The sequence below is a fragment of the uncultured Maribacter sp. genome (genome assembly GCF_963974015.1).
Lineage (GTDB): Bacteria > Bacteroidota > Bacteroidia > Flavobacteriales > Flavobacteriaceae > Maribacter.
The window spans coordinates 173,014-218,115 of the sequence record NZ_CAXBBZ010000005.1; the positions used below are offsets into that span (position 1 = coordinate 173,014).

37 protein-coding genes (1 of these 37 only partly in view) are annotated in these 45,102 nt (G+C 33.7%); 5 read left to right on the plus strand and 32 right to left on the minus strand.

The window, feature by feature from the left end; all coding sequences use genetic code 11:
• Positions 1-3,238: the 3' portion of a glycosyl hydrolase gene (locus tag AACZ41_RS10335; protein ID WP_339628366.1), read on the plus strand. Its footprint begins 32 nt before the window's first position; only the last 3,238 of its 3,270 coding nucleotides appear in the window; the start codon falls outside the window, past its left edge; the stop codon is at positions 3,236-3,238.
• A gap of 63 nt (positions 3,239-3,301) precedes the next feature.
• Here AACZ41_RS10335 and amrB read toward each other — a convergent pair whose 3' ends face one another.
• The 5 genes from amrB to AACZ41_RS10360 form a co-directional block, all read right to left on the minus strand.
• Positions 3,302-4,369 carry an AmmeMemoRadiSam system protein B gene (amrB, locus tag AACZ41_RS10340; protein WP_339628367.1) on the minus strand — a complete coding sequence of 356 codons (1,068 nt, stop codon included), beginning with the start codon at positions 4,367-4,369 and terminating at the stop codon, positions 3,302-3,304.
• 293 nt (positions 4,370-4,662) lie between these two features.
• Positions 4,663-5,328, minus strand: a complete 666-nt coding sequence (locus AACZ41_RS10345) for a response regulator (protein WP_339628368.1) — start codon at positions 5,326-5,328, stop codon at positions 4,663-4,665.
• A 3-nt stretch (positions 5,329-5,331) separates the two neighbouring features.
• Positions 5,332-6,999, minus strand: a complete 1,668-nt coding sequence (locus tag AACZ41_RS10350; RefSeq protein ID WP_339628370.1) for an ATP-binding protein — start codon at positions 6,997-6,999, stop codon at positions 5,332-5,334.
• A gap of 199 nt (positions 7,000-7,198) precedes the next feature.
• Positions 7,199-7,867 (minus strand): bifunctional 4-hydroxy-2-oxoglutarate aldolase/2-dehydro-3-deoxy-phosphogluconate aldolase, encoded by a 669-nt coding sequence (locus AACZ41_RS10355; protein ID WP_339628371.1) that lies wholly within the window; start codon positions 7,865-7,867, stop codon positions 7,199-7,201.
• A gap of 119 nt (positions 7,868-7,986) precedes the next feature.
• Entirely contained in the window at positions 7,987-9,033 is a 1,047-nt protein-coding gene (locus AACZ41_RS10360) for a sugar kinase (RefSeq protein ID WP_339628372.1), read from the minus strand.
• Positions 9,034-9,182: 149 nt separating this feature from the next.
• Between AACZ41_RS10360 and AACZ41_RS10365 the strand changes: the two genes are divergently transcribed.
• The 3 genes from AACZ41_RS10365 to AACZ41_RS10375 all read left to right on the plus strand — a co-directional run bounded on the left by AACZ41_RS10365 (position 9,183) and on the right by AACZ41_RS10375 (position 12,614).
• Complete coding sequence (locus AACZ41_RS10365) at positions 9,183-10,199, plus strand: LacI family DNA-binding transcriptional regulator (RefSeq protein ID WP_339628373.1); 1,017 nt, start codon at positions 9,183-9,185, stop codon at positions 10,197-10,199.
• Between the two features lie 212 nt (positions 10,200-10,411).
• Positions 10,412-12,214, plus strand: coding sequence for a hypothetical protein (locus tag AACZ41_RS10370; protein WP_339628374.1), 1,803 nt, complete (start codon positions 10,412-10,414; stop codon positions 12,212-12,214).
• Between the two features lie 67 nt (positions 12,215-12,281).
• Entirely contained in the window at positions 12,282-12,614 is a 333-nt protein-coding gene (locus AACZ41_RS10375) for a response regulator (RefSeq protein ID WP_339628406.1), read from the plus strand.
• A gap of 315 nt (positions 12,615-12,929) precedes the next feature.
• Here the strand turns inward: AACZ41_RS10375 and AACZ41_RS10380 are convergent, their stop codons facing one another.
• Positions 12,930-14,471 (minus strand): phosphatase PAP2 family protein, encoded by a 1,542-nt coding sequence (locus AACZ41_RS10380; protein WP_339628375.1) that lies wholly within the window; start codon positions 14,469-14,471, stop codon positions 12,930-12,932.
• Entirely contained in the window at positions 14,461-15,453 is a 993-nt protein-coding gene (locus AACZ41_RS10385; RefSeq protein ID WP_339628376.1) for a transporter, read from the minus strand. The genes AACZ41_RS10380 and AACZ41_RS10385 overlap by 11 nt, the downstream gene beginning before the upstream one ends.
• A 1,017-nt stretch (positions 15,454-16,470) precedes the next feature.
• On the opposite strand from AACZ41_RS10385, the gene AACZ41_RS10390 reads away from it, so the two are divergent.
• Entirely contained in the window at positions 16,471-18,390 is a 1,920-nt protein-coding gene (locus AACZ41_RS10390; RefSeq protein WP_339628377.1) for a tetratricopeptide repeat-containing sensor histidine kinase, read from the plus strand.
• Between the two features lie 492 nt (positions 18,391-18,882).
• On the opposite strand, the gene AACZ41_RS10395 is transcribed toward AACZ41_RS10390, so the two are convergent.
• The 25 genes from AACZ41_RS10395 to AACZ41_RS10515 form a co-directional block, all read right to left on the minus strand.
• Positions 18,883-19,407 (minus strand): RidA family protein, encoded by a 525-nt coding sequence (locus AACZ41_RS10395; protein WP_339628378.1) that lies wholly within the window; start codon positions 19,405-19,407, stop codon positions 18,883-18,885.
• 309 nt (positions 19,408-19,716) lie between these two features.
• A complete protein-coding gene (locus tag AACZ41_RS10400; protein WP_339628379.1) occupies positions 19,717-20,445 on the minus strand; it encodes a hypothetical protein in 729 nt (242 codons plus the stop codon).
• A 396-nt stretch (positions 20,446-20,841) separates the two neighbouring features.
• Complete coding sequence (locus AACZ41_RS10405; RefSeq protein ID WP_339628380.1) at positions 20,842-21,129, minus strand: hypothetical protein; 288 nt, start codon at positions 21,127-21,129, stop codon at positions 20,842-20,844.
• Positions 21,096-21,500, minus strand: coding sequence for a DUF6090 family protein (locus tag AACZ41_RS10410; protein ID WP_339628407.1), 405 nt, complete (start codon positions 21,498-21,500; stop codon positions 21,096-21,098). Before AACZ41_RS10410 ends, AACZ41_RS10405 begins: the two co-directional genes overlap by 34 nt.
• Positions 21,501-21,554: 54 nt before the next feature.
• Positions 21,555-22,265, minus strand: a complete 711-nt coding sequence (locus AACZ41_RS10415; protein WP_339628381.1) for a DUF6090 family protein — start codon at positions 22,263-22,265, stop codon at positions 21,555-21,557.
• Between the two features lie 164 nt (positions 22,266-22,429).
• Positions 22,430-24,595: a molybdopterin-dependent oxidoreductase gene (locus AACZ41_RS10420; protein ID WP_339628382.1), complete on the minus strand. Its 2,166-nt coding sequence runs from the start codon at positions 24,593-24,595 to the stop codon at positions 22,430-22,432.
• A gap of 118 nt (positions 24,596-24,713) precedes the next feature.
• Positions 24,714-25,487 carry a DUF6090 family protein gene (locus AACZ41_RS10425; RefSeq protein WP_339628383.1) on the minus strand — a complete coding sequence of 258 codons (774 nt, stop codon included), beginning with the start codon at positions 25,485-25,487 and terminating at the stop codon, positions 24,714-24,716.
• Complete coding sequence (locus tag AACZ41_RS10430) at positions 25,480-26,283, minus strand: DUF6090 family protein (protein WP_339628384.1); 804 nt, start codon at positions 26,281-26,283, stop codon at positions 25,480-25,482. The genes AACZ41_RS10425 and AACZ41_RS10430 overlap by 8 nt, the downstream gene beginning before the upstream one ends.
• Before the next feature lie 160 nt (positions 26,284-26,443).
• Entirely contained in the window at positions 26,444-27,205 is a 762-nt protein-coding gene (locus tag AACZ41_RS10435; protein WP_339628385.1) for a DUF6090 family protein, read from the minus strand.
• Between the two features lie 144 nt (positions 27,206-27,349).
• Positions 27,350-28,282, minus strand: coding sequence for an ester cyclase (locus AACZ41_RS10440; RefSeq protein WP_339628386.1), 933 nt, complete (start codon positions 28,280-28,282; stop codon positions 27,350-27,352).
• 159 nt (positions 28,283-28,441) lie between these two features.
• Positions 28,442-29,065, minus strand: a complete 624-nt coding sequence (locus AACZ41_RS10445; RefSeq protein WP_339628387.1) for a hypothetical protein — start codon at positions 29,063-29,065, stop codon at positions 28,442-28,444.
• Between the two features lie 132 nt (positions 29,066-29,197).
• Positions 29,198-29,944, minus strand: coding sequence for a DUF6090 family protein (locus AACZ41_RS10450; RefSeq protein WP_339628388.1), 747 nt, complete (start codon positions 29,942-29,944; stop codon positions 29,198-29,200).
• Between the two features lie 47 nt (positions 29,945-29,991).
• The gene (locus AACZ41_RS10455; protein ID WP_339628389.1) at positions 29,992-30,720 is read right to left on the minus strand and encodes a DUF6090 family protein; all 729 of its coding nucleotides are present in this window, start codon (positions 30,718-30,720) and stop codon (positions 29,992-29,994) included.
• A gap of 184 nt (positions 30,721-30,904) precedes the next feature.
• Positions 30,905-31,717: an NIPSNAP family protein gene (locus AACZ41_RS10460; RefSeq protein ID WP_339628390.1), complete on the minus strand. Its 813-nt coding sequence runs from the start codon at positions 31,715-31,717 to the stop codon at positions 30,905-30,907.
• A gap of 169 nt (positions 31,718-31,886) precedes the next feature.
• On the minus strand, positions 31,887-32,423 hold the full coding sequence (locus tag AACZ41_RS10465; protein WP_339628391.1) for a GNAT family N-acetyltransferase: 537 nt from the start codon (positions 32,421-32,423) through the stop codon (positions 31,887-31,889).
• A 178-nt stretch (positions 32,424-32,601) separates the two neighbouring features.
• On the minus strand, positions 32,602-33,294 hold the full coding sequence (locus AACZ41_RS10470; protein ID WP_339628392.1) for a DUF6090 family protein: 693 nt from the start codon (positions 33,292-33,294) through the stop codon (positions 32,602-32,604).
• 163 nt (positions 33,295-33,457) lie between these two features.
• A complete protein-coding gene (locus AACZ41_RS10475) occupies positions 33,458-34,630 on the minus strand; it encodes a heparan-alpha-glucosaminide N-acetyltransferase domain-containing protein (RefSeq protein ID WP_339628393.1) in 1,173 nt (390 codons plus the stop codon).
• A 226-nt stretch (positions 34,631-34,856) separates the two neighbouring features.
• On the minus strand, positions 34,857-35,621 hold the full coding sequence (locus tag AACZ41_RS10480; protein ID WP_339628394.1) for a DUF6090 family protein: 765 nt from the start codon (positions 35,619-35,621) through the stop codon (positions 34,857-34,859).
• A 229-nt stretch (positions 35,622-35,850) separates the two neighbouring features.
• Positions 35,851-36,783: a hypothetical protein gene (locus AACZ41_RS10485; RefSeq protein WP_339628395.1), complete on the minus strand. Its 933-nt coding sequence runs from the start codon at positions 36,781-36,783 to the stop codon at positions 35,851-35,853.
• 142 nt (positions 36,784-36,925) lie between these two features.
• Positions 36,926-37,774, minus strand: coding sequence for a LytTR family DNA-binding domain-containing protein (locus tag AACZ41_RS10490; RefSeq protein WP_339628396.1), 849 nt, complete (start codon positions 37,772-37,774; stop codon positions 36,926-36,928).
• A 319-nt stretch (positions 37,775-38,093) separates the two neighbouring features.
• Positions 38,094-38,810, minus strand: coding sequence for a DUF6090 family protein (locus AACZ41_RS10495; protein ID WP_339628397.1), 717 nt, complete (start codon positions 38,808-38,810; stop codon positions 38,094-38,096).
• Between the two features lie 263 nt (positions 38,811-39,073).
• Positions 39,074-39,715, minus strand: a complete 642-nt coding sequence (locus tag AACZ41_RS10500) for a porin family protein (RefSeq protein ID WP_339628398.1) — start codon at positions 39,713-39,715, stop codon at positions 39,074-39,076.
• A gap of 196 nt (positions 39,716-39,911) precedes the next feature.
• Positions 39,912-41,309, minus strand: a complete 1,398-nt coding sequence (locus tag AACZ41_RS10505) for a TIGR00366 family protein (protein ID WP_339628399.1) — start codon at positions 41,307-41,309, stop codon at positions 39,912-39,914.
• Positions 41,310-41,384: 75 nt separating this feature from the next.
• The gene (locus tag AACZ41_RS10510) at positions 41,385-43,262 is read right to left on the minus strand and encodes a DUF4910 domain-containing protein (RefSeq protein WP_339628400.1); all 1,878 of its coding nucleotides are present in this window, start codon (positions 43,260-43,262) and stop codon (positions 41,385-41,387) included.
• A gap of 348 nt (positions 43,263-43,610) precedes the next feature.
• Positions 43,611-44,909 (minus strand): WG repeat-containing protein, encoded by a 1,299-nt coding sequence (locus AACZ41_RS10515; RefSeq protein ID WP_339628401.1) that lies wholly within the window; start codon positions 44,907-44,909, stop codon positions 43,611-43,613.
• Positions 44,910-45,102: the final 193 nt, after the last annotated feature.

Genomic DNA, 45,102 nt, shown 5'->3' on the forward strand with positions numbered 1-45,102 from the left:
CCTGATTTTTTTTATTATTTCAGTTTCCTCGTCTGTCAAATCTCAAACAATAGATATTGCCACTATCGCCGATGCCGCTAATGGTTTAAAAATGCGCTCAATTGGGCCAGCGGTAATGGGTGGTAGAATTGCCGATATAGCGGTAAGTGAACAAGATCCAAGTAATTGGTATGTAGCAGTTGGTTCTGGGGGTTTGTGGAAAACCAGTAATAATGGTATATCATGGAAACCTGTTTTTGATAGCCAGACCTCTTATTCTATTGGTTCGGTTGCTATTGACCCTAATAACTCGCAAGTGGTTTGGGTAGGTACTGGTGAAAATGTGAGTGGAAGGCATGTCGGTTGGGGAGATGGTGTGTATAAGAGTAACGATGGTGGCATAAGTTGGAATCGTACGGGGCTTTTTAAATCACAGCATATAGGTAAAATTTTAATTGACCCAAGAAATAGCGATGTGGTGTTTGTTGCCGCTGAGGGTCCATTATGGTCGGCAGGCGGAGATCGTGGTTTATATAAAACAATAGATGGTGGTAAAACGTGGAATCTGGTACTAGAAATTGATGAGAACACAGGAGTTACCGATATTGAATTTGATCCTTCTAATCCCGATATAGTTTATGCCGCTGCATATCAAAGAAGAAGACATGTTTGGGCGCTACTTTCTGGTGGGCCTAAATCAGGAATTTATAAATCATCTGATAATGGTGAAACATGGTCTAAAAAGAGCACAGGTTTACCTAAAGGCGAAATGGGTAAGATTGGGTTAGCGGTTACTTCTGCTAATTCTGATATTGTTTATGCTACTATTGAAGCCGAGAATTCTGAAAAAGGATTTTATAAATCTATAAATAAGGGAGAAAGTTGGGAACATCAGAACGAATATATTTCTGGTGGAACAGGACCTCATTATTATCAAGAGATCGAAGTTTCACCCTCCAATCCAGATTTGATTTATCAGATGGATGTTTTTATTCGAGTATCACGGGACGGAGGTAAAAATTTTAAAGTATTAGGAACAGGCCGAGAAAAACATAGTGATAACCACGCGCTATGGATTGATCCTGAAAATGGCAAACATTTATTAGCAGGTTCGGATGGCGGATTATACGAAACTTTCGATGAAGGTAGTACTTGGCGTCATTTTCCTAATTTACCTATTGCACAGTTTTATAAACTTGATTTAGATAATTCTGAGCCATATTATAATATTGTTGGAGGGGCACAAGATTTGGGTTCCTTAATTGGTCCTTCGAGAACAATGAATACCGAGGGAGTTAGAAATAGTGATTGGTATGTTCCATTGGGTGCTGATGGTTATGATAATGCCTTTGACCCTGAAGACCCTAATACGGTTTATATGGAAATTCAAGAGGGTAATCTTGTTCGTTATGATCGTTTAACAGAAGAAGGAATGGATATACAGCCCCAACCAGGTCTAGGCGAAATGGCGGAAAGATGGAATTGGGACAGTCCGTTATTAATTAGCCCGCACAATAACAAAAGGCTTTACTATGGTTCTCAAAGACTTTGGCGTAGTGATGATCAAGGTAATTCTTGGAAATCGTTAAGCCCTGACTTAACTACGAACCGCAATCGGTATGAGTTGGAGATGATGGGCAAAGTTTGGAGTGTTGATGCATTGTACGATAACAGTGCCATGTCAAAATATGCAACGCTAACTTCAATTTCTGAGTCACCAATAGTTAAGGGCTTATTATATGTTGGTTCTGATGATGGATTAGTGAATATTAGTGAAGATGGTGGTGATAATTGGAGAAAAAGCGCTACGCTTCCCAAAGTACCGGCACTTTCTTTTATAAATGATATAGAATCGTCAAATCATGATGCGAGCACTGTTTTTATCAGTGCAGATGCGCATAAGTTTGGTGATTTCAAACCATATATTTTCATGAGTTCAGATAGAGGTAGGTCATGGAAATCAATAGTGGGTGATCTTCCTAACGAAACAATTGTTTGGGTTATCAAACAAGATCCTATTAATGCCAACTTACTGTTTATAGGCACAGAATTTGGAATTTATTTTTCAACCAATAAAGGTGATAATTGGATTCAACTAAAATCAGGAGTACCAACTATTCCGTTTCGTGATCTTGAACTACATCCGCGAGATAATGATTTAGTTGTTGCCTCATTTGGAAGAGGGTTTTATATTTTAGATGATTATTCTCCTTTAAGAGAAATGGCTACTACACTTAATGCAAAGAAGAATACGTTGTTTTCAGTGAGAGACGCTTGGTGGTATATTCCTAATACGCCTATGCAGGCCAAAGGAATGCCTACATTAGGTAGTACGAGTTTTGCAACAGAGAATCCTCCGTTTGGAGCTTTGTTTACATATTATTTAGCAGATGTGCCTAAGACCTTAAAAGTTACACGCAAGGAGAATGAAAATTCTTTGAAAAAGAATAATTTAAGTATACCTTTTCCAGGATGGAAACAACTCGGGGAGGAGGCCAAAGAGAATGAGCCACGTGTATTGCTATTAGTTAGTGATGAAAATAACCAACCAGTAAGATGGATTGAAGGTAGTTCTGAAAAAGGAATTCATAGAGTAAATTGGGATCTACGATTTTCGCCACCAGACCCTATTGATTTGACAGTACCAGATTTTAGACCACCATGGGCAGGCGAAGCTCAAGGTCCATTGGCAATGCCAGGCCGGTATAGTGTGCAACTATATGTTTTATTTAATGGGGATTTAAAAGCGCAAGGAGATTCAGAAAACTTCCTTGTAAAACCAGTCAAAAAAACAGAAACAGATTATAAGTCAATTTCTTCCTTTCAAAACAAGACTGCCGAACTATCTAGGCAAGTATCAAATGTAGGCCAAAAGTTGGGTGAGATTAGTGAACGCCTTCGCTATATGAAAGCCGCATTGATAAATACACCAAAAGCAACTGCAAGTTTATTTGTACAATTAGAAAAGTTGAGTGTAGAATTAAGTGGGCTAATGACAAAATTGAATGGAGATAGTGTTAAGCAATCAAAAGATGAAGCAACTATACCTTCTATTCGGTCTAGAGTGGGTCAAGTAAGCTATTCACATTGGGAGACCACCCAATCGCCTACGGAAACGCAAAAAACGAATATAGATATTGCTTCCATTGATTTTGATAAATTTCAATCAGAAATGCGAAATTATCTAATGAAATTTGAAGCATTTGAGTCAAATTTAGAGGAGATAGGGGCTCCTTACACTCCTAACCGTAAATTTTAATTTCAAAAATTATTTTTAAGATTCGGGCCTTTAAAAGTAAACAGTATTATTTAACAATAAATTTTATTGGTAAATAATACTTGTATAAGCAACCCAATGCCTATTTGTTGAGAGTGCTGTTACTTCCATACCTAAATCTTCAACTTCGATAAGGGGATGATCAATACTGGTTTGGTATCCTAAAAAGGAGCTTTGAAGGTTTTCTTGATTTTCTAAAATATTGAGATTGTTTGCAAATGACATACCAAAAGGAACAGAATATCTGCCACACCAAACCCATTTATATTGCTTATAGTCATTTTTTTGAACCGTATATTCGGTAAACATCTTAATTTTTTCATTAGTTACAGTTCCTGATAAACAGTCATTTATAATTTTTAGGTCCATAGTAACCGCCTTTTGAGTACCAACGGAATCTGTGCCCATTGGAGCCATATTTTTACTGTCTCCCCATTCTAGATCCCCATAATGAACGGCATCATTTGAAATGACGATTGCTACATCTTTGCCAAATTCCCAATTTTTTTCTGCACATATATTATGCACTACTTTAGCAAGATTTTGACTTATATAATCAATGGTTGTGTAATTGATATAAGGCACAAGAATTGGAACAATTTCAGCTTTTCTGTTTTTTTTGTGCAACCATGGTATAATTGCTTCGAGTGAGTGTTCGATTACTTGCATACTATCATGCACTACAAAGTTATCTTCCGGTAAATGAGAAATAATCTCATCATTTAAAGAAGATACTTTAATGCCCCCATAAGGGGATTCCCATTCTGTAAATGTTCCAAAAATGAGCTTATCCTGTAGCTCATAATTACGAGCTCTATGTGCCACCCCTATAAGAATAATATTAGGGGCATTGATACCTCTTAAAGATTTATAATATAGCTGACCGGCAAATCGATAGTTATCATGGGGCGTAATGGCTGTTTTCCAATTTAAATTATTAGGAGAGTCCTTTAAGTCTAGCCTATTGTAAATTGAATCCATTTGCCAATCATGCTTAGCGTAATTGTTGGCTTCTCGTATCTTGATCGGTTTTGAGGAAACATCATTTTTTGGATTTTGTTTACAGCTTATCGCAAAGAGCGAAATGAATAATAAAACAATAAAATCTTTCATGACGGTTTAATTTATCTAGTTTCCAAATGTAATATTTGTAACTTAATAAATAAGGCAAGAAATTGTTTTAAGGTATTTGTTCAAATGTATATTTCGCTTTGGGTAAATTCTTAGTAAAAAGGTCAAACCTACCAAATCGGTTAGTTCCCCCGAATTCCCTTTTCAGTAGGCTGACCTAAAAATATATGATGTTACTATATGTTAGTAACTGTATTTATACATTTGAATGATCAAACCTAAGTTCATTATTTGAAAGGGTGTTACGGATATCCGTAACGGGTGGGATTTTTTTTTTAGATTAAGCCTAAATCTTTAACAATTGCCACAAGGTGTATGGCATTGTTGGCATTGAATTGAATGCGTAATTTATTAAGCCGCTTTTCTATAGAGCTTAAACTGGCAGGCGAGATATTTTCTTTTTTATAAAGCGAACTTATTTCTTCTTGCGACAATCCTTTACTGAGGTTGTCTAAGAGCAAAATGTCATAATCATCAACCTCTAATTCATTAGTACTATTAAGTGCATTGGAAACTTCGGGTGATAAAAAATTATTACCATTTACCACTTCGTTTATTGCTGTAGTTAAGTTTTTAAGGCCGGATCTACTCTTACAGACGTAAGCATCAATATGGTGCTGGTTAAAAAGAGTTCTAACTGCTTGCAGTCTATCTTCAACCGAATAAACAATTACCTTCAAAACAGGGAACTCTACTTTAAGTTTTTCTACCAATGCTTGGCCCGATGCGTATGTTTGTGAACGATGGTCAGCCTTAAAAGACAAGTCTGAAATGACCATTTCATAAGGTTCAAAGTCTAATTCAGCTTTTTTTATTTTTAAATATGCGTCATCACAATATTGAACCTGGTCAATAATCAAAACTCCCAATTCGGTCAATAAAGTATGTACACCTTTATTGATGTCTTCCATATCTTCCGCAATCAAAACCTTTTTGAACATGTCTTAAATAATTATAGTTGCCTTAAAGCCATCACCTTGCTTAGATTCAAAAGTAATTGTTCCATTTAAAGATGCGATACGGGATTCCGTATGTTGTAGTCCATTTTTTTTAAAAAGGTCGCATCCAACCCCATTGTCCCTATAGTCTATATGAATTTTAGGCCCAACTTTATGAAATACCAAGGCTACCGATGTAGCTTTACTATGTTTACGCATATTGGTCATTAACTCTTGTAAGACCCTATAGATAGCTGTTTTATTGAGCTCTTGCACAGCCTCCCAATTTATTTTTGACAGATTACGAGTGACTACAGTTACCGTATTGTTTTTATAACCAAATAACAGATCATTTAATTGGATGCCAAAATCTTGATGAAAGTCAATAGCACTATTTTCTCTTGAAATATCTCTGGTTTTAGCATAGATTTTTTCCATTTCATCAATAACCTTGCTGTCTATTCCAGCATTATTTTCAAGTGAGGTCATAACTTTGTACATATCATTAGCTACTTCATCATGTACTTTTTTAGAAATTCTAGTTTCGGTTTTATAGATTTCTTCAATTCTTGCTTTACGATATTTATTTCTATATATAAAATAGGAACCAATAAGAATCATTAATACAAATAATACTAGAAATTGGTAAACAAGCCGTTTTCGGAATTCAACTTCTTGTAGCAATTGACTGGCTTGGGTTTTTTTCTGCTCTTCAGCTACATTATATTTTAAAAATGCGTTTTTATTTTCAGCAATCTGGTTCGCGATAGAAATACTATCGGTCATTCTTTTATATTCATGAATTAGTGGGTTCTTATTCATACTCATTAAAAGAGAAATACCTTCTAGTTTTAAAGAGCTGCTATTTATTTTATTTGCCAATGACAGTACTTTTTCTGCATATATAAGCGCCTTTGCAGTGTCTTTTCTATCCAGATAATATTCTGCTAAATGCTTATTGCTTGCGTGAAGACCAACCAAATTTTTGGTATCCTCCCTATATTTTAATGCCTGTTTTATGTTTTTTAAAGCATTGGGTAGATTAAGTTTTGATTGTACATACCCAAGATTATTTAAAACTAATGCTATTTGAAACTTATCATTTGAGTATACTTGTTTTTGGTAGAGTAGGGTATATATATCAAGTGCGTTTTCATAATCCAATTGATCTTTATAGATGTTTGCTTTGTTATTAAGTAAAATAACACTGTCTTTAAATTTACTTGCTATTTGTAAAGCATTGTCGTAAGATTTAATGGCTTCAGATGGATTATTCGATGCTCTATAAATTCGGCCTAATTGATTGTATAGCCCAACTTTAGCATCGATCAATGTGTCTTTTGAAGACATAGATTGAATAAGATTTAAGGCTTCGACAATATGGTTTTCACTGTTGAAATTATTGCCGATTTTAAATTCTCCTATAGCTAAAAGTCTTAAATCACTGATAGCACTTAGTGTATCTTTTGAGTTTAAATCAGTTATTTTTTTTTGGATATAGAAATTAATTCCAGATGGTAAATCGTTTGGATGTACCGGATTATTAATTGCTCCATAATAATAATAATAAGAGCTGTCAATAGGTGTTTGTGCTATTGATATTAAAGGCAATGAAATTGCGAAAAAACTGAATAATATGGTTTGAAAAAGTAATGAAACTTTTGTGTATTTCATTCCTCTAAAGTAGCAACAAATTTTCTATAAAATTTTTAGTTTGTGATAGTCTTGCCAAATATTTTGGTCTTTGCTAAAATTGAAATTACCTTATAAAATCATATCATTTATAATTTTATAAGGTAATCGATGTAATGAAAATTTAAGATAACTGTATGAGCAAGGAAACCATTTGATATTTAGGTCCCTAACAACTTAATTAACCTCGCAATCCCTTTATTTTAGCCAAGGTCTCTTTTACCAAAGCTTCTAAGCCAGCGTAATCTTTATTAGCTAAAATTTCTTTACTAATTAGTTTCGAGCCCATGCCAACACAAGTAACACCAGCATCGAACCAAGCTTTTAAATTTGCTTCATCGGTACTAACACCGCCAGTTGGCATTACACTTGTCCAAGGTTGTGGGCCTTTAATCGCTTTCACAAAACCAGGGCCGTAAAGATCACCGGGGAATAATTTTACGATTTCACAGCCCATTTCCTCAGCTTTGTTTATTTCAGTTAATGAGCTACAACCTGGTGACCATAAAACTTTTCTTCGGTTACAAACAATTGCAATATCTTCTCTTAAAGATGGTGTTACTATAAAATTAGCCCCAATTTGCATATAGTATGAAGCCGCTGCAGCATCGGTAATAGAACCTACGCCCATAATCATATCAGGTAGGTTTCTTATTGCAAATTTGTTAAGTTCGGTAAATACTTCGAAAGCGAAATCGCCACGTGCGGTAAATTCCATTAATCGTGCACCACCATTATAACAGGCTTGTAGAATCTTTTTGCCTAGTTCGATATCTGGGTGATAGAATAAAGGAACCATGCCAGACTCCTTCATGACTCTTGCTACTTCTATTCTTGAATATTGTGCCATTTTTATGTTTTTTTATTTCTCTAATAAAGTTTTTATTGAAATCGAATTTTCTGGATTATCAATTTATTTTTTAGACATTGGTTGTAGTATCAGGAGGTCTACAGAAGATTCCCGCAGTATTATCTAGCAACTCTACCAGAGGCATCGCCACCCATAAGCTTGTTTACTTCTTCTACAGTAACCAAGTTGGCATCTCCCTTAATCGTATGTTTTAAACAAGATGCCGCAACTGCAAAGTTTAATGCATTTTGGTCATCTTCTGGGTATTTCAATAATCCGTAGATCAAACCTCCCATGAAAGAATCTCCACCACCAACGCGATCTACGATATCTGTAATTTGATATTGGCGTGTTTCAAACATGTTTTTACCATCATATAATACACCTGCCCATGTGTTGTGTGATGCAGAAATGGAACCTCTTAAGGTTGTAATCACCTTTTTTGCTCTAGGGAATTTTTCCATCATTTGCTTACAAACCGATAAGAAAGCCTCTGCTTTAACATCGTGCCCATGTTTATGAACATCTAAACCTTCAGGATGAATTCCAAAATGCTTTTCTGCATCTTCTTCATTTCCTAAGATAATATCGCAATACGAAGTTAAATCGGACATTACTTTTTCTCTATGCGCATCATCACAATACGTCCAAAGTTTAGCTCTATAATTTAAATCTGTAGAAACTGTAATTCCTTTTGCGCTAGCCGTTTTTACAGCTTCTAAACAAACATCTGCAGCTCCTTGAGAAATAGCGGGTGTAATACCTGTCCAATGAAACCATTCTACACCTTCAAAAACAACATCCCAATCGATCATTCCAGATTCTATTTCTGCAATAGCCGAATGTGCTCTATCATAAACTACTTTACTACCTCTAGATACTGCGCCAGTCTCCAAGAAATAAATTCCTAAACGATCTCCACCGTATACTATTTTATCTACTCCAACACCTCTTTTACGCATTTCCATCATGGCACATTCACCAATATCATTTTTTGGCAAACGTGTTACAAAATCGACAGGCACACCATAATTAGCTAAAGAAACAGCTACGTTAGATTCTCCTCCTCCGTAAACTACATCAAAACTATTGGCTTGTGAAAATCTTAAAAATCCTTGTGGTGCTAAACGAAGCATAATTTCACCGAATGTTACTACTTTTTTCATGTTGGCTATTAAGTTTGAAATGTAATAAAATATATTTGTTTAATCGATTAACCAATTATCATAAAAAATAACCAAAAAAGACATTTTTTGATTACGGTAATTAAAGCCTTACTTTTGGTTAATCGATTAAACAAATATATATAAAGAAGTTGAATATAAAAAGAACAACTTTAAAAGACATTGCCAATGTTTTAAGTATTTCAACGGCAGCGGTTTCCAAAGCTCTGAACGATGACACGCGCATAAGCGTAAAAACAAAAAAAGCGGTTAAGCAAGTGGCCAAGGAATTGAACTATCAGCCTAATCATTTGGCAAGTGCGCTTAGAAAAGGGAAAAGTAATTTGGTGGGTGTAATCTTACCTAGAACTAATAGCAGTTTTTTTTCTTCTGTGGTTGAAAACATGGAAGAGGTACTTAATAAAGCTGGGTATAATATTATTATTACCCAATCTAATGAGTCCTTTGAAAAGGAGTGTAAGAATATTGATACGCTGTTGTATACACAAGTGGATGGTATTATAGCTTCAATGGCCAATGAGACGGTAGATTTATCTTACTATGAAAAAATAAAATCCAATGGTATTCCTTTAATTCTGTTTGATAGGGGAGAGAACGATTTAAATGTCGATTATGTAGGTATTAATGACTATGATAGCAGCCATATGATTATTGAGCATTTAGTGGCAAAAGGATGTAAACGTATTGCACATATTGGTGGCTATAGACGAACAAGAATATTTAACAATAGAATACGTGGATATATAGATGCGATAAAAAAACACGATTTGCCCCATGATGATGAGTTGTTGATAGAAAGCAGTCTGACATTAGAAGATGGAAGGCGCCAAATGAAAAAATTATTGGCATTGAAAAATAGACCTGATGCAGTTTATGTAGCAAGTGACTATGCTGCTTTGGGAGCACTTCAAATTTTAAATGAAAGGGGAATTAAGGTACCGGAAGAAATTAAATTGGTAGGTTTTGGTAATGAGCCGTTCACTTCACTGGTTACTCCTTCCATTACTAGTGTTAGCCAACATAGTGAGCAAATTGGAAGGTTAGCGGCAGAAACTTTTTTAGGCTATGTAGAAAAGGATGTTGTTGTTCAATCTTTGAATAAAATAATTTTAGATTCAGAATTAATAGTTAGAAGTTCTTCTAATTAAAAAGGAGTGTTTGGAAAAACAGAACAATTAATTGGCACTGTTTAAAAAAATTACTCGGCTTATTAGTACCTTAGAAAAAGGTTTAACAGGTGTCCTTTTTTTTTAAATAATCCCCAAAATAATTACTGATAAAAAGTCCACACTTTATGACATTTATCAGATTTTTTCTAGAAAAGTAAGGCCACATTTGTAGCATATTTAATCTAGAAACAATGCTTACATCTAAATCAATACACACTTTTCATATTCCTGTAATGGGATTGGCATATACCATAGACAGCCCAATTCGCGTGGCTCATTATGGAATTTCATCTGTAATTTCTATAATAGATGATGAGCTTATGGAAAAAATGAGTTTGTATTATAGCAAAAAATTCAGTCTTCCTTATAAAGAAATATCAAAAAAAGTACAAGACTACCGTGCCGAACGCATTACCTCTTATCTAAATTTAGTGGATATTATCGTTAAGAAGAAATTTACTGAATTTAAAACAGAACTATTAGAAAGTAAATTGGCATTAGAAAATTTTCTAGCAACGTTACCAAATACATCTTCCATAAAAGAAGGGCTTTCTAATTTAATGAATGAAGGAACGGCACATAAAGAGAGTTTAGATAATTTTTTGGAAATGTATTTAAAAGTTGGTGATATCGATGTGAATATCATGACAAAAGTGGATAAGGATAATTTCACTAAAAATGAACAATTACCTATCGAATTTAATGATGCACATGCATCTCTTCGTGGTTTTGCCAATAGTAATTTAAATTCTTCAGTTGTGCTCTCGGCAGGGATGAATCCCAGATTATATAGTTACTTTGAGAATTTTAAGGATTTCTTTCCAGATAAAAACAACCAGTTGAAAAAAAGGATTATTCTTAAGGTTAGCGATTATCGTTCGGCAATTATACAAGGTAAATTTTTGGCAAAAAAAGGACTTTGGGTTTCAGAATACAGAATTGAATCTGGTTTAAATTGTGGCGGACATGCCTTTGCGACAGATGGCATATTATTAGGGCCTATTTTAGAAGAGTTTAAAAATAAAAAGGCAGAATTACTACAAGATACCCACGATGTATTTGTAAAAGGTTTAACGCAGAAAGGTTTAACTGCGCCTGAGCAACCACTAGATTTGAAACTTACCGTGCAAGGTGGGGTTGGTACAGCAGGTGAACACGAATTTTTACTTGAAAACTATCTAGTAGATTCTGTTGGTTGGGGAAGTCCATTTTTATTGGTTCCAGAAGCTACTTCTGTAGATGCAAAAACCAGAACTTTGTTGGCAAACGCTATTGAGAAAGATTTTTATTTAAGTAATATTTCACCTTTAGGTATTCCTTTCAACACCATAAAGGGAACCACAAATGAGTACCATAAGCAAAAAAGAATCGATAATAATAAAGCCGGTAGTTCTTGTCCTAAAAAATATCTGGCATTAAGTAAAGAGCTAGGTCCGGAAGGTATTTGTACCGCTTCAAAAAAATATCAAGATATAAAATTACAAGAATTAGAAACTAAAAGGTTAGAGATATCTCAAGACGCATATAAGAATAAAAAAAATAAAATAAATGAAAAAGCCTGTCTTTGTGTAGGCTTGGCGAATGCATCTTTTTTGGAAAACAATATTAAAATTAAAGGCCAAGAACAAGGTGTAGTAATTTGTCCTGGCCCTAATATGGCTTATTTTAACACAGAAGTGTCACTATTTAAAATGATGCGACATATTTATAGGAATGACTCTGTTCTTTCGTCTATTTACCGACCCAATATGTTTATTAAAGAATTGAAAATGTATATAGATTATTTGAAAAAAGAAATAGAAACGTTTTCAGAAAATATTACGAATAAACAAAGTAAGAAGTGGGAAGTTTTTAAAAGTAATTTGTTTGATGGAATCGTTTATTATGAGAATTTATTTCCAACCTCTAAAACAACAGAAAATGTAATTATTCAAAAGGAACTTAAATTTTATAAAGAAGAACTAATAGCTGTTTCCTTACCAGTATTAGTATAGATTGCTAATCAACACTTAAAATACTAATAAGTTTGATACTTGAATTATTAATAAATTTAATCTGGTAATTGTAGATGATTCAGCTCTTTGGCTATCTATAACGGAAAGATTGGCAAAATTACATCCAAATGTAGAGGTTATGGATGCTTGGATAGTTTTACAAGTGAATAAATCTAACGTTTTAATGACGGATATTGAGATGCCTTCGATGAACGGGCTTTCTTTTCTATCTATGTTCAGCGAAAAACTACATGTAATTTTTACGTCAACTAAAATGAGTTGTAGATTACATGCTATCGAACTAGGCAGTGTAAATTTTTTATCAAGGCCTTTTTCTAAGACTGAATTTAATCATGCCTTAAAAGATGTTCATGAAAGAATTACACGCCAAAAGTATTAATCGCATTTAATACAAGGTTCTACCCAATTCTTTTCTCATAGAATCTGTAAAGATATAAGTAGGGCAAAAACTAGTATTTTTATTCAAAATTGACATTTTTTCTCACTTTTCATTTTTTAATGTTTTTAGGCCACAATATTGTATGTAATTTGAGTGAGATCCATTGACAACAAGTTTATTGCTTTGAAGAGATTATAAAATCTTTACTTTCTTAATTAGAGACCATTGTTGAAAAGCGAATATCTGAATGTTATAAAGAGAGCCTTTCTATTAATCATATACTTCTCAAAATGATTTTCTAAGTTTTATACACTACTAATTGGCTCCGTCTAATTTTGCTACATCAATGGTAAATTTGGCTACCTCTCGACCCTGATCTGTTCCTACTGTTGCATCAAACGTCCAGTGAATTCCGCCATAAACCCTAGAAATGGCTGCTTCCTCGGCCCAACCTCTCACCAAAGTCGCTTTTTCTGGAAATATATATGCAAGTACTTCAGATGCCGCTGCAGAGAAAACGCTGTGGCCAGATGTGTAGCTTGGAAAATTTGGGGTACCGGCAATGGTCTTAAAACCATCAATCAGTTGTATGGGTCTAGGATAGTGGTAATAATATTTGGCATCCCAGCAACTGATGCCCGCATCCATTACGGCCATATTTAAATAGGCCATGGTTCTAGCTGATCTTAATGGATTCATTTTGTTTTCTACCATAAATTCATTCGTAAAACGGTTCCAATGTCCCGGAGGGGTATAAGTGCCCAATCCATCTTGCCAAAAATTGGCAATTCTTCTTTTCTCTTCGGTCATATTATCGGCATGGTCCTTTAATATGGCGACGTCTCTAGTGAAAGCTTCAGAATCAAATACTGGTGGTGGTATGGGACGTACATCTTCGACATTGGCAATATTCCACATACTAACTTTTCCGAACAATGGCGTAAGTCCCACAGGTCTTATGGGTACCTCAAGATTATCCCATTGCCAACCAAAACGTTCAAAGGCCGCGGCCTTTATAGAATCGGAAATGGCTTTAGGTGTTTGTGCATTTTTCATACCATCATTCCCAGCCCTTGCCAAGGCAATTGTTGAGATTTCGTCACCTATTGTTATACCCGAGACAATATCACTAGGGACATTTCCACCAGAAAGTAAAAGACTTTCTAAATGCTCGTCTTCCATTTTTTGTAAATAATCACCCTCTAATGGAAACATAGCTAAAAGTACTTTTTTGGAAACTCTTGCTAAAACAGCACCGTCGGATGGATAGGAAGGAATATCGTTAGGTTCATACGCAAAGGTGATAGAATTGTCTTGCTGGTAAGGTGCGGCCCTGTTATATAAATATTTATGATGCCAAGCTGAAATCAATCCATCGAACTGTGCTACGGAAAGATATGCCAAAGCCCTAGAGGCATAGGGTGGATGTGCAAAAGGAAAACTAGGAGGCCCATTAGGATTGCTTGGATTAGGCAACGTATAAGTTCCATCATCATTTGGTCCGGGAATCAGGTTGTATTTTGCAATAAGCTCCAAGGCTATTTCATTCCATCTCACAACGGCATTATTGCCCCAGTAAGCCAATGCCTTTTTTTGAGAGGTATCTATTTCATTCATAGACACCTTTAATGCAGAAATTTCTGCTTGATAGCTATCCGAAGAGATGTCTTCTGGTTCGTCTATATTTATCGCAGCACCCTCATCAATTAAAATGGGTTGCCAAGTACCTCCATTTTCATCGGCCCTTGAATAGGAGTAGTCTTTATATTTTAAATATGTGTGCAGATCTTTTTCGCATGAAACGAATGCAACCACGCCACAAATGATAATAATTAATATAGCTGATTTATTGCGCATTTTGTTCGTTGTTTGTGTTTTTGATGAAATTAAATTGATAGGTCAAACCTAAGCCTACATTGCTGATTTTTGCTGTATTTAAACCGTTCACTACATTAGTATAATAACCTACTACACCCAGACCATTGAGAGAAGGGGGGTAATATTGGAGGGAAATTCCAAGCCTGTCAAATTTCACTTTATTCGAAGGTTGTGCCGCGTTGTAAGCCCTGATATTGTCACCGCTTGTAGATTTTAGACCAGTATAATTTAGTTCTAACTTTAATGCATTGTTCATAAACCATTTACCGAGAACCCCCTCAAAATTCCATGCATTCGGGACATCCATCAAGGAAGTATAAAAACTGCCATTATTGTAATAATAGTCGCGTTCGGCCTCTGTATAGCCACGCCATAAATGGCTTGCCATACCACGCACATAGAAACCATTGCTAAGTTGGTATTGTGCAATACCACGTAGCGAAAACTCTGGAGCACCAAAACCCAAGCTATAAGGCATATAGTCTGATAAATAATTGGTGGCAGGCGTTGAATAACCTACTGTCGTTAACAGTGATAATCGACCGGAACCCACTGATTTTTCTAGAGCTTTGTATTTTAAAGCAACCATAAAATCTTGAAAATCATTTGCCCCTTCAAATTTGCCCCCATTAGGTTCAGATGATTTTGTTTTAACATAAGGAAGCCCAATATAAAAGTTTAAGTCATCGAATATGCCTACGGCTGCCATTGGTAATATTGTTGTGCGATTTACAGAAGCAATGGTTTCGTTCGACCTTAAATTATCACCTTCCCAATATCGGTCAAAATGACCGTAATCATAACTTAAAAGAATACATATATTCTTTGGTGGCATCATTAAGGCATCAGTGGGAGTCTGTCCAATAGAAAGAACAGCGGTAAATAAAAATACAATCAAGATATTTAAATCAATCTGTGCCTTTCGCTTATATCGAAAGAGTGAAAGTAGAAGTGCGGTCATTTTATAATTGGTTTTTAGGTCGATTGTTTAAAGTATTGACCGGCCAAAGTTGGCCGGTCATTTACCTTTTATTATTGGTGTGATTTTACCAACATCGTAACAAACTCAACTTAAGATCAAATGTAATCGCATTATACCTACACAGTGATTAATGAAAAATCAAAAAAAATTAATGAAAGATTAAATACCTTAATCAAATAATAAAAAAATCATAACCCTTGATAAAGTTTGTATTTTGATTTTTATATAAACTTTAATTATGGTTTTTGATTATACGAGGTTAAGTACTGCAAAACGAAATCTAGATTTGTAATTAGATGCTTTTTTAAAAGAAGGTATTGATACTAAGAATAGTTATACTGATATGGTTTTTCTTGTTCTAAAGAATACTATAAAATTCCAAGTAGGTTTTTAAACATTGTTCGTAAGGATGATACAATTGTGACAATAAGGATAAAAACTTCCTGTAAAATAATTTAAATCTCTAGTGTAATTTATTTAAGAACGAGGTGTCTGCTTAACTTGTTTTTTATAGTAGGGAGAAAGGACTCGAACCAGCTACCTTCGGGTAATGAGCTCACCAAAAAGCTCCGATTTCCTTGTATTTATTGACTTTTAGAAATAATAACGTGTACGTTTACTTGTACGTTAATTATACATTTAGATAGTTGAAATCTACTTGTAATTTATCTATCTTCAATTAATAAAATTTGATTAAGGTTTGTTTTTTTAAGTTATTTACATATCCTATGAAGTATGCCTTATAGTTATGAATGAATATCATAATATGAAATTTAGCTACTTTTCGACATAGTAGATTTTATTTGAATTTTCCTAAAGGAAATGATTCTGAATTATGACCTGTCCAGTTTAACTGTAGGATATCAATGCAATAATTTGGGATTAAAATCTCCTAACTCGATTTAAAATTTAAAAATTTTACGCAATTTTTTACACTATAATAACTTCATAATTTCAACGTTTTATATGTATTTTCTTATAAAATCTTTCAGAGGTATGAAATATCCATGTTTAGGTATTAAAGTATGTTATTTACTATTCATTATGCTAAATGCCTTCCCAGCTGGAGCACAAAGTGTTCAAGAGCTTCAACATTTGATTTCTCAACCAGAGCTTACTGAAAAAGAGAAAATAAATACCTTATATACCCTAAGTCGGGAATTAACCTATGTAGACAATATTAAATCTCTGGAATACGCAGAAGAGGCCTTACAATTAGCAACCGAAGTCAACTATATTGATGGCATCGCCTATAGCTATAGAATACTATCGAGCATCTATGCTTTAAATGATAATTATTTTATGAGCATGGAATATATCCAAAAGGCTATTGACATTTTTGAAAATCGGGACGATGCGATAGGAATAGCAAATTGCTATATTTCATTGGGCCATATATATCGTAGCCTAAATAATCATGAACAGGAAATAAAATACCATAATAAATCTTTTGAAGCTTTTAATAGACAAGGAATTACTGAACGCATTGGAGTCTCCGCACATAATCTAGGCGAGAGTTATTACAACAACAAGGAGTTTGCAAAAGCCGAAAACCTTACAAGATTAGCTATTAAAATCAATGATTCCATTCTAAATCTTCCAGTGCTTTCAAGTTGTTACAAGGTAATGGGACTGATCAAAGAAAATGAAAAACAACTAGACTCCGCCAGCTATTATTTTAATAAAGTTATTAAAATATCTAATGAACTTGGAGATAACGCACAAAAAGTAGCTACGGTAGAAGCTATGATACATTTGGCTACAATGGCCAAATCACCTAAAAAATATAACCTTGAACTTAAGTACCTTCAACAAGCCGAAGCATTTTGTGAAAAATTTAATTTAAAAAAACTCCTACTTAAGGTTTATCACGAAATGCAAACGTTCTATTTAAATCAGAATAAGCTTGGGGAAGTAAGGTTTTATCTCAATGCATACGATGAACTTGCTGGTGACCTCCAAAGAGTCCAGCTGGAAGATCGAAACAGACTCACCGAAAGTATGACTTCCATTCATCAACTAAACAAAAGAACCGATAAACTCCATAAAGAAAATGCGGCCCAAGCCTCAACTATATTTTATCGTAATATCAGTTTATATATCACATCTTTTTTTTTAATCGCTCTGTTTGTCGTTTTAAGAAAACTTAAACATATTAATAGGGAACTCAAGTCCCAAAACGATACGATCAATGAACAGAAATCGGAGTTACAGAAACTTAATGCGACTAAAAACAAGTTTTTTAGCATCGTTGCCCATGATTTGAGGAGTCCTTTAGCTTCTCTAAAATCCTTTAGCTCCGTTTTGGTGGAAGATATTGATTTTATAAGCCAAGAAGAAATTCAAAGTATGGGGAAAAAACTCAATACATCCTTGGATAATACTCTTAAGATGGCGGACAACCTGATTATCTGGGCACAAAGCCAAATGAATATAATCGAGGATAAAAAGGAGAACATAAATCTAAGAGAAGTCGTTAATGAGATTTGTGAAATCTTCAAAGTAATTGCCAATAACAAAGAGGTAAGGTTAATAGCCTCTGTAATGGGTGACCCTCATTTTATAGGGGATAAGGATCAGGTTGAATTTGTGATTCGTAACTTAATCAACAATGCAATTAAGTTCACCCCAAGAAAGGGTATTGTTAATGTATCGGTCACGCAAATTTCAAATCAAATTAAAATAGTAGTTTCCGATACCGGTGTTGGAATGTCGTCTGAGTTTAGTGAAAATCTTTTTTCTATTCAAAAAACCAAAGGAATTCCTGGTACCGAAGGAGAAAAAGGTAGCGGCCTAGGCCTTGTTCTAAGTTCTGAATTCGTAAAAAGAAACAATGGGGATATTCATGTTGTTAGTCAGGAAGCTATAGGTACGACCATTACTGTTTCTTTTTCAAGTGGGCGAAAAACAGCCTAATTCAGATAATACTGTACTAAAAACAACCTCTATTGTGGGAAAGATTATTTCGCATTTAAAAGGTCTTACTTCTACATAAAACAACGGTTTAGCGTAAACTAAAACGTTTTTTAAATACTTTAAATTTAGTAGCAGGGACTGGACTCGAACCCGCGACCTTCGGGTTATGAGCTCTTGGTTTGGAAAAAATCCAACGGTTTTATTGGGCTCAACCGCTATGAAATTATAAAATCGTATGCAAAAACGTATTCAGTTTTAGTTTTCTGATTGTTAATAAATTCTGAAAGCAATTTAAGCAAAAAAGAAAATAATATTCAGTTTTTTTAATGCTTTAGTAACTTCAATCTGAATATTGGAAAGTAATTTTATTCATTTAAGCAATTATACATCTCTTAAGTTTGATTCTCTTTAAATTGATAGTCTAATCAGAAAGAACAAAAGAGAGAATTAGGTTTAGTATACGTTTTTAATTAATCGAATTATTATTCTGTTTTAATCTGGTTGAGGGTTATAAGCCCAGCATTCCATCTCCACTCGAGCCCCAAGTGCTAGACCCTTAACTCCCATTGCTGAACGAGTAGGGTAACGGCCCGCTTCAAAATAACCTGCATAAACTTCATTGAAATCTTGCCATTCAGACATGTCGGCAAGCATCACGGTACATTTGAAGACATCCTTTAGACCAAGTCCGTGGTTAGCAAGAGTAGCTTCAATTCGTTCGAACATACGGTGAGTTTCAGGTACAATACCACCAGGGACAACTCCGGTTCCTTCCCCAGCAACTCCAATATCACCAGAAAGGAAGAGGATATCCCCAACCTGTACTGCACTTGAAAAGGGATAAGGAAGTTCAGAAGGGGTGAATGTCGGAGCCTGTTTCTCCAAAACATCTTCAGCATCTTTATTTTGAAAACTGGCGTTAGAATCAACATAATTGTTGATATTTTCTTCTTTACCATTTTTACAACTTACCAATACTAGTAGTATAAAAAGAAATGATTTCATTAAATGTTTCATGATTTTATAGTTTTGTAATGTATACTAACGGTCTCGGCTATGAATAGTTGCGTGGTTTAGCACTTAACCTGCCCATAGGCAGGCTTTGCAAGTACATGTCAAACTAAAAATTCTACCGGATTTTCAGAAGTAGGCGAGAACCAGCAATTACTTATAGCCATTGTTGTAAGCAGTTTATTACTTATTAATCAATTAAAATAATATTAATCCTATTTTTTGTGCTTCATCATCAGGGGGTTTAAATAAAAACTGGTGCTAAATTTATCTTTATTAGATAATCCCAATAATTGAAATACAAAGATGAGCCGATTATGGCTGCTGTAGTTCCTGTTCTGTACTTTCAATACGTTTGTATTGTGTTTTGATTAAGTCTTGTAAATTTTGGCCTCTATAAGTAAAAATGGCATATGTTAAATGTGCTGCATCAATCTGTAATACATAAGCCTCCCAGTTGTTATTGACATTCACCATTTTTAAATATACATCATACGGAGGGGTTGAGTCTTGATCAAGTGACCAGCTACCTGAATAGATATTACCCCCGTAATTATAATGCATCTTGCCCTGCTCTTCAAATACAAGAATGTGACCTTGATGTGACCAATCACCTAGTATTAAACTTTGCATAGATTTAATTTTTTCACTAGCCGCCTCCCTCTCAGATGCCATTTTTATAGCTTTAGCCTCAGCTTCGACTTGTTTTTCCATTGCTCTTCTAGCAACTACTTCAGGCTGCGATTGTAGATAGTCGTTAACCTTCGTTGCGCCAATTATGCTAATCAAAGAAATAAAAATTACTAACCAGAAAATTCGCCTATTTTTAGAACTAAGGGAACTGTAAAGGGAGGTAAACAGCCAACTGACAAATGTGATCGTTGCAAGGAGCGCGCCAGGAATAAATACTAACCAACCAAGTACCAGCATAAGCCCATTGCCGCCAGGCTTAGTATCACCCTGAGCCATAAGGAGGAGTCCCATCCCCATTATTACGCCGCCAGTAATTAGCCCCCCAGTTAGTCCAATGTTTCTTTTTTTCATAAATTAACCCCTTCTTGTTTTTGTAAAGTAACCAAGTCTGCTTAATTCATTTCTATTTAAGTACTTCCGTTATTCGGTTCATTTCTGTTAAAATAATCTTTAATTTTCAACTATTTCGTTTAAAGATGAAAATGGTTCAAATTATTCTCACCTTCCGTGCTTGGAGCGTTTTTAGCCCTTTTGGTTTTTCAATGTTGGCAAAAATCAAAAAGGCAAAAATGCATGGCTGGATTTTTTTTAAATAGCATACAATGGCTTCGGCTTTGAGTAGTTAAGTGGGTTAACACTTAACTTTGCAAGTACACACCAAACTGAAAATAAGTGAGTATTTTCAGAAGTAGGCGAGAACTAGCAATTACTTATAGGCATTGTTGTGCTTTCGTTATTCATTTAAATTTAATTTATCTCACTATTGATAGAAAGTCGAAGTGCAGAGTTCGCATCCAAAATTTTATTTAAAATATAGTCGGTTTCGACTGCCTTTATGTTAGATTCAAAAAGTATCTGACCAAATTCCTCTCGTTTAACAATCAAATAAAACTGTTCAAGGTTAAGTTTTTCTGGTTTATCAGATTGGCTGTGATTATCAAAAGGAAAATCAGGGTTTAGCGCGAGGTTATTTGCTAAATAAGGTCTAACTATCTCTTTTACTACATTATCATATTGGGTATAAGCGTTTTCCAAAAAAAAGCAAGCAATCTATAATACTCTCTTATTTTCTCTTTTAGTGCTTCATTGAGAATTATAGTTGCAATTTCTGGATGATTTGATTTTGTTATTGAATAGTTACGAAATGAACCCCTAATACTTTGTGGGTTGTCAATTTCATCGGGCTCTACCAAACTTTTCCTGAAAGCGTGAAGCTGTTTTTGGGTTTCAATTATTTTCAACAAGTGCTGCCTATTATTTTGTAGAATAATAGAGTCAGCGGCTAGGTTTTCATATAAATTAATAAGGAGAATGTTTTGTGTAATTTGTAGCTTTCTATTTTCATTCCAATTATTAATCTGTAAGGCCATCAAAATCCCAATTACAACAAGGATAATCTCGCCAATAGCATATTTAAAATACTTTCCAGTTTTTCCTTCTAAAAGTAAATTTTATCATTATTATTTTTTTAACTCTTTAATGATAATAGATTTAACTTTTGAAATATCTTTTTTGCCCTCTTCCAACAATTCTTTATAAAGGAAATTAGTGGTTTGTAAATATTCTAATTGTGCTATAAATTCCCTATCCTTTATGGCTTCTATCGATAATATTTTTGAATGTATTTTACTAAAATACAATCGCCGCTCCCAAGATACTTTTTCTACTCTCTTGTCAAGTATTTCACCATTATATAAAATACGCTTGTAATATCTTTCATAAAGAGTTCTTATCGCTTTTTTAAGATTTTCGTTAGTCAAATTTTCAAAAGTTCCAGTGTTTGTTGCACTACTGTAAGCTCCTACTGTTGGAAAAAATGTAGGGTTTCTTCCTTGAGTTATTGTATACAATGAATCTATATATTGTTTATTTTCTTTATCTATGTGTTCGGTTTTATCTAGTAATAAATTATAGACATTAAGAAGATTGGTCCTAAACTTGTAAATACTATCTATTTGAACTAAATCATCTTCAAGATCATTGGATAGGCTTTGTAAAAAAAAGACTCCTTTGTTAGAGTTTTTTCGATTTTCATTCCAATTGTTAACTTGCAATGCAATCAATATCCCCATAACTACAAGAACAATTTCTCCGATAGCATATTTAAGATACTTTCCACTTTTTCCGCCTGATAGCAAGTCCTGTCTAATTTTTCTAAAAAATTTTATCATTGGTTATTGGTTGGTCATAATGAAGGCTAACGGTCTAGTATAAGAATAGTAACGGATTTACACGCACTAACTATTCGGTTAAACACAGACCTTTTTTATATTTACTTACTTTTATTTTAGCGATTATACCGCTATTATTTTTATACATTATTGGTGGTCTTTTTTTAGACCTTTACTATTTCAACTTTAGCTTCTTGTATTGCGGCACCACGACCCCTATCTGTTAAGAGATCATCAGTGAGTGCATTAGCTGAAGACCCACCTTTTAACATAGAAGGCCAAAATCCCTGAGGCATACATACTACTCCTTGTGTTACCTTTTGACTAATACGTGCCGCTATATATACGCTACCTCGCTGGTTATATACTTTCAATTCATCACCATCACCTATGTTTCTATTGAATGCATCAGTTGGGTTCACCTCTAAAAAGGGCTTCCCTTCCTTTTTAAGAATATGGTCAATATTGGCATGACTACTATTCAGTAAATATTTAGGCGTTTTAATAGTCAATAAATGCAATGGGTATTTTTCTATTTCTGCTTGACTATACCCTTTAGGGATATAAGTTGGAAGACTAGGTTCAATATCCTCATCGTAGAAATGGCATTTTCCTGTTTTGGTCTTGAAATTACCTTTAGCATGTGGCATCCATTTATCAGGAAGGTTTAATCTTTGTCCTCCTGATTTTCTCAGAGACTCAAAAGTGATTCCTTTTAAATATTCATGATCACTTTGCAGTGTTTTCTTAACAATATCAATATCCGATTCATATAGGTACGATTCCGTGAGTCCCATTTCCCTAGCAAGTAACCTAAAAAGTTCCGAGTTGGGTTTTGATTCACCTAGTGGTTCAATTGCTGGCTCGTTAATGTTTATATAGGGTGTGCCCCATGAATCTAGTATGTCCCAATTTTCAAGAACGCTTGTTGCAGGAAAAATATAATCGGCATATCTAGCTGTATCCGTAATAAAGTGCTCTGATACAATGGTCAATAAGTCTTCCCTTTCCAATCCCTTAAGAACCAGATTTTGATTGGGAGTGGTGACTGCCGGATTCGAATTAAATACAAATAACGCATCTATACGGGGATTTAGATCTTTTCTATTTAAAACTTTACCCAATTCTATCATATTGATAGATCGGGTTTCTTTGCTTGCTAACTCCTCAGGTAAGTTTATGCTTTCCCAATTCAGTGATGCTCCGAACAGCTCATAGGTCATGTGCATCAATCCGCCTCCAAAATGCCGCCATGCACCTGTCAATGCCGGCAACATGGCTACAGCTCTAAAGGCACTTGCTCCATTTACCTGATGTTCCATACCAATAAGCACTCGAATCAGGGATGGTGAGCTTTGTGCATATGCTTTTGCTAATGAAATAATCGTTTCCTCATTCAGACCCGTAATTTGAGAAACTGAATCTGGATCATATTTTTGCACATGTTCTTTTAACTCCTCTATTCCAATGGTATACTGGTCAATAAATTCCTGGTCTTGCAGGTTTTCTTTGAGTATTACATGCATTAGCCCCAAAGCAAGAGCTGTATCAGTGCCTGGATACGGTTGAATGTGCCAGTCCGCATTCTCTGAAGTCTCAGAACGAAAGGGGTCCACAGCAACTATTGTTGCCCCATTGTTTTTAGCTTTCTGGATAAAAGGCCAGAGATGTTGGTTCGAACGAATTGGATTGGTACCCCAAAGAATGATATATCGGCTATGGACGCAATCTTCTGGTAATACACCCGTTGTTTGCCCGTTTGTTGCCAAAACCCCGGCTACTGCTGCATCGCCACAAATTGTTCTTTCCAGTTGGCTAGCTCCAATATGGGCAAAAAATCGATTGGGAGCTTTGCTTTGGACTTTGCCTTGATTACCACCAAAACTATATGGAAGAATTGCTTCACCACCTTTTTCCTCAATAGTAGATTGGAGTTTAGAGGCAACTTCGCTTATTGCTTGATCCCAACTAATTTTTTCAAATTCTCCTTTTCCTTTAAGCCCAGTTCTTTTTAAAGGTGTAAGAATTCGATCAGGGTGGTAGGTTACATCGTTAGGGAAATCTACCATTTTATTACACAATTTTCCCGCCGTGTAAGTATTTTGGCTTGCTTCAAAGGCAACTACCTTATTTTTAGCGGTTGTTACTTTCCAACTGCACCTGTCGGGACAATCGTGATAGCATGCACCGTGCGTAGTCTTGGTAGTTATATTTTCGCTGCAGGATGAGACCAAAAAAGGTAAAGAAGTTAGACTAATACCCACTGCAGATTTGCCTGTAATTTCTAAAAATTCCCTTCGATCAATACTTTTATTTTTCTTTGATCTCATATCTTTTGTTAAATGATTGCCAACGTTCCGTGTATGGTGTAGTAGCATCCCGAAGGGTGCTATGATTTCATATACATTGTTGTGCTTTCGTTATTTTATATACTAAAATTAAACGTTATCAATTTATCTTCAATTGATTATTTATAACTTCAAGCAATAGCTCAGCTTGATTTTTTGCATTTCCAATAATCCCTTTATCATTTTTAGCAATTATAACTCGCAAATTAATTGCATTTACTAATTCAAATTCCTTTGTTGGGTCATTAAAATTATTATCAAAGGTTGATTTCAAATTGTCCATTAAATTAATCCCGCTGTTCTTAATCCTAAAATTTTCTTGATGTATAATAACCATCGATTTGATAATTGGAAATACTTGAGGATAAATAACTTCATTTCTATTTCCAACCATCGAGTTTTGAAAATGTTTAGAGTCTTGGTAGTATTTAATTATTTGATATCGAATCGATTTTTCTTTTATTAAGTTGAACTGCCCAGTACTATTTAGTTCATTAAAACTGGTTGAGATATCTGGATAATCTTGGGTAAACATCATAGTGGTTAACTTTCTATTTATACTATCAATTTCTGAAAATTTACTCGTTGCACTAAAGTCTCTCAAGATAGACTCTCCTTCACTAATAATGTAGTCGTTAAATTGAACTATAGAATTAAAAATTGTAATTTGATTTTCTAAATCATTTTTAAGTCCTAAAAAATAGTCTTCTTGCTTACCTGTGTTAATTCTATTTTGATTCCAATTATTAATACTTAGTGCAATAAGAATTCCAATTACGACCAATATGATTTCTCCGAATGCATATTTCAGATACTTTCCAGTTTTACCTTCTGAAAGTAAATTTTGTCTGATTTTTTTATAGAATTTAATCATTGTTTATTTCTTCCAATTGAGAAACGAGATTATTAAGTTGTTTTTGGATAGACTCCAAATCATTCAATTTACCCGTTTCGTTTCCAATCAAATAACGCAAATCTTCTTTTAAGCTTTCGTCCTTTCTTAAATTGGCAACGATTGACTTTGTTGAATTATAATCAATATCAATCTCACAGTTTTTGGGTAAATAGGTTTGATATGCATTTCTGTGTTTTATATAAAGATCCCCACATGTTAATCTAATTTCTGATTGAATGTCATTAGGCATTTTCCTTCTTAGATTATCTCTGTATGTATTTTTTAAGTTAAACACGCCCACATTAGTCCAATCTATCTCATAGTACCTGATTAAAGCAGTTTTTAAACTATCATTTTGAATTAGGTTGATTTGACCAGAAGCGATCAACTCTTTATAAGTTGATGATGCAGAGTAAGGATCCTGCAATTGGCTTGCCTGATACATGTCTATTATATTATCAAGTGGATTTGGATTTGCATCTGAGGAATCTTCAAAAACTTTTATGGCATTTTTGGCATGACTGAGAACTTGATTTGAATAATTTATAACGGCTTGAAGAATTACTTTTTCCTCTCGCACATCTTCTAAGAGACGTTCATTGTATTGAGATTCCAATTGATTATTAAGACGGTTTTGGTTCCAATTATTAATTTGAAGGGCGATTAAAATTCCAATTACGACAAGGACAATTTCACCAATTGCATATTTTAAATACTTTCCAGTTTTGCCTTCTGAAAGTAATTTTTGACGAATTTTTCTAAAGAATTTTATCATTGGTTATTGGTTGGTCATAATGAAGCACAACGGTCTCGGCTAAGAGTAGTTGTGTGGTTTAGCGGTTAACTTTACAAGTACACACCAAGTTGGAAATTCCGCAGGAATTTTCAAAGTATGCGAGAACATGCAATTACTTATAGGCATTGTTGTGCTTTTGTTATTTTTTATTTTCTAATTCTGACTCAATTTGTGTTAGAATTTTTTCTACCAAACTTAAAATATTCTTCTGATATACTAATCTGTTATGAGCCATATCGGATTTCGCCACTAAAACACCTAAAAATGAATTATTATTGAGATGTTCAGCTATGGAACTATTTCTTTTTTCCTTACTTATAGGCTTTTCTATACCTACTCGTACCCTATATCTTTCAGGCTCTAGAAAAGCTGAATATGGGCTAGATTTTTCTACCAATATTGATGTTAGCTCTAAACCAAAATCTTCATCTTCAAATCCGTATTTGATTTCTGCGGAATATTCTGCAAGTAAACTTTTTAAGGTTTGATTTTTTATTATGTAAGTTTTTCCAGAACCAATCAGTCCATCGTAAGTACCATTAGCCGGCTCTATTCTCCAATAAGATAATGCGCCTCGATATATATATTCTCCAATGGAATCAGTATCCTTTTGTCCATTCATCATAATTTGTAGTTTATAGCAATAATCCACAACTTCATTTTGAGATTCGATTGTCTCTTTAGCTCTTCTCTCTGTTTCTAAAAAATCTGTTTTCATCGCTTTTAATACTACGATTTCTTCAAAACTTGCTTTCCGGTCTTCATTCCAATTGTTAATCTGAAGAGCAATTAAAATCCCAATTACAACCAAAATTATTTCTCCGAGAGCATATTTAAAATACTTTCCTGTTTTTCCTTCCAACAGAAAATTTTGTCTAATTTTTCTAAAGAATTTTATCATTGGTTAAGTTGGTTATAATGAAGCACAACGGTTTGTGTAAGCAACTGACTTATTAAAAATGGAACAAACCAGAGGAAAATCCGTAGGATTTTCCGAGTAGGCTAGAACCAAGCAATTATTTTTACACGGTGTTGGCAGCAGTTTTTATTTATCCGATTTAAATTCAAATTGTCGGTTATATTCCTTTTGATCAAAATAGCCTTTTGATTCTTGGATTAGCCCATCTTTATTCAAAGTCCATTCTTCAAATCCGCTAATTTTAACCTTATTTCCAGTTCCATTCAGTCCATTATTTGTTCCAGTCAGTGTCCAATAGAATCGTGTTTTGTCCAATTTAGTAGTTAGACTATCCATTGAAACAACCATATTCGGAAAAGCGTCCATAAATCCTTTTACGACATTTGTTATTTCTTCAGTTCCTTTTGCTGGTGAGCCATCATTTATCTGTAGAACGCCATTTTCAGAGAAAAAGGATGATACAAAATTTGGTCTTTGACTACACCACACTTGTGCATAACTCTTGGCAAAAACCTCCAAATCAAATTTTTTCAACTCTTCTGGTAATGGTGTATTTGTGAAAGAGATGTTAATGAATTGCCATTTACCATCTTCCTTGATTAGGGTAAAATTATCGATATTATTTGTCCGAGGAACACCATATGAATGTAGGATAGCATCAGCCCATACAAAAGCGATTTGCCCTTTATTAATAAGAATTTTGTATTCATATACGGGTTCGTAAAAGGGCTTCCGTTCTCGATTTTTTTGTGATTCAAAATATTCGCCAATTGTGATGACGGAATTTTTCGAGGCTCCATCTCTAATTATTGCACTTGCCAGGTTTGCCTTGTCTGAAATTATAGAATCCAACCCCTGAAAGTCAGAATTACCTACAAGCATCAATAATTTTTCTACAATGGCTTTTATTTCTTGTTCTTCTGGATTCAGTATTTTTTCTTCTTGTGCTTCAGTAACCTTTTCTGTCAATTTAGTTCTGTCTTGATTTGACTCACAACTGATAAATAAGCTGGAAAATACTACTAGAGATAATATTACATTTCTCAATGTTATTTTCATAATTGAGTTTTTTAATTGCTGCCAAAGGATCGGCTATGCCATCGCCGCACCATATAAATATACGAGATAAGAATTGATTGAGCTAGTGTGGTGGAGTAGAGGTGCTGTTATGCGGTCGGCTTTCTTTTCCGTTTAGGTATATTGTCATATTTAATGCTGTCAAGGTAAAAGCCAAAATCTCCACCAGCTCCAATGTTTACTGTAATTCTCTTCAAATGTCAAAAGTTCTTCAGAAGTAGGTAGTTTGTTTTCTTTTACAAATGTGTCAAATTCTGGCTTAGTTTTAAATTCATTTATTTCTTTGGTTTTCAAGTCATAAATAAAATATGGGTTTTGAAAGTCATAAAAAGAACTTTCAAGGTTTCCGATTAACATATTGTCAACAACAATAAATTTTGTCATTTCAATATCTATGTTATCTGTTGTTGTAATTCCTTTAATATAACCATACTCCGTCCAATTGGCATTGTCAACGACTATTCCGTGACCAATTGGTATTTTAGGACCGTCACCAAGTCCGTGGTCACCATAATTAGTGAACATATAAAAGAAAAGTCCAACCGAAATAGCAAGTCCGCTTAAAAACCAAAGACGTAATTTCTTCCGTGAAACTCTGTAGAACCAACTGTTAGGCTTGTAGCGACCAATTATTTTAAAAGTCAAAAGTGTCAAGGTCGCATAAATAGAACTTAAAATTGAAATTTTAATTAATTCGAATATGAAGTGAAATAATACTTCCATTTCTGCCTGTCGTTTGTTTACGGTCGTCCTATGCTGCCGCATAACGGTCTCGGCTATGACTAGTTGCGTGGTTTAGCACATAACTTTGCAAGTACACATCAAACTGAAAATCTGAGAGGATTTTCAGAAGTAGACAAGAACAAGCAATTACTAATAGTTATTGTTGTGCTTTCGTTATTTTTTTAATTCTTGCTCAATTAATTCTACAATTTCTAAATTATTTATTCTAATGACCTTTAGTTCTTCCATATATTGGTATGAGTAGTAAATCATTTGTTGGGTACTATTTTCAAATAGTGGATCCTTATATAATCCAACGAAATTAGATGGGTGCTTGCTTCCGTTCCTATTGGGTGATTTTTCACCTAATTCTCTTGCTTGGACATAGCTATTTATCAAATGAACATAAGGGTCTGTACCGTAACTTCTAAGAAGTTCAACTTCTTCATAAGAATCAATAACCAAGTCCTCCCAACTAAATAATAATTTTGTTAAGCGCTCACCGTTAATTAAATGAATATCTCCTGACGATATAGCAGAACGCAAGGCCCCATTAATTGGACTAAAACTATATCCATATCCACCATGTCCCAAGTTTTCTTTAAACACTGTATTGTCTGTGACATAATTTATAGAATCGATAAGATCTCTTGATTCCCTGAACTTCCAAAAGCTTTTTTCTTGGTGGTAATATACAGTGTCTAACCTTGTAAGATTCTCTTCAAAATCCGTCTTTAAGGCTAATAATACTTTCTGTTTTTGTTTGGTGTTTACTATATCATTTCTCCATTCATTTAATTGAATGGCTATTAAAATTCCAATAACAACGAGGATAATTTCACCAACGGCATATTTTAAATACTTCCCAGTTTTGTTTTTCTCCATAAGGTCGTAGCGAATTTTTCTAAAAAATTTTATCATTATTTAACGGTTTCAGATAATGAAGCACAACCATTATTGTGCTTTCATTATTTATCAATATTCTGGTCTATTAATTCAATAATGTGTTCTAAGGTTGTCATCAATTCTTTTTCTTCTTCTAAACCATCCCTTCGAACACTATAAAAAAGATGATGAACCGCCCACCTGAAATCTGGATGAGAATAAAGTAACTTTATATTATACCCTGTAATTATATTGTCCTTAATTAAATATGCGTGATTATAAGATGATCTCATTAATTCATCTCTTTGAGATTCTATTTTCAATGCGTCTTCTAAAGCATCTATTGTCAATTCCTTTATGGAAGCTAATAAATATTTAAGCTCTTTATTGGAAAATTGATTTATCTGTCCAGAGGAAATAATAGAATTTAGTATCCCATATTGCGGATCATAAGTATAGTTCATATTCATTTTCACGACCAATGCATCAAATATACTATCAGACATTTTGTTAAACGCTTCACTATCATAAAGAAGGGCTTTCATTTCTTTTCCTGCTTGGAACGATTTTTCGTTTCCTTCAAATGCAATAGCTAATGCTTTATAATTCTCCTCCACCTCTTGTTTTAAGTCTTTGAAAATAGATTGTTGCTCTAACTTAAGTTTTCTGTCTCCATTCCAATTATTAATGGATACTGCTATTAGAATTCCAATGATGACAAGAATAATTTCACCAACAGCATACTTGAGATACTTTCCAGTTTTATTTTTTTCCATTAGGTCGTAGCGTATTTTTCTAAAGAATTTTATCATCGGTTAGTGGTTTGTGATAATTAACCACAACGGTCTCGGCTAAGAGTAGTTACGTGGTTTAGCAATTAACTTTGCAAGTACGCACCAAGTTGGACATTCCGCAGGAACTTCCAAAGTAGGCAAGAACAAGCAATTATTTATAACCAGTGTTGTCGTTTCGTTCTTTGTCCGTTTATATGAACGATTAATAATCTGAATATTCGGTAGGATAAAGGAAGGTTATATCAAATTTAGAAACATTGTTTTGGTATTTAGGAATATCTTTCATTTCATCCCATTCAGGAGAAGCACCAAAATCTTCCCAATGTTTATCCCTACTTACTTGATCAGAGAAAGTTGTCATATACATTAAATTTGGCATTATAGAACCCGAAATGACCTCTCCATAAAAAACTGCATTAAACTCGAGACGCTCAAAGAGTTTTATTTCTCCAGCATCATTAAACATTTCGACTTTATTTTTCAAGTATACTTCGGTTGGTGATCCATAACTCCTTAATTCATAGATTCGTCCTGCTCTTGGACTATTCAATTTAGACGGTCTCATTGTAGGAAAGCCTTTAAAAGCAAGCATTATTGTTGACTCAATTCGCCCATAGGGTTCTTGGTCATAAGATGCATTTAAATAATCGCTTCCGGCTATTAAATATTGCTCATCGCCATTAAGTTGATCTTCAAGGCCAATTAATTGTTCAATCGAACTAAAAGGAGTTAGTACGTAAGTTTTTAGAATAGTATCAGTATCAGTTGGTCTTAATTTGAATACACCAATATTATTTATGCCCAACCTTTTTACCCCGGGCAAATAAGCTTCTTTAAGGTACTTATCAGATAAAATTACCTGGTCCTCTGAATCAAAGGTGTAGACTTTAAGTTGATAATATTCTCTATCAGTCTCTGGCGATTTATTTTCTGTGCCCTTTTTAGAATTCGAATCTTCACAGTTTGTAAGAACTAAAATAAAGAGCACTAGTATAAGAAGTTTGATTATTTTCATTTTTTTGTGTTTTAATAATGACCGAAAACTGTTTGTATAAGAATAGTGCGGTTTTGTGTCCGAGGATTTTCCGCAGAAAAATCAGAGCGACCAAATGCGCACTAACTTTGGGTTTTGCACCAAACTAAGCATTATTTTTATACCTTGTTAGCTGCTGGGTTTGCGTTTTTTATTTAGTGTCGTTCATTATATCCAATTCCATAAACAACAAATAGTCCTTAAATTCCGGTGGAATTTCCATTTCTGGATATGCTTCTATGTCACGAAATCCAAAACTTCTATACAAAGAATGAGCTGCTTCCATAAACTTTGGGCTGTCAAGTCGAACCTTTTTGTAACCAGTTTTTTTCGATTCTATTAAAAGTCCTTCAAGTATAGCACGTCCCGCACCAATACGTCTGAAAGTTGGGTCAACAAACATTCGTTTTATTTCTCCAATTTCGGAATTGATGCACTTCAGACTTCCAAGTCCACATATTTTACCTTGATAAGTAGCTATGATTAGTTGTCCGTATGGTGGCTGAAATTTACTTATTTGCTGAATGTCCTGTATAACCGCTTCTTGTGGATTATGAGGATGGACGCCATATAGTTCTTGCATTTTGTCGTTACCCCAAACCAAATAGTCGAACCATAATTTTTTAATACTCTCAATGTCCTCAGGAATTGCAACTGTTCTTGTTATTACTTTTTCGCTTTTGTCCATTTATTAAATACGTTTTAGTTGTTTATTGTCCGTGGTAGCCTTGCAGCTAACGACCCGGCTACAAGTAGTTACGTTGTTAAGCAGCTAATATAGCAAATACAACCCCGATAAAAATTCGCTAGGATTTTCGTAAGTAGACGAGAACTAGCCATTAATTATACTCGTTGTTGTGCTTTCGTTATTTTTCCAAATCAATAATTAATCTTTCTGCCTTTTTTCTTGTACTTATTACTAAGCCATTAAGCCAAATTCTTTCATTTTGACTATAAGACAAAAGGTTGTAAACTTTTTTTTGTTTTAATAATTTTATTACCTCATTATTAAAAATCGTATCATTCTTAATAGGGTGTTTTGGAAGTACATTAATCATGAAATTCCCAATTTCTTTTGTGGTAAAATCTAAATCCCTAATCCAACTTTTTAGTCTATAGTAATCGTATTCATAGTAGTCCGTTAATTTATCAATTTTAGAGTCATCTAATAATTCTATTTGATTTGTTGAAATAATAGATTTGTACTTTGAGCTATTTGGATAGAAGGCATATCTTTCATCAATATTTTCTATAAATTCGAGTGAATTATCTATTTGAGCAGTTCTTAAAAAATCACCAATAAAGTCAATAGATTTTTGATTCCTAATTTCAGCTTTCTTAAAAGCTATTATATCCTTTTTTAAATCCAATATAAGATTCGATAAAATAGTATCTCTTTTATCTGTATTCTTTCGCTCGTCATTCCAATTGTTTATTGATAGTGCAATCAAAATTCCAATGACAACCAGTACAATCTCGCCAATAGCATACTTAAAATACTTTCCAGTTTTATTTTTTCCCATCAGGTCATATCGTATTTTTCTAAAGAATTTTATCATTGGATAGCGGTTTCTGATAATGAAGCACAAAGGTTTAGTGTATGATTTCGTTACGTGTCTTAGAAACTAAATTTACAAATACAAACCAAATAGAAAACCCGCGAGGATTTTTGTAAGTAGGCTTTTACTAGCAATGAATTATACACTATGTTGGCAATAGTTATTATAAATAGCTAAGCCATTTTTTCTCCTTATGATTTAGCTTGTATGTACTAAACTTTTTACACAGAGGGTAAAGCATAAGTACTACACCTATCCATATTATGTAAACATAAACCAAATTTAATCCATACCCTTTGAGTTCAGATGATTCGGTAACCCATCCTGTTATAATCATTTTTTGCCATCCAAAATTGGTGAACCATGCCAATAGCAAAGCCAAAGTATGAATGATATATAAATGAAGTATATAGTAGAAAAATGGAACCTTTCCATATACACTAATAAATTTTGCGATTTTTCCTTTGGTATTTTCAGTATATGCCAAAAAAAGAAGTATTGGTCCTAATGTCATGAGTAAATATGTCAAAGATGGAGGATACTTTGCCGGATTTAAAAACGAAAAGATTGTTTTTAATACAGTATCATAGCTTTTCCAATAATTAAGGTTTCCATACTCGTTAATTAGACGAATAGCTAAAAATGCAACAACAGAAATTAAACCAATCAGCTTGAACATTTTTTGTCGTTTCAATGGTTCATTATTTGAATTATAGAATGAACCGAAATAATAACCCAGTGACATTACTCCAACCCACGGAATGATTGGATAACCGACAAGTAAAATTTTACCATTCTCTAAAGTAATGAAGCCGAATTCATGAATAATTGACCATAATATTCCTTTTTCAACAGGGAAATAATCAAGTATGTTGTGTCCAAATATCATTAATACACTAAAAATTAGCACGTATTTTAATTTTAGGTGGATGAGTCCAGCAAGAAATATCATACTAATTCCTAAAGACCAGATTACAAGTAGGCTTATTGTACTAAAATGAATATCGAAATACCAAGAAAAATTAACTACAATTAATTCGATAAAGACTAACCAAATACCTCTCTTTAGTAGAAACACAGATAATTCTGATTTTGATTTTTTTCTTCCTACCAGAAATGCCGATATGCCGGCTAAAAAACTAAATGCAGGAGCACAATAATGCGTTATCCAGCGTGTAAAATAGAGGATAATATTTGTGTTGTCTGGATCAGTTGGGTCAAAGAAAAAAGCATCATAATGAAAATAATCTCGCACATGGTCTAGCGCCATAATAATCATAATTAGACCTTTCAATAAGTCAAGTGATTCAATTCTGTTTGATTTATTTTGACTCATATTGTCTTTATAATTCTGACTAATGTAAAATAAATCACTGTTTATCAATTATTTAAAATTAGTCAATTTGTTTAATTTTTTCTCCTCAATATACTTATTTTACGTTAGCCGAGGGACTAAAGAATCTAGTAGTCTGTGAGGGATTATTTCCAACGTGCTCGTGTATGACTTTCCTTTTAATCATTGCACTAGCAATGAATTATACACGTCTTAAGTTTGATTTTTATCAGTCACTTTTTTTTAATTTATCTATCTCTTTGTTCACAATATCAATACCTTCCTTTATTGCATTTTCTAAAATTGGCATTTGAAGCTGAGTATATGTTAAAATGATTTGTGCAACATGAATTCTATCAATAAGTTCAGGTTGCTTTAAAAATGTTTCATTGTTAATTGGTATGCTTGCAATTTCATAGCTTTTATCGGGCATTTGTATTAGAACACGTTTCCATAATGAATTATCAAGTTGTAACTTATAATCTTCATTAGAATATCTTGCTCCCATCATATCATAATACGATAAAACACCTGGTAAATCCACTTCGTAAATTTTAATTATTTTTCTTCGCAATGAATCATTGGAAATCTTATCAAGGCCAACTGATTTTATACCCTCATACCCCCCTTTGTTGTAAACGAATAAATTGCCCCACCTCATTTTTCTATATGATTCAAGCAAAACAGTATCAGGATAAGTTTTATTTGAAGCTATCATAGCTAGTAACTCTTCAATTCCCTGCCTTTTTCTTTCTACTCTAGCTTTAAACTCCTCATAATAATTAAAATCTTGCTCTAAAGAGCTTTTAATTTCTTTTAGCATTGTAACCTCAAAGCTTCTGTTTAATCGAGTTTGGTTCCAGTTGTTTATTTGCAATGCAACCAAAATCCCTATGACAACAAGCACAATTTCCCCAATGGCGTATTTCAGGTACTTTCCAGTTTTGCCTTCGGATAGTAAGTTTTGTCTAATTTTTCTAAAGAATTTTATCATTGGTTAGTGGTTGGTTTTAATGATGCACAACGTGTTATATACCTTAATATACCGCCCTTATCCCGAAAAAATTCCGGGATAGCTTTAACAAATAGTTTATATAATAATCAAGGGGGAGAATCCTAAAGATACTAAAAATCATAAACGCAACAACAAAAAAGCCCGCTTTCACGGGCTTCCCTAGGTAAAGGAATCAAACAACCGTATTACAACACATTGACCAGTTGTATTATTCTTTAAAATAACCGCTTATTTTCAAAAAGGATTCGGGATCTGGCATGATTAAAATCATCTCTAAAGCTTTTTGCTCATTGGTTGCTTTTTTATAATACGCTTCGCATATTTTGTATCCCATCACATAGCCCATAAGCTTGGGAGCACTTGGGTCGTCTATTGATTCCCATAGCCAGAATTTGGTGTCCTGAGCGGCTAAATCGCGTATAAACCGTAATTTTAGTTCGGATTCGTTATTTGTTAAATACCCCAAACTTTTTGTTTGTGTTATCTGATTTAGAACCAACGAGGTTACAAATTCGGCGCCGCCTTCACGCAAACAAAGGGCTAGCATATTATTTTTCTGAGTATAAAGCGATCCATACTTTTCAATCCCCATAGATAGTGCCTGCTGAAAGTGCGCCAATTCGTGGACTATTAATTTTTTAAGCTTTTCTCCATTGTCCACAACGCGTGTCACAGTAACTAATTGGCCCACCTTTGAGGCCTGAGCAATGCCCCGATTTGCGCCTACAAGTAAATAGGTTGGCGGATACATAGCATTAGGCAATATTTGACCAAAATTTTGCATTACCTCGTTAAATTCAGTCCCAAAAACGGCCTTGTTCGCTAAAAACCCTTCAATTTTTGCATATCTGTCCGGGTTCTTAGCAATAGCATTTTTAAGCATATCAGGGGTTAAAGCATGTTTAATTATATATTCCTTTAAGCCCGCCGTGCCAGGATCAAAATAATATTTATTTAGTACGGCTAGAGTATCTGTTGTGGTTTTTAATTGCTCAAAAGCCTCCACAAAATTTTCCACATCAGTATAGACTAATTGAGCATTTTCTGGGTTGGTAGGATAGCTAGGTTGAGCATAAGTAATGGAAGTTGCTACCTTAAATAGCACAGTAAAAATCGTTAAAGAGATACGAGCGTTTTTCATTGTTATAAAATTTATGTGTTGATTTCTTTCGGTTACATGTTAGTAATTCGACTTTTAGAATATAGACAAACAAGTGCGGTACCGTGTTACACATTTTTATGGCATTGTGGTGAAATCTTTCTATTTGTGGTGAAAAAGTAAACTAAACGAAGTTCTTTATCGCATGGAGATTTTTAAGGATAGTGTCTCGATACGATTTTGACACGGGAATGGTAGAATCGAACGGGCTTAATGTTAGGGTGATTACGTTATTTCCTCCCATTACCGAAATTACATGGAATAAATTGACAATATAAGATCTATGACATCTCGCAATAATTGTATCGTCAATTGACTCTGACAAATTACTTAGTGAAGAACGGATAATAATTTTTTTTAACTGTTCCTTTTCAAGAAAGTACAATTCGACATAATTGTCTTGTGATTTGCCGTAAATAAAATTGGTTAAAGAAAGTGTAATTTGATCTTTACTACCTTGCCCTTTAAAATGGATAAGCTGGTTTTGGTCTAGAGACCTTTCTTTGGTAGTTAAAATATGCTCAATATGATTTTGTAAAAATTGGAATCTAAAAAAGAAAAAGGTGCCAACAATTGGAAAAAGTAAAACAACGGATACTTGACTTAAAAATTCTATATAGCTGCTCAATTTAAAATCGTGCCAGTTTCCTAAAATGTTATAGGTAAAAAATAAAACTGTGCCTAAAAAAACTAAGGTCCAAATACTCCAAAGTATTATTTTTTTAAAAGATGCCTTTTTAAAAAAAAATGGCCGCAACACTATATCATTAAATAATGAGAACACCAACAATGGAAGAAAAAAGAAAAAAATCATTAAAAGAAAATCAATTGTGTATTGATGATTCGGATTGTAATTACTTACTCCAAATGGTAGAAAAAACACGATAAAAAGGTAGAAAAAAATTGAAGTAGAAAAGCTTAATTCAATTTTATATTTTTTAGTATCATAGAATGAAATACTATTCTTTATCATATTACTTTGTACTTTATTTCAATTATTAATGATTAACGTAATCAAAATTCCAATAACCATATGAACTATTTCTCTAATAGCATACTTAAAATATTTTCCATTAAGTCGTAGCGTATTATTTAAAGAACTTTATCATTGATTAGCGATTGGATATAATGAAGCACAACGGTTGGTGTATGATTAGGTGCGGTGGCCAGCACCTAATTTAGTAAACAAACTTTGATACGAGAAAATTCCGAAGGAATTTTCCAAATAAGCACTTGCCAAAGCAATTAATTATACACGGTGTTGTGCTTTCGTTATTTTTTATAACTTAAGATTATTTTTTTTCTTCTTCAAGTAATCCAATAACTTCTGTCATTCCATTGCTTATTCTATTCATATAATTAATCCTTACAACTTTCATCTGTAAAGAATTATTTAACGTGGCAAACGTAGAAGGACGTGCAAGGATTTCCAAAAATTCTTTTTCAGTTAATCTAAATCTTTCAGGTATCATTTCATTAGGCGTAGATAAAATTTCGCTTAATCCTATTTCTTTTCTTAGTTCCCAGTCAGAACCATTATAATACATATCATTACTAATTTTACGGTGAATGGTTCCACCAATGTCGGCAGACATTATCTCAGCGTAAAGTATTAGTACTTTCTTATTATTAATCATACTAAGCCTGCCTGACGATTTTGAATCTTCATAAATTGGTAAATTGAGATCATAAGGAATACCATATGTTATAAAATCTCCAAGTTTTTTCAGTGAATCTATTTGAATTGTCAATTCTCTAGATCCAATGTGTTTTAAATACAATTGACCGTCTGCAATTAGAGAATCACCAAGGGCAATAGCATTATTTATTATAACCCTCGATGATTGTAATTCTACAATTAAGTCTTCAATTAACTGCTGTTTAATTATCTCATTTTTCCTTGATTCATTCCAATTATTTAAACTCAGCGCAATCAAAATTCCAATAACGACCAAAACAATTTCTCCAATAGCATACTTTAAATACTTTCCAGCGTTATTTTTTTCCATAAGGTCGTAGCGTATTTTTCTAAAGAATTTTATCATTGGTTAGCGGTTTCTGGTAATGAAGCACAACGTCTGAGCTAAGCGTAGTGCGGAGGCAAGGAAACTTTTCGTTTCCGTCTGAGCACGAAGCTAAAGCTTATTGTTTAGTTTTATTTTTTCTTGTCCAAAGCTAAATCCATAAGATTTAGCGACTTTATAAATTTACACAGACCTTAGCTTTAAACCCTAAAGTCCGCATTACGTTTAGGTTTTTGTTGTAAAAAGTTTTATAAACCATATTCAATTCCTAGATTAAAAACAAAAGATTTAATATCATCATCTCGTTTTAATAATCCAGAATATGACCTTAAGTTTAGGGATAAACTTTCTGATAATTTTTGACCAAACCCAAGGATTACTCCAAAATCAAAAGAATCTCCTTCTCTAATCACAAAACTATCATCTTCTCCAGCTAATAATTGCTGTGACGTATTCAAACTTCGGTCAACAATAATTCCAAATTGCGGACCACTTTCAAGATAAAAGTTTTTGGAAAAAAAGACTTTTATTGCCAATGGTATAGATACAGTCAATTCATTAACCTGATAAGTGAATTCATATGTATTTCGATTAGGTAATGGATTACCGTTGTAATCGAAGTTAGGAATACTTAAACTTCCTATATTGACCTTACTACCTTGTAGTGCAAATAAAACCTCTGGTTGAAATTCCAATTTTTCTTCCAAAGAGATATTAAAAAATCCCCCTGCATAAAATCCAATTTTATATTTATAATCTATAGAATTTTTATTTGGAGTATATTTTCCATAATTAATTCCCGCCTTTAATCCGAAATTTGAACTTTTATCTTGTCCATAGAAGTTTGATAAATTAAATAGTAGAAAAATTAGAATTAAAAGTTTTTGCATTTTATTAGTTAGTTAAATTTTTTACAACGTGTTTGTATAAGATTAGTTACCTTGTTTAAGCGCCTAATTTAGCAAGTACAAACCGTATAGAAAATCCGCTAGGCTTTTCGTAAGTAGGCTTTCACTAGCAATTAATTTTATACGGTGTTGGGCAATCGTTTTTCTTAATACCATTATCTTTTTTACTTGAATTTAATTAAAATGGACAAAATGTAACTAGAACAGATTGTATAATGAAGAGCAAAATGAAGGGTAACACTAAATATCCCATAATATCTCGAGCTTGTATTTTAATACCTGCCGCCATAATAGGGAATACCAGTAACAAGTAAAAAGGTTGAAGCATATTGCTTAAACTTTCTCCATATGCTACAGATAAAGAGGCTCTTGCAATCATTTCTGTTACTACTTCCGTCGGTAACCCTGTGCCTATTTCTTTTACAGCATTGATTATACTTGGACCTACAACTGCAAATTCACCTCCAGCCGATGGTATTGCAAAATTGACAAACGCTCCGGTTAAGTAGGCAAAAAATGGGTAAGAGTGTATACTAGCTTGTGATGCTAATATTTGCCCAAGTTTTTCACCTAATCCGGTAAACAACATTATTCCCATTATACCAGCGTAAAAAGGATATTGAAATAAAATTCCAGAAATATTACTACTTGCTTTTTTCATTGAAATAACATAACGCATCGGTGTTTTGTGTAGTAATAAACCAAAAATTAAAAATATAAAAATCATTATGTTGAAATTCAAATCAATCCCTTTTGTAATAAAATGGCGTATGATATAAACAAGCCCCATTATTACAATAATCATCTGAAGGATAAAACTATTGTTTAGCTTATCAGAATATGATTTAAATGGAAGTTTTTGACTTAATGCTTCTTCTTCAATTGTTTGTCTTTTTGAATTTTCATCTACGATCATTAAATCTGTAATCTCTTTATTTTTCGGTGTTTTGGGACTTAGTATAAGTAGAATTAAAGGAGCAGCAATAAGTGAGGTGATAATCATTGAGATATTTAGGATTGAACCGAGAGTATAAGAGGTAGGGATAACTTCGGTCAATACACCAGAATTAATTAAAAAATTATTTTCTGTATTTAATAGCAAAGGAATTGTACTTGATAATCCCGAAACCCAGCTAGACATAGAAAGGTAAACACAACCAATCAAAAAAGGATAGTTAACGCCTTTCACACGTAATGCCAATTCTCTTGCTAAAACACATGTGATAACTATCCATCCAAAACTTACTAGAGTTAATAATAAACCTAAGAAAACAACTAAAAAATATACCTGTCTTGGGGAATTAATATGTCGAGCAAGGGAATCTATTCCTCTTTTTATTATAGGAGACAAGGCAATGCTGAAACCGGTAATAATAATTAAAACAATTTGCATCGCAAACCCTAATAAATCAAAAAAACCATCATACCAAGAAGTTATGATTTTCATGGGTGTCACGTCCAACCAAAGATAAGTTCCAATAGCGGTTATGAAAGTTAAGAGTATTGCAAAAACAAATGCATTAGGCATATATTTTAAAAATAGGTACGTTATTTTTTCTCCAAGTTTTTCAATCATATTTCACTTTTAAATGTTGCACAACGTCTTGATAAAATTCGTTTTAATGGATTTTATCTATTGTTGTACGCTGATTTAATTGTCTGCAACTGTAATTACTTTAATACTTTCCAGTGCCTCTAAATATTCGCTTACTATTGCTATCGGTATCGGACCAAATTGTGCGGATAAAATATTTCGAATATCAGAAATACTATGTTTGCTATTTACAAGATTTAGGGTTTCATACCCGTATTCTGCACCATTACCCCTCAGCGCATTAAAATTTAGCAATTTTGGCTGGGGCTTATTCGCAGGATAATGATCTCTAAAGTAGTCATAACCAAATGAAAGCATGCCACCCTTTAAACCTTCTTCACGACTGTAAACAATCAGATTCTTTTCGTCCAAACTCACCAATGGTTTTCCAGGGCCAATTGTGGACTGGAGGCTTTCTAAATAAGCTTTATAGTCTTTTGTTTGTTCAGATACATCAGCGAAAGGTTTGATGGAATTGAAAGCTTGTACTTCCTGTTGCCAAAAATAATACTTAGCATTTTCCCGTTCCTCAGCATTGAATGCATAACTAAAGTTTAACATCGCATAAGCACGTTGCAACACGCGTTGTTTCATCAGATTGGAAAGGGGGGCTAAATCTTTTGTAGTGAAATTAGCCAAGTAATAGGCTGATGCGGCACCAATGAACCCAGAGCGCTTTAAGACAGTTGGATCAATATTAGATGGGGAGTCGTAATTGGTATGAATATATCTGTCAGGATATTGATGCAAATAAATGGATGGAATCATGAAAGACCCTTCTGTAAACACCTCAAAGTCACTGCCCATTCTAAAATTTCCAATGATGGCTTGCAATGGCTCTTTTCCACCTTCTTTTGAAACAACGGGGAATTTTGTAGCAGTACCACTTGCATAAGCAATGCTTGATTGATTCAAAAATTCTCCAAAAGATTCTCCTACGTCATTGATAAAACTCGGTAAACTCATGGGGCCTCTGGAAACCTGATAAACGCCCTTAGTTTCAAGCCCTCCACCTACCATATCCATGTGGATGTTGAATTTGGTTTTTTCCGCATATTCGGGTTTATAATTAAGTAAGATCTTGGTTCCCTCAATTTCAGGAGACCAAAGAAAGCGAATGGTGCGTTTAGGTCTGTCAAGCTTGCCTTCATCTATCAATTTTTTCAATGTTCGCGCTACTTCCAAAATGGCTACACATCCACTTGCATTATCATTCGCACCGGGTCGTGGATGATCAAGATGGCAGGTAAATAAAATTTCCTCTTTGCTCAAGTCGGGATCACTACCCTTGATTACTGCGGTTAGTAACTCCCAGTCTGTGGGTTTTGTTTCGGATATTACCTTGGCATTCAATCTAACGGTCTCCCCATTGCTCAATTTGGATTTAAAGGCTCTCGCCTGCTTTAATGAGACCATAAAAGCAAAAGATTGGATGTCGGCAAAATAATCAAAATGCCCCCACCTGATGAGGTTTTCGTCTTCTCCATGCCATGCCGAAGGTTGATTCTGCGCATAACTTATGATGCCGGCAGCTTTGTATTTTGTAATGGCCAATGAAGCCACACTGCCCGGTTGAGAAGAGGTAAGTACCAATTTTCCTTTAATGTCCTTATTCGCATAATCACCTTCACTTGTTCCTTTGCCAATATCAACCAGATTGGCAGATACTTCGCCAGTTTTACTGTCCTGAGCCAAGACCATAGGAATAGACTCATAGTCGGCGATTTTAGAATGTCTTATCCAATGATTATTCTGCTCTTTGAGTTCCCATAACTCTGCAAACTCGACATTCCAAGCAGGCCGTGTTTTATGGGTCCCGTATAGCGTTTTACCATCTGCCAGAATTTTTATTACCTCAATTGATTCTAAATTGTAATCTTTCAGTTTGGTGGTTAGAAAAGCAATGGCCTTGACGTAATCATCGGAACCTCTCATTCGGTGAAGTCGGGAGATGTATTCAAGGTTGCGTTTGGCCGATTCACCAGATAACTCTTGATTCAGATGCGAAACAAGAACTTCTTGATGTAAAGGCACTTGTTGAGCCACAATATTGGTGTACAAATGGAGAAGTACAATTATGAAAATACTTTTTAAATTAATAGTCATATGATTTTTATAAAAGGCATAAATTATTTGAAAATTGCTTACAACGTTTTTGTGTATGATTAGTGGCGTGTTTAAGTACCTAATTTAGCAAATAAGAACCGAATAGAAAATCCGCAAGGATTATCGTAAGTAAGCTATAACTAGCCATTAATTATACACGTTGTTGCCCAACGTTTTTTATTTTGCAAATCTTATTAAATTATCTCTATCGAGCCATAAATAAGGTTCTGAAATATTTTTAATTTCTTCTCCTTTAGTGTTTATGATAAATGAAATTCCATCTTTTTTTACAATTGCTTTATTTTCTTTAAAAGGTAGTGCGCTATCGTATAATATTGGAATTATTATTTCATTTTTATTGTTTATGTAACCATATTTATCGCCCTTTCTTACTGCAGCTAAACCATTATTGAAATCTCCCATAAAGTTATATTTATAATTAGGTTCAATTATCATTTCATTCTCTTTATTAATATAGCCTGCTTTTCCATTTAGTAATACTAAAGCAAGACTTTCATTAAAAAAACGAATTTTGCTGTATTCAAATGGTATTACAATTTCCTCTTTGGTATTTATCATTCCATATTTGTTAGATTTTTTGGCTAAAAACAAGCCATCTTTTAAATCACTTATATCTTCGTATTCAATTGGAATTACGATTTTTCCTTGTTCATCAATTATGCCTGTTTTTCCATTATTTCTTACTCTCATATATCCATTTTGATAATATCCTGAAATTTCATCGTAAATAGGATTTAGAATGATTTTTCCATTTGTGTTAATCAAGCCTTCTTTAAGCTGGATATGACCAGTTTTATTCAAAAACTCAACAAAAGTTCTACTGCCATTTTCAGTTATCATTGATTTATTCTTTTCAGCCTTTATGGAATCTATCATAAAGATTGCTTTATTGTCAATCATTGGTCTATAGCTAAAAGTTAAACTATCACTAAAAACTTTTGTCCCATTTTCATCAATGTAATTCCATTTACCATTTTCTTTTACAGAAGCATAGCCTTGATAAAAGGGAAATGCGTCTTCATATTTTAAATCAATAATTATTTTGCCACTCGTATCAATAAAACCATACTTTTTTTCCTTAATGGCAATACCTAAATTTCCTTTATACCAATATGTTGCATTGTATTCAGGAAATAAAATTTCTTTACCATTTTCAAGTAATATCCCTGGAATTGAATCTTTTATGATATTAGATTTACCATTATAAAAATCTGAAGCATAAGTGTATTTTGGTCCAATAATTTCTTTTCCTTTTGAATTTAGGAAACCATATTTCAGAGAGTCTTTTTTAGAAAACATTGATCTTTCAACCAAGTCAGTGTAATAGTCATTTGAACTTCCGTCAAGGTTTGTCATTGTTCTTAAAAACTCCATTTTAAAAATGTCGTTTCCGACTTTTTTTTGACCAAAAACACTAGTTGATATTATTAAAATGAGTAAGAATATTTTTTTCATAAGAGATTTTTTCAAATGTTGGGCAACGGGAGTCTGCGCATGAACTCAATTTCGGTCTCTGAGAATCCCGTATTTGATTTTTTTCTCGAACACCTATCCGAATGCGCTTATATCTAAAATAGGTTTTTGCGCAGTCTGACGTTTTAGCTATGAACAGTACGGGAGCAAACTGGCATTTGCTTTCCGTCACGCA

Coding starts and splice junctions, on each gene's coding strand:
- AACZ41_RS10500 (WP_339628398.1), bottom strand. CDS start 39,715: ATGCAAAAACTTTTAATTCTAATTTTTCTACTATTTAATTTATCAAAC.
- AACZ41_RS10430 (WP_339628384.1), bottom strand. CDS start 26,283: ATGATAAAATTCTTTAGAAAAATTCGTCAAAAATTACTTTCAGAAGGC.
- AACZ41_RS10425 (WP_339628383.1), bottom strand. CDS start 25,487: ATGATTAAATTCTATAAAAAAATCAGACAAAATTTACTTTCAGAAGGT.
- AACZ41_RS10455 (WP_339628389.1), bottom strand. CDS start 30,720: ATGATAAAATTCTTTAGAAAAATACGCTACGACCTAATGGAAAAAAAT.
- AACZ41_RS10485 (WP_339628395.1), bottom strand. CDS start 36,783: ATGAAAAACGCTCGTATCTCTTTAACGATTTTTACTGTGCTATTTAAG.
- AACZ41_RS10395 (WP_339628378.1), bottom strand. CDS start 19,407: ATGAAACATTTAATGAAATCATTTCTTTTTATACTACTAGTATTGGTA.
- AACZ41_RS10490 (WP_339628396.1), bottom strand. CDS start 37,774: ATGATAAAGAATAGTATTTCATTCTATGATACTAAAAAATATAAAATT.
- AACZ41_RS10360 (WP_339628372.1), bottom strand. CDS start 9,033: ATGAAAAAAGTAGTAACATTCGGTGAAATTATGCTTCGTTTAGCACCA.
- AACZ41_RS10385 (WP_339628376.1), bottom strand. CDS start 15,453: ATGACCGCACTTCTACTTTCACTCTTTCGATATAAGCGAAAGGCACAG.
- AACZ41_RS10445 (WP_339628387.1), bottom strand. CDS start 29,065: ATGCGGCAGCATAGGACGACCGTAAACAAACGACAGGCAGAAATGGAA.
- AACZ41_RS10380 (WP_339628375.1), bottom strand. CDS start 14,471: ATGCGCAATAAATCAGCTATATTAATTATTATCATTTGTGGCGTGGTT.
- AACZ41_RS10350 (WP_339628370.1), bottom strand. CDS start 6,999: ATGAAATACACAAAAGTTTCATTACTTTTTCAAACCATATTATTCAGT.
- AACZ41_RS10420 (WP_339628382.1), bottom strand. CDS start 24,595: ATGAGATCAAAGAAAAATAAAAGTATTGATCGAAGGGAATTTTTAGAA.
- AACZ41_RS10435 (WP_339628385.1), bottom strand. CDS start 27,205: ATGATAAAATTCTTTAGAAAAATTAGACAAAATTTTCTGTTGGAAGGA.
- AACZ41_RS10495 (WP_339628397.1), bottom strand. CDS start 38,810: ATGGAAAAAAATAACGCTGGAAAGTATTTAAAGTATGCTATTGGAGAA.
- AACZ41_RS10440 (WP_339628386.1), bottom strand. CDS start 28,282: ATGAAAATAACATTGAGAAATGTAATATTATCTCTAGTAGTATTTTCC.
- AACZ41_RS10475 (WP_339628393.1), bottom strand. CDS start 34,630: ATGAGTCAAAATAAATCAAACAGAATTGAATCACTTGACTTATTGAAA.
- AACZ41_RS10515 (WP_339628401.1), bottom strand. CDS start 44,909: ATGAAAAAAATATTCTTACTCATTTTAATAATATCAACTAGTGTTTTT.
- AACZ41_RS10470 (WP_339628392.1), bottom strand. CDS start 33,294: ATGATAAAATTCTTTAGAAAAATACGATATGACCTGATGGGAAAAAAT.
- AACZ41_RS10465 (WP_339628391.1), bottom strand. CDS start 32,423: ATGGACAAAAGCGAAAAAGTAATAACAAGAACAGTTGCAATTCCTGAG.
- AACZ41_RS10370 (WP_339628374.1), top strand. CDS start 10,412: ATGCTTACATCTAAATCAATACACACTTTTCATATTCCTGTAATGGGA.
- AACZ41_RS10505 (WP_339628399.1), bottom strand. CDS start 41,309: ATGATTGAAAAACTTGGAGAAAAAATAACGTACCTATTTTTAAAATAT.
- AACZ41_RS10450 (WP_339628388.1), bottom strand. CDS start 29,944: ATGATAAAATTTTTTAGAAAAATTCGCTACGACCTTATGGAGAAAAAC.
- AACZ41_RS10390 (WP_339628377.1), top strand. CDS start 16,471: ATGAAATATCCATGTTTAGGTATTAAAGTATGTTATTTACTATTCATT.
- AACZ41_RS10460 (WP_339628390.1), bottom strand. CDS start 31,717: ATGAAAATAATCAAACTTCTTATACTAGTGCTCTTTATTTTAGTTCTT.
- amrB (WP_339628367.1), bottom strand. CDS start 4,369: ATGAAAGATTTTATTGTTTTATTATTCATTTCGCTCTTTGCGATAAGC.
- AACZ41_RS10400 (WP_339628379.1), bottom strand. CDS start 20,445: ATGAAAAAAAGAAACATTGGACTAACTGGGGGGCTAATTACTGGCGGC.
- AACZ41_RS10345 (WP_339628368.1), bottom strand. CDS start 5,328: ATGTTCAAAAAGGTTTTGATTGCGGAAGATATGGAAGACATCAATAAA.
- AACZ41_RS10480 (WP_339628394.1), bottom strand. CDS start 35,621: ATGATAAAATTCTTTAGAAAAATTAGACAAAACTTACTATCCGAAGGC.
- AACZ41_RS10510 (WP_339628400.1), bottom strand. CDS start 43,262: ATGAGAGGTTCCGATGATTACGTCAAGGCCATTGCTTTTCTAACCACC.
- AACZ41_RS10415 (WP_339628381.1), bottom strand. CDS start 22,265: ATGATAAAATTTTTTAGAAAAATTAGACAGGACTTGCTATCAGGCGGA.
- AACZ41_RS10355 (WP_339628371.1), bottom strand. CDS start 7,867: ATGGCACAATATTCAAGAATAGAAGTAGCAAGAGTCATGAAGGAGTCT.